General features: G+C 39.8%; 38 protein-coding genes and 1 pseudogene (2 of these 39 cut by a window edge). 11 read left to right on the top strand and 28 right to left on the bottom strand.

Features of this window, described 5'->3' with window-relative positions; translation table 11 throughout:
* The 3 genes from KMW37_RS07365 to KMW37_RS07355 all read left to right on the top strand — a co-directional run.
* Nucleotides 1-2,857, top strand: partial view of a GH92 family glycosyl hydrolase gene (locus KMW37_RS07365; protein WP_215223975.1) — the 3' portion only. 272 nt of this gene lie to the left of the window's left edge; the window shows 2,857 of its 3,129 coding nt (coding positions 273-3,129); its start codon lies beyond the left edge, outside the window; the stop codon is at nucleotides 2,855-2,857.
* Nucleotides 2,858-2,954: 97 nt separating this feature from the next.
* On the top strand, nucleotides 2,955-5,297 hold the full coding sequence (locus KMW37_RS07360) for a GH92 family glycosyl hydrolase (protein WP_215223974.1): 2,343 nt from the start codon (nucleotides 2,955-2,957) through the stop codon (nucleotides 5,295-5,297).
* A 39-nt stretch (nucleotides 5,298-5,336) separates the two neighbouring features.
* A complete protein-coding gene (locus KMW37_RS07355; RefSeq protein ID WP_215223973.1) occupies nucleotides 5,337-6,932 on the top strand; it encodes a sulfatase family protein in 1,596 nt (531 codons plus the stop codon).
* A gap of 578 nt (nucleotides 6,933-7,510) precedes the next feature.
* Here the strand turns inward: KMW37_RS07355 and KMW37_RS07350 are convergent.
* From KMW37_RS07350 to KMW37_RS07270, 17 genes are all read right to left on the bottom strand, one after another.
* Nucleotides 7,511-8,608 (bottom strand): ROK family protein, encoded by a 1,098-nt coding sequence (locus KMW37_RS07350; protein ID WP_246581385.1) that lies wholly within the window; start codon nucleotides 8,606-8,608, stop codon nucleotides 7,511-7,513.
* A 14-nt stretch (nucleotides 8,609-8,622) separates the two neighbouring features.
* Nucleotides 8,623-10,359, bottom strand: coding sequence for a class I mannose-6-phosphate isomerase (locus KMW37_RS07345; protein ID WP_215223972.1), 1,737 nt, complete (start codon nucleotides 10,357-10,359; stop codon nucleotides 8,623-8,625).
* Between the two features lie 225 nt (nucleotides 10,360-10,584).
* A complete protein-coding gene (locus tag KMW37_RS07340) occupies nucleotides 10,585-11,754 on the bottom strand; it encodes an MFS transporter (protein ID WP_215223971.1) in 1,170 nt (389 codons plus the stop codon).
* A gap of 775 nt (nucleotides 11,755-12,529) precedes the next feature.
* Nucleotides 12,530-13,807 carry an alpha/beta hydrolase gene (locus KMW37_RS07335; RefSeq protein ID WP_215223970.1) on the bottom strand — a complete coding sequence of 426 codons (1,278 nt, stop codon included), beginning with the start codon at nucleotides 13,805-13,807 and terminating at the stop codon, nucleotides 12,530-12,532.
* 207 nt (nucleotides 13,808-14,014) lie between these two features.
* The gene (locus tag KMW37_RS07330; protein ID WP_215223969.1) at nucleotides 14,015-17,542 is read right to left on the bottom strand and encodes a sulfatase-like hydrolase/transferase; all 3,528 of its coding nucleotides are present in this window, start codon (nucleotides 17,540-17,542) and stop codon (nucleotides 14,015-14,017) included.
* Between the two features lie 288 nt (nucleotides 17,543-17,830).
* Nucleotides 17,831-18,139: a hypothetical protein gene (locus tag KMW37_RS07325; RefSeq protein ID WP_215223968.1), complete on the bottom strand. Its 309-nt coding sequence runs from the start codon at nucleotides 18,137-18,139 to the stop codon at nucleotides 17,831-17,833.
* Between the two features lie 407 nt (nucleotides 18,140-18,546).
* Nucleotides 18,547-20,082, bottom strand: a complete 1,536-nt coding sequence (locus tag KMW37_RS07320) for a SusD/RagB family nutrient-binding outer membrane lipoprotein (RefSeq protein ID WP_246581384.1) — start codon at nucleotides 20,080-20,082, stop codon at nucleotides 18,547-18,549.
* A 19-nt stretch (nucleotides 20,083-20,101) separates the two neighbouring features.
* Nucleotides 20,102-23,389, bottom strand: a complete 3,288-nt coding sequence (locus KMW37_RS07315; RefSeq protein ID WP_215223967.1) for a SusC/RagA family TonB-linked outer membrane protein — start codon at nucleotides 23,387-23,389, stop codon at nucleotides 20,102-20,104.
* A gap of 110 nt (nucleotides 23,390-23,499) precedes the next feature.
* Nucleotides 23,500-24,519 carry a FecR family protein gene (locus tag KMW37_RS07310; protein ID WP_215223966.1) on the bottom strand — a complete coding sequence of 340 codons (1,020 nt, stop codon included), beginning with the start codon at nucleotides 24,517-24,519 and terminating at the stop codon, nucleotides 23,500-23,502.
* Nucleotides 24,520-24,600: 81 nt separating this feature from the next.
* Nucleotides 24,601-25,137, bottom strand: coding sequence for an RNA polymerase sigma-70 factor (locus tag KMW37_RS07305; RefSeq protein ID WP_215223965.1), 537 nt, complete (start codon nucleotides 25,135-25,137; stop codon nucleotides 24,601-24,603).
* 207 nt (nucleotides 25,138-25,344) lie between these two features.
* Nucleotides 25,345-26,856 carry an arylsulfatase gene (locus tag KMW37_RS07300; RefSeq protein ID WP_215223964.1) on the bottom strand — a complete coding sequence of 504 codons (1,512 nt, stop codon included), beginning with the start codon at nucleotides 26,854-26,856 and terminating at the stop codon, nucleotides 25,345-25,347.
* 361 nt (nucleotides 26,857-27,217) lie between these two features.
* Nucleotides 27,218-28,744 (bottom strand): RagB/SusD family nutrient uptake outer membrane protein, encoded by a 1,527-nt coding sequence (locus KMW37_RS07295; protein ID WP_215223963.1) that lies wholly within the window; start codon nucleotides 28,742-28,744, stop codon nucleotides 27,218-27,220.
* Between the two features lie 91 nt (nucleotides 28,745-28,835).
* Nucleotides 28,836-31,877: a SusC/RagA family TonB-linked outer membrane protein gene (locus KMW37_RS07290; RefSeq protein ID WP_215223962.1), complete on the bottom strand. Its 3,042-nt coding sequence runs from the start codon at nucleotides 31,875-31,877 to the stop codon at nucleotides 28,836-28,838.
* Between the two features lie 565 nt (nucleotides 31,878-32,442).
* The gene (locus KMW37_RS07285; RefSeq protein WP_215223961.1) at nucleotides 32,443-33,855 is read right to left on the bottom strand and encodes a sulfatase family protein; all 1,413 of its coding nucleotides are present in this window, start codon (nucleotides 33,853-33,855) and stop codon (nucleotides 32,443-32,445) included.
* A 7-nt stretch (nucleotides 33,856-33,862) separates the two neighbouring features.
* Nucleotides 33,863-34,912 (bottom strand): family 43 glycosylhydrolase, encoded by a 1,050-nt coding sequence (locus tag KMW37_RS07280; RefSeq protein WP_215223960.1) that lies wholly within the window; start codon nucleotides 34,910-34,912, stop codon nucleotides 33,863-33,865.
* 327 nt (nucleotides 34,913-35,239) lie between these two features.
* A complete protein-coding gene (locus KMW37_RS07275) occupies nucleotides 35,240-37,126 on the bottom strand; it encodes a glycoside hydrolase family 2 protein (protein ID WP_215223959.1) in 1,887 nt (628 codons plus the stop codon).
* A 167-nt stretch (nucleotides 37,127-37,293) separates the two neighbouring features.
* Nucleotides 37,294-38,949 (bottom strand): sulfatase family protein, encoded by a 1,656-nt coding sequence (locus KMW37_RS07270; RefSeq protein ID WP_215223958.1) that lies wholly within the window; start codon nucleotides 38,947-38,949, stop codon nucleotides 37,294-37,296.
* 367 nt (nucleotides 38,950-39,316) lie between these two features.
* Here KMW37_RS07270 and KMW37_RS07265 point away from each other — a divergent pair, with 367 nt between their 5' ends.
* The gene (locus tag KMW37_RS07265) at nucleotides 39,317-39,742 is read left to right on the top strand and encodes a hypothetical protein (RefSeq protein WP_215223957.1); all 426 of its coding nucleotides are present in this window, start codon (nucleotides 39,317-39,319) and stop codon (nucleotides 39,740-39,742) included.
* A 172-nt stretch (nucleotides 39,743-39,914) separates the two neighbouring features.
* On the opposite strand, the gene KMW37_RS07260 is transcribed toward KMW37_RS07265, so the two are convergent.
* The 5 genes from KMW37_RS07260 to KMW37_RS07240 form a co-directional block, all read right to left on the bottom strand.
* On the bottom strand, nucleotides 39,915-41,789 hold the full coding sequence (locus KMW37_RS07260) for a RagB/SusD family nutrient uptake outer membrane protein (protein ID WP_215223956.1): 1,875 nt from the start codon (nucleotides 41,787-41,789) through the stop codon (nucleotides 39,915-39,917).
* 21 nt (nucleotides 41,790-41,810) lie between these two features.
* Entirely contained in the window at nucleotides 41,811-45,170 is a 3,360-nt protein-coding gene (locus KMW37_RS07255; RefSeq protein WP_215223955.1) for a SusC/RagA family TonB-linked outer membrane protein, read from the bottom strand.
* Between the two features lie 141 nt (nucleotides 45,171-45,311).
* On the bottom strand, nucleotides 45,312-46,298 hold the full coding sequence (locus KMW37_RS07250; protein WP_215223954.1) for a FecR family protein: 987 nt from the start codon (nucleotides 46,296-46,298) through the stop codon (nucleotides 45,312-45,314).
* A 164-nt stretch (nucleotides 46,299-46,462) separates the two neighbouring features.
* Complete coding sequence (locus tag KMW37_RS07245) at nucleotides 46,463-47,056, bottom strand: RNA polymerase sigma factor (protein ID WP_215223953.1); 594 nt, start codon at nucleotides 47,054-47,056, stop codon at nucleotides 46,463-46,465.
* Nucleotides 47,057-47,294: 238 nt separating this feature from the next.
* Nucleotides 47,295-48,275, bottom strand: a complete 981-nt coding sequence (locus KMW37_RS07240) for a GlxA family transcriptional regulator (RefSeq protein ID WP_215223952.1) — start codon at nucleotides 48,273-48,275, stop codon at nucleotides 47,295-47,297.
* Nucleotides 48,276-48,585: 310 nt separating this feature from the next.
* Between KMW37_RS07240 and KMW37_RS07235 the strand changes: the two genes are divergently transcribed.
* The 3 genes from KMW37_RS07235 (at nucleotide 48,586) to KMW37_RS07225 (ending at nucleotide 49,899) form a co-directional block, all read left to right on the top strand.
* A complete protein-coding gene (locus tag KMW37_RS07235; RefSeq protein ID WP_215223951.1) occupies nucleotides 48,586-48,999 on the top strand; it encodes a VOC family protein in 414 nt (137 codons plus the stop codon).
* Nucleotides 49,000-49,206: 207 nt separating this feature from the next.
* The gene (locus tag KMW37_RS07230; protein ID WP_215223950.1) at nucleotides 49,207-49,632 is read left to right on the top strand and encodes a VOC family protein; all 426 of its coding nucleotides are present in this window, start codon (nucleotides 49,207-49,209) and stop codon (nucleotides 49,630-49,632) included.
* A gap of 39 nt (nucleotides 49,633-49,671) precedes the next feature.
* Entirely contained in the window at nucleotides 49,672-49,899 is a 228-nt protein-coding gene (locus KMW37_RS07225) for a hypothetical protein (RefSeq protein WP_215223949.1), read from the top strand.
* A 174-nt stretch (nucleotides 49,900-50,073) separates the two neighbouring features.
* Here KMW37_RS07225 and KMW37_RS07220 read toward each other — a convergent pair whose 3' ends face one another.
* A complete protein-coding gene (locus KMW37_RS07220; protein ID WP_215223948.1) occupies nucleotides 50,074-50,976 on the bottom strand; it encodes a LysR family transcriptional regulator in 903 nt (300 codons plus the stop codon).
* 102 nt (nucleotides 50,977-51,078) lie between these two features.
* On the opposite strand from KMW37_RS07220, the gene KMW37_RS07215 reads away from it, so the two are divergent.
* The 4 genes from KMW37_RS07215 to KMW37_RS07200 all read left to right on the top strand — a co-directional run bounded on the left by KMW37_RS07215 (nucleotide 51,079) and on the right by KMW37_RS07200 (nucleotide 53,736).
* The gene (locus KMW37_RS07215; protein WP_215223947.1) at nucleotides 51,079-51,705 is read left to right on the top strand and encodes a LysE family translocator; all 627 of its coding nucleotides are present in this window, start codon (nucleotides 51,079-51,081) and stop codon (nucleotides 51,703-51,705) included.
* Nucleotides 51,706-52,367: 662 nt separating this feature from the next.
* A complete protein-coding gene (locus KMW37_RS07210; RefSeq protein WP_215223946.1) occupies nucleotides 52,368-52,772 on the top strand; it encodes a DoxX family membrane protein in 405 nt (134 codons plus the stop codon).
* Nucleotides 52,772-53,188, top strand: coding sequence for a sulfur reduction protein DsrE (locus KMW37_RS07205; RefSeq protein ID WP_215223945.1), 417 nt, complete (start codon nucleotides 52,772-52,774; stop codon nucleotides 53,186-53,188). The genes KMW37_RS07210 and KMW37_RS07205 overlap by 1 nt, the downstream gene beginning before the upstream one ends.
* A 20-nt stretch (nucleotides 53,189-53,208) precedes the next feature.
* The gene (locus KMW37_RS07200) at nucleotides 53,209-53,736 is read left to right on the top strand and encodes a TlpA family protein disulfide reductase (protein WP_215223944.1); all 528 of its coding nucleotides are present in this window, start codon (nucleotides 53,209-53,211) and stop codon (nucleotides 53,734-53,736) included.
* A gap of 183 nt (nucleotides 53,737-53,919) precedes the next feature.
* Here KMW37_RS07200 and KMW37_RS07195 read toward each other — a convergent pair.
* The 5 genes and pseudogenes from KMW37_RS07195 to KMW37_RS07175 all read right to left on the bottom strand — a co-directional run.
* A pseudogene (locus KMW37_RS07195) lies at nucleotides 53,920-54,501 on the bottom strand (IS1595 family transposase); the annotation flags it as partial.
* A gap of 129 nt (nucleotides 54,502-54,630) precedes the next feature.
* Nucleotides 54,631-55,830 carry a purple acid phosphatase family protein gene (locus tag KMW37_RS07190; RefSeq protein ID WP_215223943.1) on the bottom strand — a complete coding sequence of 400 codons (1,200 nt, stop codon included), beginning with the start codon at nucleotides 55,828-55,830 and terminating at the stop codon, nucleotides 54,631-54,633.
* Complete coding sequence (locus KMW37_RS07185) at nucleotides 55,823-56,560, bottom strand: endonuclease/exonuclease/phosphatase family protein (protein WP_215223942.1); 738 nt, start codon at nucleotides 56,558-56,560, stop codon at nucleotides 55,823-55,825. The genes KMW37_RS07190 and KMW37_RS07185 overlap by 8 nt, the downstream gene beginning before the upstream one ends.
* Nucleotides 56,535-56,744, bottom strand: a complete 210-nt coding sequence (locus KMW37_RS07180) for a hypothetical protein (RefSeq protein ID WP_215223941.1) — start codon at nucleotides 56,742-56,744, stop codon at nucleotides 56,535-56,537. Before KMW37_RS07180 ends, KMW37_RS07185 begins: the two co-directional genes overlap by 26 nt.
* A gap of 18 nt (nucleotides 56,745-56,762) precedes the next feature.
* Nucleotides 56,763-57,671: the 3' portion of a BT_3987 domain-containing protein gene (locus KMW37_RS07175; RefSeq protein ID WP_215223940.1), read on the bottom strand. The gene runs 63 nt beyond the window's last position; 909 of the gene's 972 nt are visible here — the last part of the coding sequence; its start codon lies beyond the right edge, outside the window — the gene reads right to left on this strand; it ends in the stop codon at nucleotides 56,763-56,765.

Genomic DNA, 57,671 nt, shown 5'->3' with positions numbered 1-57,671 from the left:
AACCCATGAGATAAATATACTTTTTGGGATCAAAGAAATGAACAGTGACGAAGGTTTCAAACTGGTCATTGATCTGGCAGATTCTCAACCAACCAAATCATTGCTAAAAGTAAGTGTAAACAACCAGCATAGTAAATTCCTACTCAAAGGTGTAAGCGAAGGCACTCTAAGCGGAGATATGTCAGGTGCTGTAGAACGAATAATCGAAATTCCAATCGATAAAGATATTATCCAAAAAGGGGGCAACTCGATCACCATTACCATTCTGGAAGGTTCATGGGTGGTGTTTGATCAAGTGAGACTGGAAGGTCCAGACGGAACCGTTTTAACACAAAACGATCAGGTTTTTGTTCGTTCAGTAAAACCAGCAACCTATGAACTTGAAGCCGGAAAACAAAAAATCCAGCCCTTATTGGTCGATGTAGAACATTTAGCTGGTCAACCCAAATTAGAGGTAAAACTGGATAAAAAAGCCGTTTATAGTACTTTTTTGGATTCTGCCAGGTATCAGATAGAAGTACCTATGCCTTCGGTAAAAAGGAAAAAGCAGAGCCAATATGAAATCTACATAGATGGCAAGAAAATCGAAGAAGGCACCATTTTACGTTCACCACAGACTTTGCAAAGCTTGGCAGACTATGTGGATACCAGAATAGGCACTGCCCATTCCCGCTGGATGATTGCTCCAGGTCCTTGGATGCCCTTCAGCATGGTAAAAATGAGTCCTGATAACCAAAACAGGGGCTGGCAAGCGGGCTATCAACCCTCATTTGAAACCATAGGAACCTTCAGCCATATTCATGAGTGGACCATGGGCGGATTGGGGATGATGCCGACCAATGGAAAATTACAGACAAAAGTGGGAGATCAGTTTGATCCTGATGCTGGCTACCGTTCCAGAATAGATAAATCTACTGAAGAAGCACCTTTGGGTTTCTATAAGGTGTACATGTCAGATACTAAAATATGGGCAGAAGTGACAGCTACCACCAGAGGTGGATTCCAACGATATACTTTTCCCAAAGATCAAGATGGAAGGGTCATGATTGACATGCATGTAGAGGCCGAGTATGATTACTTGCTATCTGATGTGGAAATCAATAAAGTGAGTGATTACCGAATAGAAGGAAGGAGTCATCAGATTTCTCCTAGACCTACCGTATGGAGCAATGATGCCGATCAGGAATATGTGGTGAATTTCGTAATTGAGTTTGACCAACCTATCAAAAAAGTAGGCGGATGGATCAATGACCAAACCCTTGAAGGAGGAATCATTGAAGGAAAGGATTTAAAAGATGCTGGCATTTATGTGGAATTTGACACCAAGCAATCCAATGTGGTACAGGCGCGATCTGCGATATCCTTGGTCAGTATAGAAAATGCCGCTGAAAACCTCCAAACAGAAATATCCGATCCTTTTGGCTGGGATTTCGAAGCAGTGGTCCAACATCAAAAAGATGTGTGGAACAACTATTTGTCAAGGATTACCATTGCCAGTGACAACCGCCTGGAAAAAGTCCGTTTTTACAGCAACTTCTTCCGTTCCCTTTGCAGAAACACCTGGAGTGATGTCAATGGAGAATGGATTGCTCCTGATGAGACCAAGCAAAAATTTGAAGATCCTTCGGATTTGGCTTTGGGATGTGATGCTTTTTGGAATACCTTTTGGAACTTAAATCAGCTTTGGAATCTGGCCACGCCTGAATGGTCATCCAAATGGGTAAAATCCCAACTTGCCATGTACGATGCCAACGGTTGGCTAGGGAAAGGCCCCGCGGGAATGGAATACATTCCAGTGATGGTTGCCGAACACGAAATTCCACAAATGGTATCAGCTTATCAAATGGGCATCCGTGATTTTGATGTAGAAAAGACATTCGAGGCAGTAAAAAAGATGCAGACAACGCCTGCAACGGAAGTGGCAGGTGGTTTTGCAGGAAACAGAGACCTTATTACCTACCTCGATCATAAATATGTCCCTTCTGATAAAGGAAGGTTTTCCAATACATTGGAATATTCATATGACGACTGGACAGTGGGCCAGCTGGCCAAGTCCTTAGGTAAAAAAGAAGACTATAAAGTTTTTTCTGATAGAGGCAATTGGTGGAAAAATGCCTTTAATCCTAAAAATGGTTTCGCCCAATTGCGCAACAGCAAAGGGGAATTTGAAGAGCCTTTTGACCCTTTTCAGTCAGGCCGAAACCATCATTATGTCGAAGGCAATTCCTGGCAGCTGAGTTATTTCGTTCCTCAAGACGTACCAGCTTTGGTCGATGTGATGGGCAAAGAAGCTTTTGTGGAAAGATTGGATTGGGGCTTCAAAGCCAGTGAACCTTGGAGATACAACGCCCCAAATGACCAATACTGGGATTACCCTGTAGTACAAGGCAACCAACAATCCATGCACTTTGCCTTCCTATTCAATTGGGCAGACCATCCTTGGTTGACACAGAAATGGAGCCGTTCTATTCTTGAGAAATATTACGGCAGCGGTTTGGCCAATGCCTACTTGGGTGATGAAGACCAAGGTCAAATGAGTGCTTGGTTTGTAATGGCCTCCATAGGCCTGTTCCAAATGGATGGTGGAACCAGTGCCACGCCAATCTACGAGATAGCCAGCCCCTTATATTCAAAAATCACCATTGACCTGATGGAAATGTACGGCCGTGGAGAGCAATTTGTAATCGAAGCTAAAAACAGCTCCAGAAAGAACATTTATGTACAAAAAGCTTATCTCAATGGAAAAGAGCTGAAATCATTTTGGTTCCCTGCTTCCGAATTGCTCAAAGGAGGAAAATTGGTTTTGGAAATGGGTGACCAACCCAATAAAAACTGGGGAAGAACCTCCGATAAATAAAAAAATAAGAATAGAGAGGTCTCCTTGGCTTAGTTGATTATTGCCCTAAATACCAAAGAGACCTCCTTAAAAAAACCGAGTAAATTAATACAATTAAATGAGTGGTTTGAGGTCTTTTATTAATACTTGCTTATTATACGCACTGCTTCCCTTTGGAGCCCTTTTTGCCCAAAGCCCAGTAGATTATGTGGATCCCAATATCGGGACAGCACATTGCCGTTGGTTCTTCTATACACCCGCTGCAGTTCCTTTTGGCATGGCCAAATTAGCTCCTTCCACCGATGCTCATTTGGGTAATCCAGGAGGATGGCAAGCCGTGGGCTATGACTTTAGGCACAGCTCTATTGAGGGCTTTGCCAATTTTCACGAGTTTCAGGTGGGAGGCGTGGTCATTGCCCCTTCTGTGGGTGACTTACAGACTGTCCCTGGTGAATTGGACAACCCTGCTGGTGGTTACAGATCTAGCTTTGACAAAAAGGATGAGCTGGCCAAACCAGGTTATTATTCGGTCTTTCTAAAAGACCATGATGTCAAAGCAGAACTCACCGCTACCAAAAGAGTTGGTTTTCACCGCTATACCTTTCCCCAGACTTCACAAGCCAATATCCTTTTTGACATAGGTAATAAACAAGGCGAAAGTGGTGAAGTCAAAGACGCCTATGTGAATTTCACCGAAGACGGTCGCATAGAAGGCTATGTAATCACCTCCCCTGTATATGTCAATATCTACCAAAAAGGAGCTGATGTCAGGATGTACTTTTCGGCCAAAATGGATAAGGAGCCTAGTGCTTTTGGCTCTTTTGTGAAAGAACAAATATTTCCAGGCAGAAATGAGCAAGAGGGAGTTGGTGCGGGCATGTATTTCACCTTTGACACTGAGCAAGATGAAGCAGTAGAAATCAAAATAGGCCTTTCCTATACCTCTATTGAAAATGCCCGAATTAACTTGGACGATGAAGCTCCTAAAATGGATTTTGAAAAGGCCCAAAAACAAGCCAACAAAACATGGGAAGAGTATCTTGGTAGAATTCAGGTGGAGGGGCAAAATGAAGAGGACAAAGTTAAATTCTACACAGGTCTGTTCCATGCCTTACTGGGCAGGGGGCTTGCCAGTGATGTAAATGGAGCCTATCCAATGAATAGCGGGGCTGTGGGGCAGATCGAACTTGATGAAAAAGGACAGCCCATTCACCATCACTATAATACCGATGCCATTTGGGGTGCCTTCTGGAATTTGACCCAACTTTGGGCAGTAGCCTACCCGGAATATTACGCTGATTGGGTTCAAAGCCAGCTGCTGGTTTATAAGGACGCCGGCTGGCTAGGAGATGGCATTGCCAACAGTAAATATGTATCGGGAGTTGGAACCAATTTCACCAGTTTGGCCATCGCAGCGGCTTATAACTGCGGGATCAGGGATTATGATGTAGAACTGGCTTATGAAGCTTCACTAAAGAACGAAATAGGCTGGAAAGACCGAATAGAAGGCGCTGGAAAAATGGATGTCAAACAATTTGTGGAGCGTGGTTATAGCCCTTACGAAAAGCAATTTGATATGAAAACCGTAGAGGAAGGTTCAGGTTTTGCCGCATCGCATACACTTGAATACTCTTTCAGCAGCTTTGCTGTGGCCCAATTTGCAAAGCAACTGGGCAAGACTGCCGATTATGAGCAACTTACCCAACTATCAAATGGTTGGAAGCTATTATTTGATGAAAAAACCAAATTGATCCGTCCAAAAGATTCCAATGGTAAATTCATTGAAGACTTTGATCCACTGGCACCTTGGAAAGGCTTTCAAGAGGGCAATGCAGTTCAATACACCTTTTATGTGCCGCATCATGTAGAAGAGTTAGTGGCTACTTTGGGCAAGGAAACTTTCAACACCCGACTTGACAGTATTTTCATCATTTCCCAGAAAAACATCTTCGGAGGAGGGGCAGAAATCGATGCATTCTCCGGGTTGAAGACGCTTTATAATCATGGCAACCAACCTAATTTGCATGTTTCCTGGATGTTTAATTTCTCTGGAAAGCCCCATCTGTCCCAAAAATGGGTAAGGGCGATTTGTAACGAGTTTTATGGCACGGAAGGAATACATGGCTATGGTTACGGACAGGATGAAGATCAGGGCCAATTGGGAGCTTGGTATGTGATGTCATCGATTGGGCTATTTGATGTGAAAGGATTGACAGAAATAGATCCAAAGTTCCAAATTGGAAGCCCATTATTTGATAAAGTAACCATCAAGTTGAACCAAGATTACTTCAAGGGCAAACGTTTTGTCATCGAAACGAAGAACAATTCCAAGGATAATATTTATATACAAGGCGTGGAGCTAAATGGTAAAAAACTGGATACCTACTCCCTACCCTTCTCGGATGTAACCAAAGGTGGTAAACTAAAATTGGGACTAACTGATCATCCTGTGACAAACTAGTCCATTATCCATAGATGATGCTGACCCAAAATAAAAAAAATGAAAAATAGAAGAATACTGCTAAGCATAATGATGGCCTTGTTTTTTGGCCACATCCTGAATGCTCAGGAAAAAGTCAAAAAAAAGAGGCCCAATATCGTAGTCATTTTCACAGATGACCATGCATTTCAGGCCATTAGTGCTTATGGGCATCCCATTTCTAAAATTGCAAAAACACCCAATATCGACCGATTAGCAGAAGAGGGACTTTTGTTTAAGCGTGCTTACGTGGAAAACTCAATCTGTACGCCCAGCCGTGCTACCCTGTTTACAGGTTTGTATAGCCACCAACATGGCCAGCAACTTCTTGGCAGTAGGATGGATTATAGCCGTACTTGGTTTGTGGAATTATTACAGCAGGCAGGTTATCAAACTTCCGTCTTTGGGAAATGGCACTTAAGTGTAGAACCCAAAGGCTTTGATTATTATCATATTCTGGCTGATCAGGGAGAGTATTATAACCCGAGGTTCAGAAATCCCAGTACAAACGGAAAGTATGTTACCGAAAAGGGCTATGCCACAAAGCTCATCACAGATCATGCCTTAGAGTGGATTGGAGAGCATTCTACAGCTGATGAGCCATTTTGTATTTTGGTCAACCATAAAGCCCCACATCGGAACTGGATGCCCGATCTAAACCATATCGGTCTATTTACGAATGATACTTTTCCAGAGCCGGAAACGCTATTTGATGAATATGAAAGCCGTGGACCACAAATGCAAATGCAGGAGCTTACCGTGGCCAATCACCTAGGCTTTGCTTTTGATCTTAAAGTCGAGGAACTAAAAGATGAACCCACCCTTCAATACATCAAAGACAGCTGGCCAATGGCTATGGATCCGATGGACGAGGAACAGAGAAAAGCCTGGGATGAAGCCTACAAGGCCCAAAACAAAGAGTTTTTGGAAAATCGTCCCACAGGAAAGGAATTGACCAGTTGGAAGTATCAAAGGTATATCAAGGACTACTGCCGTACTGTACGCTCTGTAGATGAAGAAGTAGGGCGCTTAGTTGATTACCTGGAAGAGACAGGAGAGCTGGAAAATACAATCATTGTTTATACCTCCGACCAAGGCTTCTTTTTGGGTGAGCATGGCCTTTACGATAAAAGGTTTATGTATGAAGAGGCTTTCCGAACACCATTGATCATTTTCTATCCCGATAAAATCAAGAAAGGTATGGTAAGTAATGAATTGGTGCAGAATATAGACTACGCACCTACCTTCTTAGAAGTGGCAGGGATAAACATCCCTGAAGAGATGGCGGGAGAATCACTGGTCCCTCTCTTTAAAAATGGAAAATCCAAAAACTGGCGGGAACAACTTTACTATCATTTCTATGATTATCCAGCAGTAGGAAATGTCCGAAGGCATTACGGTATCAGGACTGACCGCTACAAATTGATCCATTGGTATGGCAAAGGATTTGGGGATGATCCGGACATAGATTCATGGGAACTATTTGACCTTAAAAAGGACCCGACAGAAGTTCAGAACGTATACAATGAGCCAAAATACGCCAATATACAGCAAGAGCTTAAGGAAAATTTGATCAAAATGAGAAAAGACATCGGAGCCACAGAAGGCAGCAATTAGACAATCCAGGCCCTCTGAAATCAATTAAGGACCAAAGCCAAGTGCTAAAGTGCCTAGTTTGAATTCAGAGGGCTTTTTTCTTTTGATTGACTAAAGAGGAACTTTCTAAAGTCAACATTGAGCTTAGCTAAAGGGCCAGCTTGACCACAAGAAAAGGCTGTTTTTATCTATGGATTGACTAAAAGTAGTCTAGACACAAAAAGAACATAATAATAAAAATATGCTTGCTTTCCTGTCATTACAAAAGACCCCGAAAAACACTTGATTGATCATTAGCAAAAAAGAAAAAGCTGTCTCATTTTTTTTTTCTCTACCTGCCTGCCTAAATGGAGCAGAATAACAGAGAATTTGGACTTTTGAGACAGCCTTATTTAATTTTTAAAACTTAATCCAATGTGCAAGAGCTACTTTAACCCGAATTATTCATTAATGACCGTAGTGAGGCCTAAAAGTACAAGAAAATCAGTTAGTTTGGAGACATAAGCGTAGCACTGCTACGGTGAAGTCGAAAACTAAGCAAAGCGACTGATTTTAAAGCACTTTAAGGCCGGAATAGATAGGCTAATGAATATTTCTGGTTAACTATCAATCTGATGTAAAGCAAAAGCATATGCCCCTAAGGAGATTGCTTTGCTAGCACCTAATTTTGAAACCATAATGCCGGTCAGTTTTTCAGCAGTGTAGGGGATGCTTTTACTGGTACCAGGAATAGGAATATCCTTGGCTTTGCTATTTAAGAATTGGGCCAATTGGTCCTTATTGCTCAGATCATAAGCTTTGGCCTGTGATCTAGGAAAATGCTCCCCCGTCAAGATCGACAAATTGCCGTTAAGTTCAGTGATGATTGCAGGAAGGATATATTTGGCTGCGCCTATCAAGCCTCCCCCTATCACTACTATTCCATCCAAAATGGTATTGGCCTGTGCGATAGTATCACCGGCCATTTCTCCCAATTCCTTGAAAGATGCAACAGCTGCTTCCTGATCCCCTTCTATTTTCCCCTCTGCAATATAAAAAATATCCTCAGGGCTTAATTTTCTTAAGTCACCAGAAAACTCCCCATATACTCTTTGGATAGCTCTGATGCTCACACTCTCTTCAATAATGCAGTCTGGGATTTTTTTATTTCTAAATACCCAAACGTCTCCTCCAGTTCCATTATCACCGATAAGCAATTCCTTGTTTACTACCGCTCCGCCTCCAAATCCTGTCCCTAAAGTTATTCCCAACAGATTCTTGAACCTCTTGGGGTTTCCTGCTGATTCCAGTTGCTTATTAATTTCCGGTAAACACCCCGCCAGAGCTTCTCCATACGCAAAGAGGCTTCCATCATTATTTATAAAAACAGGAATACCAAACTCCGCTTCCAACATTGGTCCAAGTGCTACGCCACCTCTGAAACAAGGAAAATTGGGAAGGTCTCCTATAATCCCATGCTCATAGTCTGCAGGTCCTGGAAAAGCAAAACTGATAGCTACAGGAACATCCTTCAGTTGAGCACTGATCTCATGAAATCCCTTCTTAATGGTCGTCAAACATTTTTCCAAATCATCTGGAGAGGCCTTTTTGGTTATGGGGGCCAGTATTTCTTTATTTCCTTGGATAGCAGAAAACACAAAATTAGTCCCTCCTGCATCCAAGGTCATTACAGTCCTTTTATCGTTACTATAGCTCATAGCTTATTCTCCTATCATGCTTTGGTCCTGACAAAAGCCTTAATAGTGGCTAGTTCTTTTCCTTCACTCTTGCCATAAGGCCTTATAGAATACTCCCCAACAGCCGCTGGCACAATAACGGTCTCAGCATAATGCACCACATAAGGTTCAAAGAGATTATTAGGACTTTCGATAATCGCTTCATCACCTTCTACCAGGTTCAAAACATTAACAGTTCCTTGTGTATCATGGATTACAGGCTTAGAAAACCAATGTCTTCTGGTTTCAATAAACTGGCGCTTATGCAGTCCAGTTCTTTCTTCAAACCATCCCTCTCCTTCTGCTATTTTCACTACATGATTGATCAGTTCATTCTCTGTATATTCAGTATCCCTACTCCAATCAATCACCTTACTTGCACGTTCAATGTTTATTGGACGTGGCTTGCCATCCAATCCAAGTCTGCCCCAATCCCACATTTTAAAGGTGAAGATATAAGGAGTCGCACTGATTTCGAGTACCATGGAATCCTTACCAGAACAATGAACTGTACCGGCTGGAATCAAGAAATGATCATGCTTCTTGGCAGGAAAGGTATTCACATATTTTTCTGCGTCAAATGCTGCATTTCCTTCTTGGGCTTTTCTTAAATCACCCATCATATTTTCCGGCTTGATCCCCTTCTTCATTCCTAAATAAACGCAAGCTCCTTCCTTCGCATCCAACATATAATAACTTTCATCCTGGGTGTAATTCATCCCAAAATTTTGCTGGATATAAGTAGTATCCGGATGTACCTGAAGGCTCAAGTTCCCTCCACCCATTGTATCCAGAAAATCAAATCGAATTGGAAATTCCTGTCCAAATCTCGCCTCTACTTCCTCTCCCAATAACTGATTACTTCTAAAAAATACCAGATCAATCGAAGGTATTTCGACTATCTCGCCCCCAATATTTAACAACAAACTGTTTTCTTCTGGCACACAGTCAAAGCACCAAGCATGGTTTGGCTTTCCTTCCGTATCCAAATCACAAACTTCTTCCATCCAATGACCACCCCAAGGTCCCGGATCAAAAAACGGCACTACTCTTATCGGCTGGCCAACTGCTTTCGTCAAGCCTTCTTGAACAGTCGCCATACTTACCAATTTAGGCGAATCTAATTTATTGGTATCCAACAAATAATCACATTTGTGGAACCATTCTTTTTTGAACTTATCACAAACACGCCAATCAACGAAAAACGCCCGCTTATACAGAAAGTTAACCGCTTCATGAGCATTATTCAGTCCCAAACCATTCACCTCATGTCTTCTCATTCTTTGCTGGATTTCCCATCTGGCCATATCTGCATAGATCTTTACATCTGCATTTGGCGCACATAGAAAAGCTCCCGGCCCACATACAATGGTTAATTCTTTGGGTTTATTTTCAAGCTCCTTTTGCTTATTTTGAAGTTTTTCATGATCAAAAAATGCCTCTAGATTTAACTTAGTGATAAAACCAAAAATGGCATCATCAGTTACATCTTCTTGGGTAAGCTTGATAATTTCGGACTCTTCCTTTAGTAGCAACTTTGTATCTATGAAACTGCCTAACCCCTGAAGGTTTGACTTGATTTCTTCCTCATTTACACCCTGGTAGCACTCTATAGCTATGACTTTATCATCAGCCTGGCTTTGTAACAAGCTAAAAATATTTTCCCAGCCAGTGACTACATTTCCCTCAACTTTGACTGCAGGAAATTTATCATAATTTGATTCCATACTCATTTTTATCCTATCTCTTTTATCAACTAATTATTTTTCCTATTCAACTTTTTTTAAGCATTGTGAGCTAAAGCAAATTCAGAAGAGCTTTGGTTTGCATTGCCTATTCCCAATTCATTGATTCTTTTGGCCTGTAAGAAAAAAAGGCTGTTATTGACCGCATTAAAGATTTCATATCACTATTCCTTATTTTTTTGAATTGGCCATCTGTTCATCTCAACAGCGAATTCACACGCGGTTATTTATATTTTTCTTTCCATTGATGAGGGATACGATCAAAATTCCTCCCACAGCCGCTATCAATACACCAATACTGGCGGTCACATTGATCATATCTGCTACCCAACCCATTATGGGTGGTATGGCAGCCCCTCCTACCACGGCCATGATCATCAAACCAGAAATTTCATTGGCACGATCAGGGTACTTTTCTACTGTCAGTGAAAACACCAATGGAAAAATATTGGCAATTCCCAAGCCTATAAGAAATATGGTGACCAAAGCCGCGAACTCACTAGGAGTAAGCATCAAGGCTACTATTCCCACTAAACCGGCCAAAGCACTATAAAGGAAAAATCTATTGGAAGAAAGCTTGGTCAATATCAATGCCCCTCCAAAAGTACCCAGCATTTTCCCAAAGAAATATAAACTTCTTGCGGATTCAGCCATGGTTTGTTCAGTATCAAATCTGCTTATCAGAAACTGCCCAGAAATAGCATTCAAGCCCACGTCAATGCCTACTATCAGGAAAATACAGGCTACCATAGCAGCCACATAACCATTAGCCAATAATTTGAATGATGATCGAAATGTCGCCCGCTTTTCAGTGTTGTGACTTTCTTCAATAGGCGTAAGCGATAACCAAACCACAGTGACAATCGATATGGCAGCAAACACAAGAAAGGCCAGTTTCCAATCACCATATTGGCTTGCAAACCATCCCGCTAAGGGTGCAGCCACCATGGAACCTATGGACTTGACAAATTGTGAAAAGCTCAAAAAACTGGATTGCCTATTTCGTGGAACAACATCCACCAATAGAGGGTTTGCTGAAACCTGGACTATGGTATTACCAATTCCTAAAAAAGCAAAACCCAAAAGCACCATTTCATAGGTATAAAACAAAAAAGGAAATAAAAGCCCCAATGCCGTAACCAACATCCCGATATTCAGCATTTTTCTTTTGCCTATCCTATCCTGCAAAATCCCCACTGGTACGGACAGCACAAAAAACCATAAAAAAACAGCAAAAGGAATCATCTGCGCCAGTGTATTGCTCAGGTCAAACTCCGACTTTACCCGGTCAACTCCTATACCCACCAGATCACTGAAACTCATGACATAAAATGAGAATAAAACCGGGGCAACTAATTTTAACGAAACATTACTTTTTGGCATAGATTAATGGGTTTACTTTTTATATCAACTGTCTGCTTTATAAGGTGCCTCCATTAATTTATAGATTTTATCCACGTCAAAAAATAGAGAAAAGCAGTTTAGAAGATTTCAATGTTTAAATGTATGAACAAAATAAATTGAATCAAAACAGATCATTAAGATTTCCATGATTTGTTCTAATACAACTTAAGAGGTATAATCAGAAATTAACTATTCATGGATTATTAATCTTCAAACTTTTCCTGAAAGAAAGCAAGCTTTATAGATTTGCTTCACTTGAAACAAACAGCTTATCCTTTTGACTTTCCACTAATACTTAGCCCTAATCGACAAACCAGTAACCTAAACCAGATATTTAGTACTAGCGTGGATTGGAAAAAGAGAAGAGATGACTTTAAATAAGCTCCTAAGGTAAATTCCTTTCAAAGGAATAGACAATTGAATAATATCTGCCATAAAGTTGCCCCGACAAACAATAAGTAACAGAATGGATAAGAAAAAAGAAAGTCCATGAGACTTGCTATTTATTATAACCCAATCAATTGGAATAGCCTACTTACACTATCTCAATTCTCATTTATGATTATACATTATCACACCAGTAAATTTGTTTCTCACGGATTCCTCAGATTTTCACGGAATAAAATCTCATTTCTCCGGACTTTCACGTACTTTTTGAAAGATTATCATACTATTCAAAAATTACTGGTGTCTTTGCGGATATACATATTCTCTTTTAAATACAGTAATAACTATTCGGAGTTCGCATTTCATTTTATTTCTGGACCAAAACCACTTTAGAAGCCCATTTAATGTACTGTTCCCAATCGTAATCTGTCACGTAGTGTACTCCTTCTCTGATATGGTACCCAATTACATGATGTACAGGTTGATGTATCTCTGGCAATTGTTTTGACTGTAAAACCGATTTGCCAAAAAGTCCATAAACCTGACCAGCATAATAAGCTGCCAAATACTCTCCTTTAGGATCCGCCCACTTATCATCAACTGCGCTTGCCACGTACACAGGTCGAGGCGCTATCAGCGATATCAATTCATGCTGGTCAATAGGAAGTTCGGGTTCACGGCCACTGTACTTTTTAAACTCCTCAGTAAACCAATGAGGAAAAGATTTGTTAATTACAGCAATTGTCTCACCATAGCACCTTTTAGATAGTGCAGCTCCCCCACAACCTGAATTATTCGAAATCACCGCTGCAAACCGCTTATCATTTGCTCCCGCCCATAAAGCCGTTTTTCCCAATCTAGAGTGACCGAAAGCAATCACATTCTCCGCATCCACCCGATCATTTTCCTCCAAATAGTCCAATGCCCTGCTCATTCCCCAAGCCCAAGCAGCAATACTTCCCCATTCTCCTGGTCCAGGGTGATCTTGTCCTTCTCCATAAAAGAAAGGGTGAATGCCATCAGAAAAATCATTTTTATCTGGGTCTATCTCTCCATAATAAAAAGTAGCTATACCAAAACCGCCATCAATGATTTTCTGGACAGCCCATCTGTCAGCTCTTACACCACGAGAAGCCTCTGTAAACCTATTACCGCTTATATAAAAGTCTTTATTATTCTTGGCCCAAGCTTGTGAAATGAACACCTTATCATCCAAGGTAACTGAATGGTTTCCATAAAAATTAGCTCCAAGAAAAACAGGTGCTTTTTTTACACCCTGAGGAAGATAGAGTAACAGAGTGAAATTTAATTGCTCGTCTTCTTTATGAATGCTTATCTGTACTTGCTGACGTATCGCGCCTTTATACATCGTCGATTGTCCTTCTTCCAACACCGTGTAGGAAGTAATTCCAAGTTCACTTGGCACTCTGTCAAACATTTCATCTGTGAAAAATGCCATTAGTTCAGGTCGACGTTTTAGCCACCAATCACTTGTATCAGACACCCTTTCGCCTCCAAAAGTCATAAGAGGGTCTGGTAATTCGAACTTTGGCACCTTAGCTTCATCATAATTAGGCCCGGATTGGGCATAGCCCCAACTTACAAAAAACAACAACAGAATACTGGGGATGCCTATTTTCTTCATAATTTATAAAACTAGATCTGCTTGAAAATTTTAATTTAGTTGTTTTTTAAACCACCTACTAACAATAAAAGATCGGTTATGTCTTTTAAAGATTCATTCCTATCCCACCAGTTCAAAAGTATGTCATATTACATTCTGTTTTCAATGTCAAACAATTATTCTTAACATACACACTTTGTATCAAACACTAATAATATTATCTCTCCATCAAAAAGAATTGATCCTTAATTCTATAGTGTGCTTTCCGGGAGTCAACCGGACTACCTCAAACGCTAATGGCACTTTTTTACCATTATGAATCAGCACTTTTCCTTTCTCAGCATTCAAAGAAAACTCAGCTACCATATTTGCGGGAATCTCAATTTCATAGGTTTGTAATCTAGGACCTTTATAGGAGTAATTGGCTTTTATGGCCCCCAGTACAGTTGGCACTTCAATGGAACTGGACTTCAAGCTCCCCATCTGTGGTTTAATAATAGCAATAGAAAACCCTGGTATTTTTGGCTTGATTCCCCATAAGCCCCTGGGAATTATATTTGCAGGAACTGCTCCCCAAGCATGGTTCCAGTCCAAATTGTTTTTATACCTATAATCCCATGCTTCCAAAGTAATGGTAGACCCTACTCGAATCATATTATACCAGCTCCTATCACTGGTATCCGTCAAAAGCTCCAAAGCATAATCCTCAGCACCAGCATTGTAGAGTCCATCCATTAAATATTGGGCCCCATAAACACTGCATGCCATGCCTCTTGATTGTATAAACTTCAATACCGATTCCCTATGTTCTTCAGGAACTAAGTCAAAGGCCAAAGGCAACATATTAGCGTGTAAAGAAGCATGATTTGTACCTATTCCATCGACATATACTCCCCTTTCCTTATCAAACATTTGTTTATTCAATGCACTCTTTACCTTGGCTGCTTTTAATGCAAAATCAAGCGATTCCTGAGGTTTACCCATGATTCTAGCAAACTCAGCCATGATCAGCATATTCTTATAATAAAAGGCATTGATTACCGTATTATAAGGCATAAATTCATATCCATCCCTTTCCCCTAAAGAAGTTTTTGAACCAGTAAAGGAGCCTGGAGGCCAATCAACGATATCTGTAAGCACCTGACTATAACCTTCCTTAAAACCTAGTTTCAGCATATAATCGTGATCTACCTTTGTGGAAGTAATTAGCCCATCCTCATTGGCAAGAGCAAAAAGTGTTTTGTACTTCAGAGGTTCATAGTAGCGCTCAATAAGTTCTGTATTGCCAGTATACATATAGTCTGCATAGAACATTAAAGCTACATGCTGCTGCCATTCTGTCGGCCAAGTGGGATGTTCCATAAAATACTCAATGGTTCTTCTGGCCATGGCATACTCCCGATCTGTCGTATAATGGCTTAACTGGTTAAGATAGGCATCCGCCTCATAGGGTATTCGCTCTCTATCTCCATCTACATAAAGTCCGTTAAAAGTGGTCGCTTTTATAGAATATTTGCACAGATCCCATACTTGGTTTAGGATGCTATCAGAACTTTGAAAATCACTGGCATGATCATCAAAGTAAGTATGGTAAGCCAATTGAACAAAATCAGCTTTGTTTAGATCTCCCTTAGCTCCCTCCAGCTCAGCATAGCGGTAGGGCACCAGAACAGGAGTTCCTTCCGGCAAAGTAAGCGCCTTTTCTGGCAAGGTATTTCTCCTGTCCTTTTTAACAGTAAGCTGATACCTTCTCTTCCCCGGCTTCACCACAAACGCTATTTCCTGATACCGGATCGTACTTTTCTTGGGTGGTGTACGGTTTATAGTTTGACCATCCAGCATTTCCCCCAACCTAAAGGTTAAAGTATCTGCCACAGCAGTTTCATAATCAAACTCCATGGTCGCAAAAGCTGCTTTTCCAAAATCCATAAAATAGGCATCCCCGCGCTTTTCAAATACCTCAGGGCTTATCCTACTTACCTCATTTGAGTTTTCCGTTGAAATCATATAATTGTTGCTCTGCCCTACCGTAAACTCCTGTGGCTTTGAATAATCTACCAAGCGGTTTTCCTCATCCCAAATTCTAACTTTCCAATAATAGGTCTTTCCTGTTTCCAATGACTCGCCTTGATACGCTACATTCGTGGAACTATTCGATCTAATCTGTCCACTATTCCAAACATCCCCTTTATTCAAATCAATGAATCCTTTCTCGGAAGCTACCAAAATCTGATAGGCTGACTGATACTTTGATAGCTCAGGCACTTTCCAACCAAACTCAGGTTTGGTATCCAATACCTTGACTCCCTTCTCAGGAGCCCTGATCAGCTCAACAGTTAATTCAGAAGGCGCTGCTCTATATTCATTGCCAAATTCCCCGATGAGCTCATCACATTTTAACCTCAATTTATCTGCGACTTCCTTATAATCTGGATCGTCGATTAGGTTATTGATTTCCTGAGGATCTTCTTTAAGATGATATAATTCTTCTAGGGACTTATCATTGATATACCTGAAATACTTCCACTCTTCTGTACGCACACCCTCACTTGGAGGAATATTATCAAATTCCCAGATATGCTCTATAAGTACCGTATCCCTTCCTAAATGTCTTTCATTCTTGTTCACCAAAGGCATTAAGCTTTTCCCTTGCCAACTTGAAGGGGCTTCTATATTTGCAAGATCAGCAATGGTCGGTGGCACATCAATATTAAGTACCAAGTCTTTGATATTGCGCTGCCACCAAACTCTTGGATCATAGATAATCAGTGGAACCCGTATGGAATTATCATACATCAGCCACTTACCAGCCAACTGTCGCTCTCCCAAAAAATAACCATTATCGCCCATGACAATAATTACCGTATTTTCATCCAGCCCTTTTTCCTTAAGCTTTTCCCGGATTTTACCAATCTCCTTATCAATACCTGAAATCATCCGGTAATACCCTTTCAGGCTATGTTGGTATTTATCTGGATCATCATATCTCCAGGTCCACCGAAGACGGTTGAATCCCTTTTTTACCATTTTTGGTTGATCTTCAAAGTACATGTCCTCAGCCAAAACAGGCCCAGGCAAAACAACCTCCTCCAATTGGTCTGCAGTGGAATTTTGCCAGAAATACTGCTCAGGAGCTCCATCATGAGCATGAGGTGCACTAAAACTTAAAGACAAACAAAAAGGCTTATCAGAAGGTGCTTCCTCTATAAAGTCCAATGCCTCTTGACCAGTATACCTGGTCAGGTGTACAGTATCTCCATCTATGGTTTTGTAAAAGTATCCTCTTCTGTCCTTGAAGTCATTATTCCGATCATAGGATTCGTACTTGTCAAACTGCTTTTCCAAACCATCATACTTAACGCCATATTTCCCAAAAAAGCCAGTAAAATATCCATTGTTTTTGAGAAGAACTGGGTAGGAATTTTCCATATATTCCTCTCTAATATTTCCAGTTTGAAAGTTATAATTATGGGATCTTTCATGGAGTCCTGTAAAAATACTGGCCCTACTTGCCGCACATATGGGAGTAGTTACGATGGCTGTTTCAAAAAACGAGCCTGACTTGGCCAGATCATCCATTTCTGGTGTTTCAATGTATTTGTTCCCTGCATAACCCAAGGCATCAAAGCGCTGGTCATCAGTCAAAATAAAGATAATATTGGGCTTTTCTTCCTCTTCTTTTTCCCCTTGAGAAAAGCCTTGTCTAAATCCCAAAACAGTTAATATCAGAATATACAAAACAGTATACTTATTCATTTATATCAGTTATTTCCTTGACCGCTAAAAACTTAAACTACCCTTAATTTAAAATAATCCAGAGAGTAATCATCAAACTACGCCAAACAAATAATATGACTATCCTGTACTAATTGGTTTTCTCCATTCTTTACAACAAAAAATTAAAGAGCGTATGCTTAGTCCGGTCTTTCATAACCAATGGCACTTATCTTTTTTACTTCTAAAAATTCATTTTACTGGCAATTTGAGACAGACATTGTGAATTTGAGTAAACCTTTCTCTTATATGAGATGCTATTTGGCTTTCCTAAAAAACAAAGAGCAGCCCAAAAATGGCTGCCAAAACAGATAAGATAAATGGCAGAATCACGAAACATCCTGTAAACGCCGAGATCACCAATCCTGCTATTGCGGTAACAGGCTTTGGCTTAAAAACTCCAATAAGTGACAATACAAAACCCGCACCCCAAACTATCCATCCAAAAATAGGGAACCATCCAAGAAAAATACCGAGTACAGAAATGACAAGTCCCGCAATTCCTACTCCATTGGAAGTAATAGGGTCTTGGAAAAGAATTACTTTTTGTCCGAATTGATTTTGTGAATTTGGGGTCATTGTATCTCTTAATTTAGTTTTCTGTTACAGCCTATGGTCAACCCTAAGCTATAGATGGCTAATAAACTATTTATAAAATAGGATACATTTCTTTGAATAATCACTATCTGAGTACTTTATCATAATAAATGTATCCCTAAACTTACAGAATCCTCACCCACCAAAAAATACCCCACTTACGGTATTTTTCACATATACTATCTGTTTTTATCTCTTATATCTGTGGATATTGATATTCTCAACAAAAAAAGCCAAACTGGAATCCAGCTTGGCTTTCTAAACTATCTTATTTCAACATTGAAAAATTTTAACCTTTTTGATGTTTCACTATTCTAGTTTGCTTGTTTGCAAAGACAGCATCAAAATGGATGTTCGGTTAAACTTCTCCAAGTTATTATTCATTGGATTTACTCCTTGATCAACCACATGACCGCATTGACATTATCATTTCCCCCAAACTGAGAATCGATAGCTGAACTTACGTTCTCCATATTATAATCCAACTCATCCTGAGGATACATCCATCTTTTAGGAAGTTGGGTTTTCACTTCATTAAGGTTGGTTTGAGGATTTACGGGCAACTCTGGATAACCTGTCCTACGATATTCAAAATAGGTTTCCCAAGGAGTTTGCAGGTAATTGGCTATATACTTCTGTGTCATGATCTGCTTAAGCTGCTCCTCAAAGGTGCTTTTTAACTGCACTGGGGCTGAGGCCAGATACTGATCCACATAGGCAGGTGTGATCTGCATTCCATGGTGGAACTGCTCATCATCTGGTGTATGGTTCGCTACAAAATTCATGGCAGATCGAATACCCTTTTCATAATATTCAACAGGGTCTTCGCTTACCCAAGACCGGGCTGCTGCTTCAGCTATGATAAAGTTCATCTGGCTATAGCTCATCAGAAAAGTCGGCTCTCCTTCAGGTATTTCAGTGTATCGATCATTCATTGGTGAATAATCCTTGGAAGAGGCTACCTCACTCAATACCGTAAACTCCACAGATGGATCAATTCCCTTATAGGCATCCCATTCATTGGCTTGGGCTCCACCTGTCAAGGCTACAGGAGAAGGTTTAGCATAGTAAAACAAACGGTAGTCCTGAAGCGACTTCAAACTATCAATAATCGGTGATCCCACCATATTATAGATAATGAAGTTGTTGCCCAGTTTATGGAAAGGATATCGCTGGTTTTCCTTATCCGAATAGACGATTTGGAAGTTATCAAAATTGGATTCAAAAATTGGCTTGCTGTTCAGAATTTCCTGAAAACGTCCTTTTACGTTCAAATCAGCATCATCGGCTTGATTACTAAGATTGATCAACACCTTAAGCACAAATGTATTGGCCAATTTCCTCCAGTGAGCTGTGCTGCCTCCATAAATTGGATCACCATCAAAATCAGCTCCTATGGCAAACAAACGATCGGCTTCAGCCAGTTCATCCAGAATCCCTAGAAACACTTCTTTTTGACTATTGTAAGCTGGGTAATAAATGGTCTCAGACTCACCCTTTAATGCATCCTTGAATGGAACATCTCCTACACGCATGGTTAGCTCAAAATATTTGTAGGCTTTCACAAAATGACCAAGCGCTGTATAGCTGTTTTTAAGTGCCTCACTTGGGGCGAACTCTACCATTTTATCGATATTGTTCAACACAATCAACTCGTCAAAATCAGCTCTTTCGATTCTGTTATACTGCTCTCCCTGAACAAATTCTGACCAAGCGATATATTTCCCCATCATATCATCAACCAAGAATGATTTCTGACTTGGCTGTCTGGCGATATCCAAAATCAAGGTAGTGGCCAACATTTGAGAGCTGACACTACTTGGTGTATTGGGGTTGGTATTGATTTCATCAAAATTTGAACAACCCGTATGAATGACCATTGCCAAAAGCAAGAGTATGGCAATGAAATGCTTGCTACTTTTCATATTAGAGTGTTTTGGCATGTTAGAAAGTTAACTTGAGATTTAGGCCCGTATATCGGATGGATGGCGAGTTCAGGTCATCTGAAGCTTTGTCAGGATCAGAGAAACGGTACTCTTTTGTCCAGATGAACAAGTTCTGTCCGGTCAAGGCCACAGAAGCTGATCTAGCCTTGATCTTGGATGCCAAGAAAGTAGGCAGCTGATAAGCTATAGACACTTCTCTTAGCTTCAGGAAGGTTTCATCAAAGATGTTTTGGCTTCCTGTACCATAACCTTTGTAGTATGATTCAAAGGACACAATCTGATCATTGACCTCGAATACCCTGGAGTCCTCTACAATATTTCCGTAATTATCATAAGTCACATCTCCTGACACTACTTTCACGCCGGGTCCCATAAAAGTCAGGTTATCATTCACAACCTCCTCATATCTGTATTGATTATCTAAATCAGGATGGGCTCCAGTCTGGAACAATCTCGCATTGGTAGAGGAGTAAGAAAGTCCTCCAACACGACCATCAAAGCTTAAGCTAAAGGTGAACTGACCAAGGTTTAGCACATTAGTCAAGCCCCAAATCCAATTAGGGTCGAATGTCCCCATAAGTGAGTTGTATCGGCTTCTTTGAGGGAATCCATTATAATTGATCAGATTACCTGAAGGATCTCTTTCCCAGTCCCTATATAAGTAAAGGTCTGTTCTTCCTCCTTCTTTCACCCAAGGATTATCCGGAGAATAAACTGGATCCAGTTGCTTATAGTAACGATGGCTTTTAGACCAGTTAGCAATCACATTCCACTGTAGCTTCTCATTCTTAATTGGAGTTACCTCTGCTGTCACTTCCAAGCCTTTCCATTCGAAAGTCTCCTCGGTGTTGATCAGTCTACTGCTAAAACCAGAAGAAGCAGATATAGTAGCATTGGCCTGGATGTTATAGATATACTTATTAAAATAAGCCACATCCAGTTTCAACTTATTGTTCAAAACATGGGTAGCCAAACCAAACTCATAAGTCCTTTCGGTCTGTGGTGCTACTTCTGCTCCCCTGATATTTTCAGGATACCTTCCCGTATTCATTCCGTCCCAAACATTATTGCTTACAGAGAACACGCTGTTGGTGGCATACACTCCCAAATCCCGCTTGGACAATGCCCAAGAACCTCTAAGCTTTAAGAAATCAACCCATTTAGGAAGACTGGAAATCATTTCTGAAAGCACCACACTTGAACCTACTGAAGGATAGAAATAAGATCTAGTGCTTTGTGGTAAGGTTGAAGACCAGTCATTTCTTCCAGTCAAGTCCAAGAACACACTGGTTTTATAAGATAGTCCCGCTTTAGCAAACATACTGTTCACTTGTTTTCTGCTGATCCAGTTCGAAACATTTGGTGTTTCCACACTGGAATTAAGGGAATAGAAACCTGGAATGGACAAACCACTTCTAGTGCTACTGCTCAAGCCTTCATCTTCATAGTAATAGATGGTTCCACCCAAAATACCTTCAAACCCAAAGTCTCCAATTTTCTTCTCACCCATCAACATCAGATCAGAATTGATACTGAAACCTTTTCTTTGATCCACTGAATACATGCCTTTGGCATCCCAACCTCTGGTACTGAAAATACCTGGAGGATTTCTTCTGATATCTTGATTGATATAATAATCCAAACCACTTCGGAATAAGACCTTTACTCCTTCAGCCAGTTTATAATTGGCCGTCATGGCAGTATTGAAGGTGTTTTGATCTATGCTGTGCAGTTTTTCATAAGCCATCATATAGGGGTTATCATACCAAGCTGTATAGTGCCAGTTTTGCACCTCATCCTTCTTGATCCAATAATCCTTGAATTGGGTCACATCATACTCAGGGCCTGTCCAAACCAAAAGGTTGTAGATATAGCCCTGTGCCCCATAGCCTGTGCCAGCTATCTGGGGAGCTTTTCTTTTATTATAGCCCATGGTTCCATCCAAATGAAATTTTTCGCCCAATTTCATCTCTCCACCAATGGAATAGTTGATCATATTCAGTTTGGTATTAGGATACTGTCCCTTGTTAAGCACATGGGTTAAAGATGCCCTGACACTTCCGAATTCGCCTTGCTGGGTAATGTTGATATTATTATTGGTAATAAAGCTAGGCTGAAGGAAGTTTCTGAAATTGTTTTTCCCTTTTGAAGTAAGTTCCGTTTCCCTCATTTCTTTGGCAATTGGATCCCACTGCATGGCTGTTCTTCCTATGTCGAGCTTATCTCCCCATACATAGTCATCGGTATTGTATTGTCCATTATAACCGGCACTGTAAGAAGACTGTACTTCAGGCAGCATTAGGAAACCAGAAAACACCATATTGTTACTGTTGACAGAAACAGTAACACCCTTTTTATCAGCTCCTCTTTTTGTGGTGATGATAATGGCGCCGTTTCCTCCTCGGGCTCCATATAGTGCTGAAGCAGTTGGTCCCTTCAAGATATCCATGCTCTCTACATCATCCATACTGATGTCTCTAAGGGTCATGTTGCCATAAGGCACACCATCGATCACCAAGAGTGGAGATGCACCACGAAGTGTAATCGTTGGCTTCTCAAAAAACTCTGTGGAGTTCTTTACAGTAAGCCCTGCAACTTTACCTGTCAAGGTGGTACCGATATCCACCCCTTTCACTTTTTGCAAGGTTTCTCCAGAGATCTTTTGGACAGCATAGCCCAAAGCCTTTTCTTCACGCTTTACGCCTAGTGCTGTTACAACCACCTGCTCCAATTCGTTGACATCCTCGCTCAGGCTAATATTCACCAAAGTCTGACCAGAAGACACTGCCACCTCAGTGGACTGGTAACCGATGAAACTGAAGATAAGTGTAACACTTTCTTGCTTGGCTACAATGGAAAAGTTCCCATCCATATCAGTAACCGTTCCTTCAGTTCCTCCTTTGATGGTTACCAAAGCACCGGGAATCGGCATACTGGTATTGGCATCAGTCACTTTTCCCTTAATGGTTTTTTCCATCATTTTCTTAGGACTAATGATAATCAAGCCATCTTCCATCAGTTTGTAGGTAAGTGAAGTTCCCTGCAGCAGCTGGTTCATAAAAGCATCTATATCCGAAACATCCGTTGATAAGTTTACCCTTTTGTCGAGTCCGTTGGCATCCTCGTGGAAAAAGAAGGTATATTCCGTCTTTTGCTCCACTTCTCTTATTATTTGTTTGATCGACCTGCCATTATTGGAGGCGATAAGATTAAGTTCCTGTGCAAATCCAAATTCCGATTGCAGTAAAAACAAAACCCCCATAATTCTCAGTAAAGTCTTGCTCATATTAAAACATCATGGTTGGTGTGGATGAAGATTTCATTGGGCATAGCTTGCCCCTTTGATTGAATAATCTAATCATGTTACTTGGGTTTAATTAATTGTAATCTACTGATCTATCGATAGATGAATAACTCATCGTCCTTAAGGCTGTACTGAACATTTGTCGAAAGCTTGATAGCTCTCATCAAGTATTCCAATGATTCATTGGATATTTTCCCTGTAAACCTGAGTTCTTTTAACTCCTCAGACTGGAAACTTACTTGCACATCAAAATGACGCTCTAATTGCTTGGCTATATCACCAAGTTGGGCTGCATCAAATATAAACTGGTCATCTTTCCAGGATGCTTCTCCGAGCATATTATCACTGCTAAGCCGCTTTATGGTGATTTTCGGTCTGCCATTACCTGATGAAGGATCTGCTTTTTGATAAACCACTTTATCAGCCGGGTCCAACAATACTGGCTTAATATCCTCATATGCATTACTGCTGAGCATCAGTTTTCCAGTCAACAGGGTGGTTTCTATTTCCTCCTCATCTTCATATGATCTCACATTAAATGATGTCCCCAATACTTTAAGGTCCACTTCATTGGCAGTCACCACAAAAGGAACCTTCGATTTGGTCACTTCAAAGAAGCCTTCCCCGGAAAGGAATACGTGTCTGATATCTTCATTAAAATGATTGCCATACTTAAGGCTACTTCCTGCATTGAGCCAAACTTCTGTTCCATCTTCCAAAACAATATGACTTCTACTACCTTCTGGGCTGGTCACCGTGATAAAATGCTGTCCTCCATTTTCATCAGTCCCAAAAGGCAATTGGTAAAAGACTGTCGCCAAGGCCAGTATCAACACCAAAGATGCTGCTACAGCTAGTTGCCATTTTCCAGAAAGCAAACGTGTTTTTCCTGAACCTTGAATACGGTTTTGGATTTTCTCCCAGTCATCTTCTAGGAACAACATTTCCTCATCCAATTGACCTGTCCATTTCCAAGCCCGCTCAGCATGGCGGTACTTTTCCTTAGCCTCAGGATTTTGGGAAACATATTCCTCTAATCTTGCAACTTCACTTTCAGATGCTTCTCCACTCAATACCTGAGCTAATAAATGGTCAAATTCAACTGTACTCAAGAGATATATTTTTTGTTACTTATGCCTAAGACAAAAAATGATGGTGCAACCCCTAAAGGGAATTGAAAAAAAATTGAAATTTTATGTAATTCTTTCTGACAAGTCCCTGAGCCGCCTTAGGGCAATACTCATTTGGGCCTCTACTGTTTTGACGCTAACACCTAGATTTTCAGCTATTTCCTGATTGGTCTTATGCTGAAATCGCTTTAAGCGAAACACTTCCTGACACCTAGGTGGAAGTTTTTTAATTTCTTGTAAAAATGCATTTTCATACTCACTATAGACCATATTTTCAAAAAATTGATTGTCGTCCCCTGGATCATGGTCTATGTTTTCCAAGCTTACAGACTTTCTTTTTAGCTTTAAAAAATTAAAGCATCGGTTTTTCACCGAAGTGTACATATATGATTTGATTGAAACCCTGATCACAAGTTTCTCTTTAAACTCCCAGAGATAGACAAAGAAGTCTTGAACCAACTCCCTTGCAGTATCTAAGTCTGTAACAAACTTATGTGCGAAAAGCACCAGCAAGGTGTAATAGTGATCAAATAGGCGCTTAAAAACAGACCTATCACCCCGCCTTAATCCTTCAACTATATGTTCCGATTCGCCTACCATGAATTACGCTCTATTTGTCAAAATGGAACGAAATAAAATAAAAAGAAAATGAAATTACAACTATTAAGAAAAATTGAATATTACTCATATCTGATAGTACTATTAATCCGGGTAAATACTACAAAAAAGCCAAACTGGAATTCCAGTTTGGCTTTTTGCATTTTAATTTCTTAAATCAATCAATTTAATTCTGGCAATCTTCAATGTTTAATCTACTATAAATAGGTTTTGGTCCTCATTTCCTTCAGATGCGAACAATGGAAAAGTAGGATTGGTAACATGGGAAGTTTCCATCAGAACTTTCATCACTTTTACTACCTCTGGATGATCTGCAGCTATATCATCCTCTTCCCCAGGATCATTCTTTAAATTATATAACTCAATGGGGGCATCTTTATTTTTCTTCACATTAAGCTTAACGGCTTTCCAATCCCCTTTACGCACGGCTTGTTTGCCTCCTTGCTCAACAAATTCCCAATACAAATGATCATGTTCCTTTTGCGCTTCATCTCCAAGTAGGGAAGGCAAAAAGGATATCCCATCAAGCTCAGGTAATTGATCGTAACCAATGATATCTGCTAAAGTGGGCAATAAATCCCAAAAGGCCGACACATGATCTGTTTGACTACCTGCTTCGATTTTTCCAGGCCATTTCACCACAAAAGCGGTTCTTATACCTCCTTCATAAAGGTCCCTTTTATAACCTCTATAACCATTATTGGAATCAAAGAAATCAGGGTCATTTCCCCCCTCCTGATGCGGGCCATTATCACTGGCAAACATGACGATGGTATTTTCCGTCAAACCATTTTCTTCCAGTTTTTCAATGATTTCTCCAACATATTGATCGATTCTTTCCACCATAGCGGCATAGGTTGCCCTAGGGTATTTCTGGGACTGGTACATCCCAATCACCAAGTCCTCACCATAGTCAGCCCCCTTTTTGCCAACATATTCTTTTTCTTCCCCAAACCTTTTTCTGTATTTATTAATTGTAGCGGTATCGGGCGAGGCCAATTCAGCATGGGGAGCAACGAGAGGTACGTACATAAAAAACGGCTCATCCTTATGTTGATCTATAAAGGACAACGTCTTTTCATGGATCACATCTTGGGCGTATGTCTCCTTGTTTATCCATCCATTACCCTCCAAAGTGACTTTTTGATCATTCTCCCATAGATAATCAGGATAATATCTATGGGCCTGACGCTGACAATTATAGCCAAAGAAATAATCCATTCCCTGATTATTAGGATCTCCTGTGGTTCCAACAAATCCCAATCCCCACTTTCCAAAAGTTCCGGTCACATAACCTGCTTTTTTCATCATGTTCCCAATCGTAAATACGGAATCCGGCATGGCTTCCTGACCCTCTGGTTGGTATTCCTTATTTCCACGTATTGGGGTGTGTCCGGTATGTAGACCTGTGAGCAGTGCAGACCTAGAAGGTGCACAAACTGTACTTCCTGTATAATGGTTCATGAATTTTATTCCTGAGGCAGCCAATTTATCCAGATTGGGAGTTTCAATTTTCTCTTGTCCGTAGGCTCCCATGTCAGCATAGCCCATATCATCTGCAAGAATGTAAATAATATTAGGTTTGCCGGGTGGTTCGCTAGCTTGCTCTGATTGCTGCTTTCCTGAACAGCTGGCCAAAATGAAACTTCCAAGTGCAGCCAGCACTAAAGATTTGGAGGCATTTATTAAAGTATATTTCATGGTATATTGAATTGTAAATGTTAACCAATCAAATTTAATCTTGATTGGTTTTTTTTATTTTTAATATCTATTCGAAAATTATGAATTATCCCACTCATAAAAATAACCAAAGCCATTTTTTACAAAATTTATTCATTCTGCTAATGATGGAGACTCGAATCTATGATATCCATCTATCCAATAGATTTTTGACACTCTCATTTGCTCTTTAAATACTCCGGTAATTCAATTATTATAAATAACCTTATTCTCTTATTAATTAATAGAAATTACCCATTTCCTAAAACAAAACATTAAAAACAGTAGGCTGATCCTAAAAGAATCAGCCTACTGCACTTAACTATTATCTTTCTTTTTAAAATCACCTATATCCATTATTGCTAGGGTCAGATTCCAACAAAGCGGGATTCAATACAAATTCTTCCGTAGGAATAGGAAGGAGTACATGGTAGGGTTTAATATTAACTGCAGGATTCCAAACCCTATACTCAGTATTTTTAACCACTTCCTCCAATATCCCCCAACGAATCAGATCCAGCCTACGATGCCCTTCGCCACCAAGTTCCCATCTTCTTTCATCATAAATGGCTTGGCGGAAAGTTTCTTGGGTCAAGCCAGACAAAGGCATATCTGGCTCGTAAGCCCGCTCTCTCACCCTGTTGATATATTGGTAAGCAAGTGCTGTTGGTCCATTTAATTCATTTTCAGCCTCTGCTGCCATCAGATAAACATCTGCTAATCTGAAAATAATCTTATTATCCCCATGGTTACCCCTAGGTGAATTGATCTGATCCAAATTCCACATTTTCGGCATGTAGGGAAAATTCAATTCAAAGCCCAGATAATTGGTAATAATATTGGAAGCCCTCCTCAAGTCATTTTGAGGAAAATCATTGACATATCCAGGCAATGGTATGGCCAGACCATATCCTGTGAACCCTTCGTTTCTACTGCCTAGTGCGGCACTCAAAGCACTTTGCTGTGTAGGATCTTTAGGTTCATCCCTTATCCTTGGTGTAAAGTGATCCACCCAATCTGTGGAACGTACATCCTTCACAAAATCTATCTCCCAGATATTTTCAATATTATATTCATTAAACTGGTCAAACACCGCTGCATAATCATCTAATAATTGGTGCGGTGAGTTATTGATGATTTCCTCTGCTTTGTTTTTAGCTGCCTGCCAATTCTTTTGGATTAGATAGAGTTTTACCATTACTGTGGCTGCTGTCCATTTGCTGGCTTTTCCCAAATCATTCCCCGTATAACTATCAGGCAATAAATCTTGTGCCATCTGAAGATCATTAAGTATATCATTCCTGATCTGGTTGACATCTGCTCTTGGCAGTACCTGAATCTCAGAAATGGGCAGGTTGTCACGGTAATAAGGCACATTTCCCCAAAGATTGGTCAAGTGATAATAAGCATATGACCTCAGGAACAAAGTTTGTCCTCTAAAATAATCCTGTTCATCAGCACTTAGGCTCTCATTGATGTCCAGTTGTTCCAAAATGGTATTGGAATTAAGAATAATGGCATAAAGGTTCTGCCAAGTCAATGGTGCTCCTCCTCCTTGTGATATGGCACTGATATTACTTTCACTTAATGTATAATTCTGTGTAGGTTCTACCTGATCAAATACCCTATTGGGACCGATTACATCAGCACCGTTCTCGTAATACCTGTCTAGGCCTACTTTTCCATGCAGTGAATTTTCCTTATAAATATTATATAGTCCCACTACTGCCAATTCAAATTCAGCCGGGGTATTGAAGAAATTCGTAGGAGATACAATATCCTTTGGCTTTTCCTCCAAAAAGCTGTCGCAACCAATTAGCATTATCAAGGCTATTATGGCTGTTATTCCGTTTCTTATTATATATTTCATTTTTTAGATCTTTTTTGGTCCATCGTCCCTTTAATCGGGGACTTCAATTGATTAAAACAATCCGGAATGGTCATTTTAGCTAAGTCCATAATTAAAAATCAATTTTAGCTCCAATAGCCACTGTTCTCGAAGTAGGGTATTGTCCTTGCGAGAATCCCATGGAAAGGTTGTCACTATTCCTACCATATTGACTCGTTTCAGGATCTTTCAGTCTAAAATCCGATATCACAAACAGGTTATTACCTGTCAGATATACTGTGAGTCCTCCAAGCTTACTGGCCTCCATTGGGAAATTGTAGGCCACACGCAAACTTTTTAATCTGATATGTGAGCCGTCCTCAATCATGGCTGAGTTATTGTAAACCTCCGACAAGGCAGCCACTGAACCTGCCCTAGGGATATCAGAAGTTGGGTTGTCAGGAGTCCAACGATCTAAAGTTTCTGCATATTTGGTCGTTTCAGGTCGGCCAAAAAGGGCTGTTTGGGTCAAACTATTGAACACCTCATTGCCATAGGTTCCTTGAAAAAAGAAGTCCAAATCAAAATTTCCGATTTTGAAGGTATTGCCAATACCAAAGTAAAAATCAGGCTGAGGGCTACCCAAAACGATAAAATCATCTTCGGTAATTTGCTTATCACCATTGGTATCTTCGAACCTTGGGCCTCCCACATCATGGTCTCCGCCAATTCCTGCCTCATCAATCTCCTCCTGTGATTTCCAGGTCCCCAAATAGCGAACGCCAGTAAAAACAGGAGTGGTCTCACCCACTATCAACCTCGCCCCTGTACCGCCTTGCTGGGCTGGTGTGGCAAGGTTAATAAAATCTACCCCTCCAAGATCTACCACTTTATTGTTATTATGTGAAATGGTCAAATTAGTAGACCATTTAAAATTTTGCTTACTGATATTGACACTATTGACCAAAAATTCAACACCTCGGTTCTGCACCTTGCCTATATTCTGCAATTTGCTTACAAAGCCTGTCTGTCTAGGCAGCTGGGCATTTAACAACAAGTCTTTGGTATTTTTCTGATAAAAATCCACCTCAAAGTTCAATCGTCCATCCAAGAATCCCATTTCTAAACCAATGTCCAACTGTCTGGTAGTCTCCCATTTTAATTCAGGATTTTCAGGTCTACCGAGTACTACCCCTGGCTTTTCTATTCCATTGAAAGTCGTATTGGCGGCATTTAATATCGCTAGTGTTCTGTAAGATGGAATGGCCTGGCTACCTGACAGACCGTAACTGGTCCTGAATTTCAGGTCGCTAAAAATCCCCAGGTTTTTGATAAATTCCTCATCTCCTATTCTCCATGCAAATGCTCCTGAAGGGAAAAAGGCATATTTATTTTCCGGAGCAAATCTGGAAGAACCATCCACCCTTCCCACTACAGTAAACAGGTATTTGTCCTTTATGGAATAATTCACCCTTGCTAACCAGGAAACCAATTGGAAAGCATCATAATCAGAACCTACTTCATTTCTGGTAGGGTCTGATCCAAAACCCAAGTTATTAAATCCTGTAACATCATTGGACAACCTGAAGGCTCTGGCTACACTGGATTCAAATTCCGTTTTCTGGAGAGTAAAACCCACCAGAGCTGTAAGCCTATTTCCATTGGAATAATCCTTGATATAATTTAGGGTGTTCTCATTGATATAGCCCATCCTCAAGGAGGTACTCACAGCAGCATCCCCACCATTTTGTAGAATTAGGTTATTAGGCAATGCCCCAGGATTAAAAATATTCTGTTTGAAATTATTGATTTCAGGACTGAAAGTTGTCTTGAATGTGAGGTTTTTTATGGGCTCCAATTCAACATAAATATTTCCCAGAATATTGGTGACTAAATCATGATTTTGGCGCATCTGCAGATCCGCTTCAAAGTTTCGGGTCACTCCGTCAGTAATAGGATCCAGTGCAGTAAAATTACCATCTTCATCATAAATTGCCCGAGTAGGCGTAGTAGATAGATAAAGATTGGAGAAACTGATCTTACTGTTTTCATTTCTTAACCTGGACACATTCACCCTAAAACCAACTTTCACCAGATCTGACAATTGATTGTCCATATTGGCCCTGAAAATGTATTTTTTGATTCCTGTTTCCCTTATCAAGCCTTCTTGATCAAAATAATTGGCAGAAACGTAATAATTAACTTTTCTGTTTTCGGACATTCCTGAAAGGGAAACATCTACATTTTGAACAGCCCCATTTTGGCTCACCTGGTCCACCCAATCCACATTGGGCACATCGTTTAGGTCCAAAAAAGGTAATGCAGATTGACGGAACTCAGCATCTTCATTGGCATAGGCAGCGTGCTGCGGCCCGTCCAAAAAGTCCACTTTGGTCACCATGGATTGCACCCCATAATAAGCATTTATGGATACCTTCGTCCCCGCGCCTACTCCTGTCCCACTTTTGGTAGTCACCAAGATCACTCCATTAGCTCCCCTGGTACCATAAATAGACACGGCAACAGCATCTTTTAGAATATCGATGGACTGAATGTCATTGGTATTGATATTGCTCAAATTAAAATCTGTCCCTACAATAATCCCATCAATGACCCAGAGCGGTTCATTATTTCCTTGAATGGAATTACCTCCACGAATCCGTATTGTTGGAGCAGCACCGGGCTCTCCACTGATCTGTGAAACTTGAACACCTGCAGCCCTTCCTTGTAGGGTTTGATCAACCCTTGCAGCAGGTAAATTTTCCAGTTGGGCTCCCTCCACCTGGCTTACCGATCCAGTCAAATCCTTTTTGTTGACTTGACCATATCCTATGACCACTACCTCTTGAAGATTAGAAAGGTCAGGACTCAAGGCCAGATCGATGCTTGTCCTTCCATTGACGGGAATATTCTGAGAGGCATATCCGAGATAGGTAAAGCTTAAAGTGGCATTAGAAGGGACAGATATTTCAAACCGCCCATCAATATCGGTGGCGGTTCCATTAACATTATCTGTGTCTTTAGTAGATAAATCAATTACATTGACTCCAGGAATCGTCTGCCCTGTTTCTGAATCTGTTACCGTTCCTGAAACGATAATGTTTTGTGCGTATGCTGTTGCTGCATAAAATAACAACACCGCAGCCAGCAAATACTTTAGAGTAAAGTTGCTCATAATGGTTATTATTTGGTTAAGGTTAACTGATCAATTTCATCCCTATGAAATAAGGGGTACTGAAAATCACATTCTTTAGGCGCTAATTCTAAACCTGAAAAATGTTTATAAAAGACCCAGGTCCTATAGGAACTAAAATACGCTTGGCTCCCAACCATAAAACAAAATCCAAAAAGTAAAGAAGTCTATAGGTGAAAAAACTATATGCGGAATTAGAAAATAACTAATTCTGCTTAACCATAATATAATCATTTCTTTTCAGCAGTACATTATTCGACAATGGTTATTCCAAAAAGGGTACTGCAAACGAAGAAAACAACAATACATATTGGCATTCAACCACTTGAATAAACATACAAAAACAATATAACAACTAAAAAAACCGCTCAATTTACCTCTTCCCTTTATCAATAAAAGTATGTCCCATATCCTAGGAAAGGCAAATAATCACATATGGTAGCTCTTACTGAAGAACCATCAGCATAGGCATCTTCAGCAAGAGACTAACCATCACCAAACATCCAATTGATCTTATTATCAGTTGATTGCGGGCTTATATCTTTTATTATTTTTTTATTGGAACCTCGTACCCTCTTCGCCATTTCAATACTGAATGGGCCAGCTTTTGGGCCTTCTCTACTTCTCTTTCCACCTGATTATTAGACTCAAAGGGATCTTTTTCCAAATGATACAATTCTGCCATTGTTGAGTCTGCATTAATCAGCAGTTTCCAGCCATTGTCCAATATGGCTAGATTAGGAGAAACATTTTTAATATGCCCGGGCTGTATACTTCCTCCTACAGAGCTGGCGTATTCCCACATAATTGCCTTGTGCTGGTCCATTGGATTGCCTAACATGGCATCACTCCTATCCTCGCCATCACCACTTTGATAATCACCAAGATTGGTTAACTTCAATAGGGTTGGTTTTAAGTCCACGGCAGTCATCACAGTCTTATTATCTTCTGCTCCCATCGGTACTTTTCCTGGCCAACTAATAATGAATGGCATCCTGATACCACCCTCATAAAGACTCCACTTTCTTCCATGCAGGCCTGCCGTAAATCCTGGAGGATATTCCCCGTTATTATAATAGCTTGCCCAATCCGTAGGGCCATTGTCACTGGTGAACACAATGATGGTATTATCCAATTTGCCCAGCTTTTCCAATCCAACCATAAAACGGCCAATTTGCTCATCCAAATTTTCCAGAACAGCAAAGAACCTGGCTTCAGATTTTGAACGCGCTATTTGCTCATATTTCTTTACGCGCCCATTCATAGGCAAATGAGGATCATGGACGTCGTTGGGAAAAAGGTGGACATAAAAAGGATCTTTTTTATTAGCCCCAATAAAGCTTAGTGCACTGTCTACATATATCCCCGTTGACTGGTATTTTTCCACCCAATTGATCTGGCCTTTTCCTAGCTTGCTGCTCGCGTTTGAGAGTCCATCTCGTTTGAACAACAAACGATCCCCTAGTCCTTCAAAACTTACTAAGGATTGATCAAAACCATAGGCCTGAGGCAATGGCGCATCTCCCACGTCACGGCCACCACCTAAGTGCCATTTACCAAAATGTCCTGTACGATAACCATTTTTCTTAAATACTTTTGCCAAGGTTTCTGCATCTGCATCCAACCAATTGTTCATTCCTCTTTGTGCATTTCTTGTACTATTGTCCAAATAAGAATGGATTTTGTATTTCAAGGGGTAATAACCAGTATTCAAGGCAGTTCTACTTGGCGAGCAAATAGGTGAGTTAACATAAAAATTGGTCAATTTCAATCCTCTTTCCGCCAAAGCATCCATATTGGGCGTAGACACTACTTGATTACCAAAAGAAGATAAATCCCCAAAGCCCATATCATCTATAAAGATGATGACCACATTGGGTTTTTCCTGTGCCCATATGGCTTCAATGTTTCCAAAAAGGCCAATTAAGCATAGACTTAAAATTTTCAATAATTTCTTCATTCTCTATTTACTTTGTTAACATTTGCAATTTTATTTGAATATCCCTATCACAAACTAAACTTCCATTCTCAATTTTCAACTCTGCCATCTGCAAGGCAGACCTTCGATTTGGTAGAGGCTGTTTAGTAGCTGGCTGTCCTTTGTATTCCCGCCATGGTTCTACATGGTAAAAAATAAAAGCCCTGTCCCCAATTACGGCAACACTTGGGTGCCTTGCCCTGGTATTATCCCATTTTCTCTTTCCATCCTCCAACAAAATAGTCCCTTGAAATTTCCAGTTTTCAGCGTCTGTACTTTTATAAACAAAAAGTCCTTTATGTGGATCGGTAATCAACCAGTAGTTTCCTCGCCAATTAAAAACATAAGGCGCCTCTTCAAATCCAGAACCTGTCACACTGGCATTGAACACATCACTTTTAGAAAAACCTTCATCTACCCAATTCTCCATATCCTTAGATGAGAGATGATAAAGCTTATTTTTTTCTTTGGGCTTTTTGGCCTTATACCATAAATGATAAACCCCATCTTTCTTGTAAACCGTGGCATCGATAGAATTCAAGGAAGGATCATGAACCTCCCCAATTCTTTCCCAGCCATTAACAGGGTCTTTTTGGCTGGTCCTATAATGGATAATTTTTCCTGGGCCTCCATAGTAAGAATTGTTCACCAATTCGTAATCAGGTTTCCAGGTTACAAACATGTGCAGTTCATCGTCATGGGCCACTATGGCCGGGGCCCAAAAGGTAGCATCTGAATTTTTTGTCCCTCCAATTCCATCAAACTTGCAATAGCCTAAAAACTCCCAATTGGCCAAGTCCTTGGAGCGGATTACTCCCAGCGGGGTTCCCAAATAAGTATTCTCCTGAAGTGGTCTTCTAGAAGTATAATAAATATAATAGAATTCATCTGCTGGATTATATATAATCTCAGGATCACAGGAGCCATGCCAGTTGGAATCTACAAATATAGGGGCGGGCACGTTGGATTGAGCAAAGACGTTTTCATGAATAAGCAATAGACCTAAAAGGCCCAATATCATCAAAGCTGTTCTTTTCATTTTTAAGCTAATATTTTAATACTGTGATATTCCCTATCCAATTGTTTTCCAGTTCTACTAACAATGAACGTCTTCGAAAACTGTTTTCTCAGGAAAGATCATTCAATTTTGTAGAGCAACTTCCATTGTTTTATTTTCCATAGCCAAAAGTCCCTCTCTTTTATCCTGTCCAGAAGTGGCTGCTAATTCCTATAAATTACCAAAAGTTGATAAACTATGGCAGGCAAAACATTCACCCACCATAGCTGAATTTCAAGCAATTACAATGAATACTTTCGACAGTTTACTGCAGAATGGAACCGTCCAATTACATTAATTAATTGGGTATTAATCCACAAGTCCGGCGGCTTTGTGAATCTTATATAATTCCTCTGGTGTGATTTTCATGACTTTGCGGTCATAAGTAATCAAGCCGTTTATCTCACCTTCCACATCGGTAGTTTGGGTATAAACACCTGCACTGATTCCTTTTTTCTTTAAGTCTCCCAGGATATTACTGCTTTTCACATAGCGCTGAATATATTCCCCTTTGGTCTTTGGAAGTCCACCATAACCCCAATTGTCCTTTGAGGTATCCCAAATATGTCCCTTTACTGGCCAACCATGTCCCCCATATTCACCAACTACTTTGATATAATCATCATATAAAGGTACTTCCAGTGGAAATAAAGGATGAGGATAATTATGTTCATCGGCAATATCACCTACTTCGAAAAAGTTACCACCACTGGCTATATTTAGCAACCTCGAAGGATCATATTTTTTGGTCCAAGTCCCTACTTCCATACTGCGGTGCTGTCCCCAACGCTCATTAAAAGTCGTCCAAACCACCACTGAAGGGTGATTATAAAGCACATCAATCATCGTTTTGAGCTCACTCATATATTGTTCATGCGCCCAATCTGGCCAATCGGCATTTAATACATCATCATTACCATCCCACCATTTATTATTTCTCGGTGTATACCCTTTTGCAAGAGCTTGAAGTTTTTTCCATTTCGGCCATTCACTACCTCCACTGCCTCCGGAAGTCTGATCTTGCCAAATTAAAAATCCCAAACGGTCAGCATGATAATAATAGCGACGGGGCTCGACCTTTTTGTGCTTTCTGATCATATTGAAACCGGCCTTTTTCAGGTATTCCATCTCCCAAACAATGGCCTCATCAGAAGGTGGAAGCAGAAAACCTCCCGGCCACCATCCTTGATCCAATGGCCCCAAGTGGAAGATCTTCTCTCCATTGAGTGTAAACTGCCAGTTTCCATTTTCATCACATTCCTTACCCACACTTCGGAACCCTGCATAGGAAGTTACGCTATCTAAGACCTCTCCATTTTCACCAATGAGTTCTACCAAAATATCATATAAATGCGGAGAAGAAGGCGACCATAACTTCACATTTTTCACACTTAATATTACCTCATGGCTGGAACTGTTACTCTTCATGACTTCCTTTCCATCCTCCAAAACAGAAACCCGAAGACCTGATGGCTGTTTTAGCCCGCCTACGATTGCTTCCGCTTTCAGCTCTCCATGCATATCCGCCAGGATTTTTACTGATTGCACATAGGTTTTCGGAACACTTTCCATCCACACAGTGGACCAAATTCCCGATGATGGAGAATACCAAATTCCTCTACCATCCCGCTTCTGTTTTCCTCTGAGCTGATAAAGATCGGGATCATCTGTTCCATCAATTACCCTTAGCTTCACTTCATTTTCACCTTCTTTCATCAGCTTGGTCACGTCAAAAGAAAAGGGAAGATTACCTCCGATATGAGAACCTGCCAACTGTCCATTTACCCAAACCATACACTTATAATCCACACCTTCAAAATTAAGCAAATGGGTTTCGTCTTTTTGGGGATCAAATTCAAATGTCCTTCTGTACCAAATTACTTCATCAGGATTAATTCGCAGGCCTACACCGGAAAGAGGGGTTTCTAAAGCAAAGGGAACTAAAATACTCTCCTTCCACTCTTCTGGTTCCTCTGCCCTATTTGAAGTAATGGCATATTCCCAAAGTCCATTTAAATTTTGCCACTCATCTCTTTCCATTTGAGGACGTGGATATTCTTGCCAAACATTGGAGGGGGTAACTTCTTCAGCCCACTTGGTGATAATTTTGTCACCAACTGGTTGCCAATTTTGAGCCTTTAATGCAACACTGCTAAAAGCAAAAAGGACAACTGAAACAAAGATTCGTATCATCATAATTTTAGGTTAATTATTAATTTCTATTTTTTTCATACCAAAAGCTTCCAATACAGATCAGGTAAATTATGCCATTCCATAGCCCTAATAAGGTCTTTTGGACTGGCAGTCTTTTTCGATCCACTATCCAAATATTGGTTTTAAGAGATTTATCTGACCTTTCAGCATTACAGTTTGAGTGCGGTTCTATCAAAATCAGGCCCTGACCAAAACAATTTAAAATTGCCACTTTGCTCCTTCAAATCCACTTGGTGTCTCCCTGGATTCAGCCCGATTACGCCATACCTGCCAAACTGGAGCTTTTTTTCTTCACCTTTGGTAATCAAAACACCATCTACATACAGATTGGCCTCACCTTCTACATAAAAAGTATAGTACCCTTTTTTGGAAATAGTTATGTTTCCCTTTTCCTGAGATGCATAATGTTCCATCTCAACGATCATATTCGTGTCATCAATATTGAATCGCATGTGCTTAAGCGAGCGTAGTTCTGTTTCTAAGCCCTTGTCGCCACAATAAGCCATCCATTCGAACAATTTCCCCTTAAGCTCTTCTATTTTTCGTTTATAAACAGGATCCTTTGCCAAGTCATGGAGATTGTAAGGATCAGAAATATCATTATATAGCTCTATTTTTGGGCGATGTTGGTATCGGAATGCCAAGTCCTGATAATGGATATTCTCACTTTTGACCCATTCTGAAAAATAATTGTCCCTTTCGGTAACGGTATTTTTAAAAGGGATTTCCGGTGAAAGATTATAAATCAAACGATAGGTCCCATCAGAAACACTCCTGATCCCATAATATTCTGGACCACTGAATATTCCACGGCTAGTTTGAATACCATAATTGTAATTTCTGAAATCTGGATCGGGATTCCCCATCAGTAAAGAAACCATTGATTTCCCATCCATATAATCAGGCCGTTCTCCTCCTGCTAGCTCAATAAACGTTGGAAGCAAGTCGATATATTCCACTTGAGCATCAGACTGCAATCCTTTCTCTATTTTTCCAGGCCAATAAGCGATCATTCCCGTGGTCAATCCTGCATTATAACAAGTCCATTTTGCAAAAGGGAAACTATTTCCCTGCTCACTGGAAAATACAAAAAGTGTATTCTCATCCAAGTTGTTTTCCTTAAGCAGTTCCAACATTCTTTTTACCTGGCCATCCATATAATTGATTTCAGCCAGGTAATTTCTGAAACTCTTTCGAGTAGATTTAGTATCTGCGATATGGGGCGGAAGAGTGATTTTTTCTTGGTCAAACAAAGTGGTATCCCCACGGTTCCAGGGGCTGTGAGGCTCAGTAGAACACACATAAAGACAGAAATTATCCTTATTTGACTTAGCATCTTTTAAAAACGCATCTATCTTATCAAAATCAGGATTTAACTCCCTTTTCTCACTGCCGTCCAGGTACTCATAATCAAAAACCTCCTTTGGCATAATATGCCTTTTGCCGGACAGGGCCACCCGATAGCCCAATGGTTTTAAATAATCTACTGTTGATTTTACATCCTTCCTCACGTAGGTATGGTTCGGATAAGCACCTGTCCTTACTGGATACATTCCTGTCATAATAGTGTGCCTGGTAGGCGAACACATAGGAGCACTCTGATAGGCTTTATTGAATTTCATCCCATTATTGGCCAGCCAATCAATGGTCGGCGTAATTGCATCCTTACTTCCATATGCACCTAAATCATATTTGGTACAGTCATCTGCCAAAAAGAAAACAATATTGGGTTTTTCACTTTTGCTTTGTCCAAAAACTGACGAGTGCCATAAAACAATTGTTAGTAGTAATATAAATCTGGTCATTTTAATAGGTTTATTTTTAATATCATCATGGGCTATTTCTTGTCCCCCAATACTAGTACAAAACTACTTGAGAGAGGAACATTCACTACTTGCTTTATTTGGTCAGGGTCAACTTATGAGTCACCTGCCCAACAACTAAAAACCATACTTAATTGGTCAATAGCAACTACATATTTAGGACAATGCCCAAACATTGCAATATCACAATTGCTATTTTAGGGATATATTCCCATATCGAATACTCAAAATCCTTCAAAAAATCTTAAAAATCGTTCAAACGTTTGTTTTACAAGGCCGTTCAGTACTAAAATTGGTAGTCCCCAACCAAAAATCTCCTCATTCGTACTATTAGTTTATCCTAACAAATATGAGTCATATAAAAGAAATCTTACAGTATAAAAATGATCTGGTCAAACAATTAATGGACCAAGTTGTCAGGGCAAAAGATGCCGCCAACAAGAAAATTTTAATCACCACATTGGTAAACAATTTTAAAGACGAGCGAATATTCCCGTGGTTACAAATTCAATTAAAAGATCCGACCTTGGAATATATGCACTCCTTTCTTGTGCAAGCTTGTTCCAAATATTCTCTTTCCCAGTGCAAAACAGCCCTGCCATTTTTTGGAGATCTTCTAATCGATGGCACTTATGATGCTTCTATTGCTACAGCCCAACTCTTACTTACGATCATGGATACTTATAAGCTAGATCAGTCTACAATAAAAAAATCTAGAGCAGAAATTAGGCTATCACCTGCATCCGGTGGAGCAAGGGAAGGCTTTAAAAAATGAGCTCAAAAACATTTGAATCCGAACATAATGTAGTTTAGTTATGCAAAATTAGATGGAGTCTGACCAGACGCTTTTCTCCATACTATTGGGAGAGCACTCAAGACGCAAAAAATCCGGCCACCCTGTAATAATAGGACCGACCGGATTTCAATCAGAAGTTTAGACAAGTGGTTTATTCAGACCAAAATGGATTTTGTACCAGATTTGGATTCTTATCGATTTCTCCCTGAGGAACTGGAAACCAATAGTTCTTTTTGGAAAAACGTCTTCTTTGGTAAGCCGTTCTTTTATAGAAAGCATTGGGATTATTGACATCATCACTGAGTTCATTGCCCAGGTAATTCATACCATAAAAATCCCTATTGAGCGTTTCCTCTCCAATTTTCCATCTCCTGATATCATTCCACCTCGTCCCCTCATTGTTCAGTTCCACTCTTCTTTCCCTGCGGATAGCTTCTCTAACTTTATCCTGGCCAGAAAGGGGAATCTGCCCAGCTCCTGCGCCATACCCGGGAACTCCAGCCCTTTCACGGATCAAATTTAGATAATAAAGAATATCCGGATTTCCAGGATCTACCTCATTAAGTGCCTCGCAGTAATTCAGGTATGCCTCACCAAGCCTGTATAAAATTCCCGGTCTATAAGGATTGGTACCGTTCCTGGGGTCATGATCTGGGTGGGTTTTCTTCCTCAACAAATAGCCATTTTGGGGAGCATCATGTGTAGGGCCTCCATCGGCTTCACCGCTAAGGAAAAGTGTCCTTCTCCCTTCTCTTCTGTACCAGGCTCTATTATAGAGCACACTGATATAAAATCTCGGTTCTCTGTTGCAGTACATATTATAAGTACCTTCTAGGGTCACTTGGCCTTCCTTGCCTTCCTGATTCCCTTGAGATTCAATCCAGTTCGTATTCCTAAATTCAGGTTCCTCAGAAAAACCTTTTTCTACATATCCCGAATTAGGATCATCGATAGGCAGGCCATTTTCCATAAAAAAAGCATCCACTAAAGACTGGGTAATGCCCAAACCGCCATTACCCCCTGTGCCTCTTGGCTGCGAATGCCTGTCATATTCCCAAGTATTAGACCCTGGCCTGGCAAACAATATTTCCTTATTCACATCACCCTTTTCCAAAATCATATTTTGATAAGATAAAAAAGGATCTATGCTACCGTCTTGATTATATTCATAGTAGAGCTCGTGCCCAGCATCATGTGCCGCCTCAATAAGTTCTTGGCAAGCATCCTTCGCCTTCACCCATTTTTGGGGATCATAGGTCTTATTGAAAAGCTCTTCACCATTATTATTGACAAATCCAGCATAATCTTGATTGCCATTGACCAAAGGACTTGCTGCAAAGAGCAGCATTCTGGCACGGACTGCCAAACACATGATAGAGGTAGCACGCCCATATTTGGTCGCCTCAGAATATTTTGGAGGCAAAATTTCTGCAACCTCTTTGAGTTCCTGATCAATCCACCTGACTATTTCATCAAAAGGGGTTTGCCCCTTCATCAATTCCTCTTGGGTAGCATCAGAAGGCACTACTCCTAAATTAAAGGGAACGACCCCATAAGCTTCTATCATTAACCAGTAATAATAAGCTATTAGAAACCTGGCTTCCCCCCTCATATATTCTACCTCTTGCTCAGTTACCTTTTGTGCAGCATTGGGCTTTACATTATCAATAAAAATATAGGCAGACCTTATCCTTTGTGGCAAAGAAGACCAGTAGTTTGGCTCCCATGAACTGGTTGGATTCCAGTTGCCTGTCTGTTTGGCAATTACCGTCCAACCAAACTGCTCCCAGCCTGTGGAAGGGGCCATATCATCTGACAAAGGATCATAACCAATGTCTCTGGTAAATCCCCAATAGGGATCCGGAATTCCATTATAAACGCCTGCCAACCAATCCTCTGTCCTGGTTTTATCATTAAATACCATTTCCAAGGTCAATAGATCCTCTGGCGCCTTGTCTAGGTAATTTTCACAGGCAACAAGTGAAAACATGGAAATGACAGCTAGTATATATTTTAATATTCTCATTATCTCAGGTTTAATAGGTAATTAGAAATTGATATTAGCGCCGATGGAATAAGATTTCATGATAGGGTACCGAAATCCATTATTGGAACCCAATTCTGGATCCCACAAGTCAAATTTCGAAAAAGTAGCTAGATTATTCCCCCGAATGAATATCCTTGCATGTCCCAGCTTGGCCTTACTTAACATTTGCTTGGAGAAGTTATAACCCAATTCTACATTTCTTAATCTGACCATGCTCATATCCCTCAGCCACCATGTGGAAGCCTGGTTGTTATTGGTATGGACATAATCGGCTAGCCTCGGCCAAAAAACATCCTGTCGGGGATTTTCCACTGTCCATCGGTCATCCACATTGGAAAATATATTCCCCAAAGCGCCAGCACCCGATCCTGGAATGAAATAGGTCGTTCCGTCTCCTATGACCCGCCATGTTCTGGAATTTGCCTGAAAAAACAGCCCAAAATCAAAGTTCTTATATCGCACATTCGAACCAAAACCATACACCATCTGCGGATCTACTGTCCCTCCAATTGCGGTTTTGTCCAAATCATTGATCACTCCATCATCATTCAAATCTTTGTAGCGGATATCTCCTGGTCGCACCAAACCATAAGTTTGACTGGGGATATTTTCCATTAGGATTCCTTCTTCCACATCCAAGAAATCCTCTTCTTTGAAAAGCCCCTCTGCTATCAGTCCAAACAATTGCCCTACAGGTTGTCCAGTTGAAGACCTAGGTGTTCCTACCACTGAGCTAGGCTCATCCTGTTCGATGATTTTGTTCTTGGCATAAGTAAACGTTCCCCTCACCGACACATACACATTTGGTGAAACTTGTTTGCTATAATCCAAGGACATATCAATTCCCTTATTATTGACTTTCCCAAAATTAGCCCACGGTGTATTGATATAACCTGCTGAACCCGGAATAGTCCTTCGCTGCATAAAAATATCACGTCGTTCTTCCTTAAAAAGGTCTACCCTTAGGTCCAAACTGTTCCAAAGGCCCAGTTCAATACCTATATTGGATTTCATCACAGTTTCCCATGTGAGGTTTTCGACTCCATAATCACCTTCCCTTCGGCCTGATCTGCTATAATTGTTTTCTATACCCCAAGAATATCCACCTGTATCACCTATCGTGGTGATGTAGGCAAATCGTCTACCGTCAATCTGGTCATTTCCTACCAAGCCCAGTGACGCCCTTAATTTTAACTTGGATAAGGTCTCTCTATATGGAGTCAGGAAACTTTCTTCACTGACCAACCAACCTACGGCTACAGAGGGAAAAAAGCCGAAACGTTGACCTCTGGCAAAGTTCTCCGAACCATTGTACCCAAAATTCACCTCAGCTATATAGCGGCGATCATAGGAATAAGAAAACCTGCCTGCTATCCCCTGGGTCCTAAAGGGCAAACGATCACCGCTATCATAATGCCGCTGATTATACATAAACATGGCATCCACATAGTGCTTTTCAAAGTTCCTCCTATAATTGAGGTTTCCTTCCAAATACACACTTTTGTTGCCCCAATCAGAACCTGTACTATAGCCCAAAAAATCTTGACCGTATTGATAGATAACCAAATCAAGCGAACCATCTTCATTTCTTCCAGTAGCTGGATTATAATAATCAGGAGACTTACTTCTGGAAACACTATTTCCCGAATAGCGGTCGAATGAAAAACTCAATTTCATCTCCAAGCCTTCTGTAATATCACTTAAGTCCTGCTCCAAAGAAAACAAAGACTCCAATTTACTGGAACTGTGCCTTTCATACCCCCTTTGGGTAGCCAATGCCCAGGGGTTGCTCCTTTGAGGGGTAACGGGAATTTCCCCAGAGGAATACTGAGTAGGGTGAACATAAGGAGGAATCTCAAAAGCTTTATTAAAAAGATCGTCTATGGACTGTGGCGGTGTATTTCTGTCCTGAAGATACCCACCAATATTTACGCGCATCAGTGTGGTAGGCGTAATATTAAGATCAATATTTGAGCGAACATTATACCTTCTCAATTTAATGGAGGAATCCCAACTCTGGCTTTCATCACGACTAAGGATACCATCTTCACCATAGTAAGAACCTACAAAAGCATATTTTAAGACATCACTGCCTCCAGAAACGGTCAAATTCACCCTATTATTGGAGGCATAATCCCTGGTTATTTCATCCAACCAATTTACATCAGGACTCAAATCGGGATCTGCTCCACTTCTGATCTCCTCAATTTTCTCCTCCGAAAAAAGTTTGGGGTTACCTGACTCTTCTGATATGCTGTTCAAAACACCCAAATAATCCGCCGCGCCTACAAAATCAGGTAACTTTACCGGTTGGGTAATTCCCCTTTCATAACGAATATCAACGGTCGGCTTCCCTACATGTCCTCGCTTGGTATTGATAATGATCACGCCGTTGGCACCACGTACCCCGTAAACCGCACTTGCCGCTGCATCTTTTAGGATAGAAAAGGACTCTATTTCGGCAGGGTCAATATTGTCCAAGGAACGCTGTACACCGTCCACTAGAATCAATGGGCTACGATTCCCAGCAAAAGTAGAAATCCCTCTAATCCAAAATTGGGAATTGTCATATCCTGGTTCTCCAGAACGCTGGGCAGCAATCACTCCTGATAGCTGACCTGCAAGATTATTACTTAAAGACCTGGATGTTCCTAACTGAAGCTTATCGGGTTTGATAGTGGTCACAGAACCCACCACTGAATATTCTTTTTGGGTTCCAAAGCCCACCACCACCACTTCATCCAAGGATTCCGCATTGATCTCAAGTACCACATTAATATGGTTTTGTGCACCTACCACCACCTTTTTGGTTTCAAAACCAATATAGCTGAAGATAAGGGTCTTGCCTTGGTCAACATCAATGGAATAACTACCATCGATATCTGTAACTGTTCCTTTGTTTGCCTCACCCTCTATCAAAACAGAAGCCCCTGGTAATGGCTCTCCATTGGTATCTGAAACGATTCCTGATATTGCTGATTTTTCTGCAGCAGTGATTTCTGCTGACTTTTTATGGATGATCACATGATTTCCTTTCTTCTCCCCTTTTAGTTGAAGATCATCCAATATATTTTTTAATGAAGAATTAGTGAAGTTTTTAGTGATCTCCACCTTATGCTTACCGATTTCTTCTGGATCATAAACAAATGTCAAATCGGTATTTTTCTCTATTAAGTCCAGCACTTCCACTGGCGACTTACCGGATGCATTGATACTTATAAGAACATTCTTAAGCTGCTGGGCCTTGACTTCATTCAGCAAACAGCCCATAAATACCAAAAAGGCTAAGGTTATTAAAATTGATATTGGTTTTCCACCTATCTTCCCTTGGAAGATATCAACCTGTCGAATTTTTTCCATAAATTTGGTAGGGTTTAAATTGTTAATATTTAGACTGGCTCTTTGGGATAATAATTGGCGTTATGGCCCCAAAGACATAAAGCTGGGCTTCTTATGGAGCTCGGCTTTGCTTTTTAAAATCACACATGTTTTACATTTTGGTCAATCTATTTTTTTATTCTTAATGATGATTTGATCCTCCTTATTTTCATATTCTAGCCCATGGAGGACACAAAGGATGTCCACTATCCCTTCAATGCCTTGGTCTTTATCAAAATTTCCCTTTATCAGTAAACCTTGGTCAACATCATTTTCAACGATAAGCTGCTTTGCAAAAATTCTGTTCAGTATATTGGTGACATCTCCCAAAGAATTTTGGCTGAACATGATCTTTCCATCAATCCATGAATCCACATTTTCAACTGTTGACTGCAAAAATTCATGTGTAACCTTATCGTAGGTGATCTGTTGGCCCTTGGTTATTTTTCCAAATAATTGATCCTCTTTTCCTACTGCCACTTTTCCAGATGCAACAGCTACCTCCACTTCCCTTCCGTCACTGTAATCGTTTATATTAAATGATGTACCCAAAACGGTGATCTTAACCCCATTTCCTGTCATTACACTAAAAGGCTTTGTTTCATCTCTTTCCACGTCAAAAAAAGCCTCTCCTTCTAGGCTTACCTCTCTAGCATCTGCAGAGAATTCTTCTGGCACCCTAAGAACACTTACTGAATTAAGTACAACTGTTGATTGGTCAGGCAAAACAATTTCCCTGATCTCCCCAACATTAGTCCTGTATTCAAGAATTTTACTATCGTTGCTCCGAATATATTGGAATACAAAAAATGAAGAAACCAAGAAGATTATCAATGTAGCAGCAACTTTTACCAATCGCATAATCTTGGCTTTTCCTGTATTGGATTTAACCGATGTGTTTCTTGCTTCCAAAGGTGACAATTGCTCTTCCAAGCTAATAAGCTCACTATTATCCATATTGTCAATCAAGTCACCAAGATGTTCCAAAAATTCGTCGGCCTCATTATCATTGGCATTTTTATACCAATGAATCAACCTCTCCCTCTCTGCTTCCGACACCTTCCCTTTGGAATATTGTGATAAAAGTTTCTTTAATTCTGATTTATCCATTTTCATATTGTTATGACTAATACGGTTCAGACAATATGATCCCCCCACGAAAAATATATTTTTCTCTTTTATTTTTTGAATTGCTAAAAAAGGAAGGAGGTATCCTATCAAATAATGCCTTAACCTTACTGGATAGCAGGGTTCAGCTTATAAAAATATGGAATCTAAAAATAAAGAAAACACCAAGCTATAAAATAAGGTACTGTGTAGCCGGCATGTTCTTCCAGATATTCTTTGATCAATTGGGTGGACTTGGCCATATGTCTTTCTATGGCTTTGGGAGTAGTTCCTAACTTTTCTGCAATTTCAGAATATGTAAAATTTTCATATCTACTTAGTTGAAAAATCAATCGCTTCTTTTCGGGGAGCTGATCCAAAGCTTTATCCATCACTAATTTCAACTCATTAAAATATACTGTCTCCATGGTAACAGAGCCGGAAGGGCTTTTTCCCATTGCCCCACTCGTTTGATAAGCTTTTCTTATAGAAACTTTTCTAAAATGATCATTTACTAAATTCTTCGCTATTTGCCTTACAAAGCCCTTCAATGAATGTGTCTCGTTAAGCAGCTCTCTTTTCTCCCACAATCTGGCAAAAGTCTCTTGAGCAATATCCTCAGAAAGATCCCTGTCCTTTGAAATGAAAAGGACAAAGACAAAAACCTTTTTATAATATCTTTCATAAAAAGAGGTAAATGCTTCTCTATCTCCATTTTTTATGGATTTTATTAAGAAACTTTCCAGGCTACGAACACCCATTCAATGAGATTTTAAAACAAATTTAATCCTGCATTAATCAACAATTACAATCTATTTTCACCTTGTAATTAATTAAAAACAAAACTTAGAATTGAAGAACTAACAATTTTGGGCATAAGTTTACCTATATTTCTATTATAAATCAAAATTGTCACTTATCGATTTAAGAATACCCTAATTCAAAAAGCCTTGTATTCATCCATCATTCGAAAAAATAGCATAACTCTTAAAAATGACATCACACCAAAGTAATTCTACAATACCTACTTAAATATTCTGTAGGCGTCATATCGGTAAATTTCTTGAACACGTCTCTAAAAGCTTTAGGGTCAGTATAACCCACCTGATACATCACTTCGTTGATGGTCATTCGTCCCTGTTCAAGTTCTTTTTTTGCCGCTTCCACTTTTACACGTTGCAGGTATTCAATAACTGTGTTTGATGTAGCTTTCTTGAATCTTCTCTCAAATGTCCGTCTACTTACAGCCACCCTATCGGACAGCTGATCTACCGTTATCTTTTTGTTGTAATTTTCTTCAATAAACTCTTGGGAGTCCAATATTTCACTGTCCTGATGGGATTTTTGCCCCTTAAAAATGATAAAAGGAGACTGGCTATTCCTACTTATGTCTATTTCGAAAATTTTGGAAGACAAAACTGCCATTTTCCTGCCTGCAAACTTCTCAATAAGATAAAGGTTGAGATTTAAAGAAGAGTATGCTCCTCCACTAGTGTACAGTCTATTTTCATCAGTGATAATTTTATCATCAGTCAAATTAACATCAGGGAACATTTCCCTAAACTCACTAGCAGCCAACCAATGGGTAGCACAGTCCCGGCCTTTCAACAGCCCAGTACTGGCTAATAAGAATGCTCCAATACAAAGACTAGCTATTTCAGCGCCCTTATCATATTGATCCTGTAACCAAGGTATAAACACGCTGTTCTTTTCAATGACTTTTTTATAATCCCCATGAATAGCTGGAATAATAATTAAATCTGTCTTTTCGATTTCCTCAATGGTTGCATTGGGCTGAATACTGAAGACTCCATTACTCAAGCTGGCCTCTTTGTGCGCTCCCACAAGGTTTGTCTTAAACATTGCCGACCTTCCAGACTTTAGCAGTGCATCATTGGCCATATTGAACATCTTATAGGTGGCTTCCAAGTTGCTAAGGCTTGAATCTCCATCCGGTACAAGTATTGAAATATGCTTCATAATATTCAAAATTTAATCCAAACAAAGGATTGCCAGCTTTACTACAATATTAATGGAAATGGGTGTCGCAATCAACCCTCTAGAATGACGTAAACGCACCTTTGAATTCTCCAACATCACCTATACCTTTATTAATCAAATAATTACTAGTAACTCCATAAAAACGAAACAATAAAAACCGTGCTTCTTAAGACTAGAGAAAACAAGCCATTTATAGGCTTAATCGAAAGGTTTGTTGACTGATTGTAAATTATCCAAAAACCCAAAGAGAAGCTAAAAGTTTAAACAAAATTATTAAATCCACAATAAAATGAAAGCAAAACAAATCTGGGCAAACTTGGCTGTTGAAAACATTGAAAGAACTAAGGACTTCTATTTAGGTTTAGGATTTAAATTAAATGGAACCCCAAGCAAAAATTTGGTTAGTTTCTTATTCGGAGACGAAGAATTTATTATTCACTTTTTTGAAAAAGAAACATTGAAAGACAGCCTTGAAGGGGAAACAGCAAACCTTAAACTAGGAAATGAGATCATGTTTACCTTATTAGCTGTTAGCCGGGAAGAAATCGACCTATTTGCTGAAAAAGTCAAAAAGGCAGGGGGGAAAATTCGCTACGATCCTAGAAAAGACCGGAAGAAGTTTTATGATGAAAATGGCTATTACGTATGTGTTTTTGAAGACCCTGATGGTCATATTTTTAACTTGTTCCATAACATGAATTAAAAACAAACACAAAAAAACATATTCTGATTATCCACTATGATGCCAGTAACCATAAATCCTTTGCTCAAGTGCCCGGAAGACTGAAGTAATTGATACTTTCATCAAAAGGATCGTTTCGATTCCCTTTTAACATTTACTGGTGCAATTGCGGATATACATAAAAAATAATTCTTTAATCAATACAACAAAACCTAAAACACTAAAACGATGCAAGTCAATCCCTATTTAAATTTCGATGGCACAGCTGAAGAAGCTTTTAAATTCTACAAGTCCGTTTTCGGAGGAGAGTTTATCACCCATATCAGAATGAATGAAGCTCCAGATAGCGAAAAGCTTTCGAAAGATGAGCAGTCTCGCACCATGCATATTTCATTGCCCATTGGCCCTGACACCATTCTGATGGCTTCTGACATCCTTCCCTCCATGGGACATTCCCTAAAACAAGGTAATAATTCATACATTTCACTTCACCCCAAAAGCAAGGAAGAAGCAGACCGTTTATTTAATGGTCTTTCTAAAGATGGTACAATAGAGATGCCCATGGAAGATCAATTTTGGGGCGATTATTTTGGAAGCTTCGTTGACAAATTTGGCATCCACTGGATGATCAATTACAATAAGGAAAATAGTTAATTCCTCATCTTTCAAACTGTAAAATCAGTAATCAATTAAATGGTAGAGGTATTTAAAACAAGTGTAGAAGCAGTTGAGGACAAACAATTCCTTTTGGACAAACTCCAAAAGGAATTTCCTCATTATAAAATCAATTTTGATATGGAAGACTGTGATAAAATTCTCCGTATTGAAACTATTGAACCAGACATCAATTCCCTGTCCATCATTGAATTTATGAATAGATATGGATTCAAAATAGAAATATTACAAGATGAGCTACCTTGAAAATCATTTCTACTGAGGGTTTTATTGCGCTCTTTATCCAAACCTAAGAGCGAACCGAACGACAAAGTTCGGAATAAGCCTTCCTATTCCTTCCACTATCGGCATTGCTGCTGGCTCCTTAAATCTAAAAAGCAATTACATAATGCCTCTGTAAACAATTAAGATCCCAGCAGATTAGGGCAAATTGTTTTCATTAATATCCCAATCAGCGGCTACTTTCTTCGAGAGTTCTATTACATTCTTCAAGATAGCCCTATTGTCATTCTTTCTCCAATTGACAAATAAGCGTACCTCTTCAGGTAAACTGATAAACCTCACATTAGCTCTTGCGGCAAATTTAAAAGAATAAGGAAGAATCGAAATGCCCAAGCCCTTGGCCACCAAATTCAGTATCATTCCTCCAAAATCTGACTCGATATGGATATCGGGCTCAAAATTATATTTATGGAACATGCCTCTTAGCAAGGAGGCAAAATAGGTGCTATGGTGAAGGCCCGATAGGATAAACTTTTCGTCTTTCAATTCCTCCAAACTTGTGAAATTTTCCTCTTTCATCCAATGTCCTTCAGGAACTACCAAACAGATACTTTCAGAAAACAATGGCAGTGTTATGATGCCCATATTTTGAATTTTGTCCCTACTCAGGGCCAGGTCAATATGGTAATCAAGCAATAATTTCTCCTGACTGATATCCACCGGTTCCATCAGTTCCACTTTCAATTTTGGCAAACTATTGGCCAGTTTATCCAATAATGAGGGTAAAAACACATATGCTATTGAACCGGGATAACTTATGCTGATTCTCCCTGATTTCCCCTCACCAATGTTCTTTGTATGTTGGTGGGTTCTGTCGATCTCATCAAGGAGCTGTTCCCATCTTTCTTTAAAAAAAACTCCTGCATCGGTAAGTTTCACATTTCTTTTGTTCCGCTCAAAAAGCTTCGTTCCTACTTCTTCTTCCAGTGCTTGAATTTTACGACTGAGAGATGATTGCGTGATATAAACCTGCTCTGCAGTCTTCCAAAAATGCAATTCCTTGGCAAGTACTAGAAAATAGCGAATCTGTTGAAGGTCCATTAATTCATTTTTAGCATTAATACATTCAAATTTAACATTTTATAGCACTAAAATCTGTTATTTATTTGCAACAAATACAAAATACGGATTAAACATATATTTATGGGCATCATCAATTACAGTACATTTATCGCTACAGCCACTTTCTTTATCATGACACCGGGCATAGACACCATGTTTGTATTAAAAAAATCCATTGGAGAAGGTAAGCGGTCCGGAATGTACTCAACACTGGGAATTAATTCCGGAATCATCCTGCACACCATCTTGGCAGCTATTGGGCTGAGCAGTATGCTCATCAAATACCCCATGGCATTTGAAGTTATCAAATACCTGGGAGCTATATATATTATCTTCATGGGATTCTCAAGTATTATCAGCAAAGAGCCAATGATAAGTCTTGAAAGTAACTCCTCTAAGAGTTCAAGCAAAAACAATAGTTTTATAAATGGATTGATCACCAACATACTTAATCCCAAGAATGCCATGTTCTTTTTGGCCCTGTTTCCCCAGTTTATAAACCAAGAAAATTTAAAGGATCCTTTTCCCTTCTTTCAGCTTGGATTAACCTATGCCCTGATCGGCTGCATTTGGTATAGCCTCTTGACCCTTTTTGCTGGGACATTTTCCACAAAGATCAAAGAAAGTCCAAATGCCGATCGCTGGCTTAAAAAATTATCAGGAATAGTATTTATTGTTTTGGGCTTACAACTAGCCACCGGCTATTAAATAAAGACAGGAAGCTAAATACCGAATTAATTTTATCCAACCAAGAAACTGTCTATATAGCAGCCCTGACTTGGGGGAGTTCAATTAACATAAATAGGATCATTAAAACATCTACCTTAAAAAATAATGATCTATTGCCCAGTTTTTATGTGACTTTTATTACAGAGATTTACTTTATGGCTAAATACCTTTGAGGGATGGTGTTGCTACAAAAGCATATATCTTGGTTAATGTTAAGCCTTTTTCTCCTGGTATCAGGAGGACCGGGTCAAAATCCCCATATGATTGCCAGTTTGTTTTTTGGAAATCAATTTAAGTTGGAGAGAAACTGCTCAAACCAAAAGCAACGCCTCACTTCATCAAATAAAGACGAAAACCAATCCCCACAACAAAAGCATTCTCAAACTGAATCAAATTCAGGCTACTGCACAAATGTCCCAGTTTATATCCTCACAGGATATTCCTTCTGTCTGACGGGAGATGTTACTCCTGTTTTTCACCAAACAGCCTATCAAGAGCGTAGCTTAGAGCTTTTTCTGAACCCTAGCGCTCCACCTCCAAAAGTTTGATCTAATCATAATATCCAGAAGTCTCTATTTTGAGCCCTTGCGCTTAGATAGACTGCTCCTGTGTCTTCCATAATTTGATCAAACTTACTATTTATGAACCAAACCATTCCGGTAAGGGTATCTTCAGTTCAAGTACTGCGGATACTCCTGAGCGGCATCTTTCTGGTAGCTTCTATAAACCATTTAATGGAGGTCGAGGCTATCAAAAAAAGAATAGGTGCTGCTGCATTTAAAGATTTGGCCTATTTCTTTGGTGAACCAGAGACCTTGATCATCCTTTCGGGAGTAATAATGCTCCTGGCAGGTATTTTACTCCTTTTGGGAATCAATACCCGATGGTCAAGCCTTGTCTTATTATTGGTTTTGCTACCGATCACCATCACGATACAAATAGGACAAATCTCCACACTTGGCCCCTTATTCAAAAACATTGCCATCATGGGGGGACTGCTATTCTTTATCATCAACCCAAGTTTCAAAAAAGAAAAATTTCAATAATGAACAATCCATTGAAAAGTCTATTACTGTTTTTGATACTGACAGTATGGGGCATCAGCAGTTTACATGCCCAAGACACACATTCCGATGCTAAATTTGATTATGTAGTGCTTACAAAAAAAATAGCACAGCTTCAGCCCATCCTTATGGCTGCGGAGAGTTTATCAAAAGAACCATCCTTCGGGAGTTTTGAAGTCATCATCTGCGGCAAAGAAGTAGTGGAACTAAAGGACCACCATAAAATGAAAGTGTATATCGATAAGGCCAACGAATTAGGCGTCACACTAAATGCCTGTGGCTTCTCCTTAAAAAAATTCGGAGTGGCTCCCGAAGAGGTATCGTTAAAAATCGTGGAAAATGGGATTCTTTATAATCTCCAGCTTCAGCAAAAAGGCTTCATTAGCCTTGAACTTTAATTATTAAAAAAAATTCAACTATGAAAAAGAATATAAATTATCTGCTAGCAGCTTTTATCATTGCTGTCGCAATATCTGCCTTTGTTTTACCTAAGTCAAAAAGCTCATCAAAAAATATAGAAGAAGACAACAAACCAAGTCCAGCCATGAGCATGACGGACAAAAATGGTGACACGGTCCAATTAAAAGATTTCAAAGGGAAAGTGGTTGTATTAAACCTTTGGGCCAGCTGGTGCCCTCCCTGTATTGCAGAGATGCCTAGTCTCGAAAAGTTTTATAAGCAAATGGATACCGAGGAAGTAGCACTTATAATGCTTTCTTTGGACAGAGACTTTGATAAATCTACCGCATTTATGGATAGTAAGGCCTACGAAATGCCTTACTATAAACCGGCTTCCCCACTCCCTGCCCCATTTGCTGTCGATGCTATCCCAGCCACTTTCATTATCAATAAAAAAGGTGAGGTTGTGGGCTTACACTCAGGCATGACCGACTTTATGTCTGAAACCTTTTTGAACAAGATTCAGTCAGCGTCTTCCCAAGAATAGTTTCAAAAAAGACAAAATAATTAACCAAAAAGAGGAATGTTTTCCTCTATTTGGTTTTTATAGCACAAAACAGGCTATTTCCTTCATTGGCAATTTGTTTAAATGCCCTTGAAATAAAGAAGACTCCCTATCCCAAAAACCAACTGTTTTGAACCTTCCTATTTAGTTAATATGATTATCCACAACCAAATCCTGGGCTGTTTTCGCCTCCAGGTTCTTTATCTTCTTCATCTTAAAATACCTACAGCTCTTATCGGATTTAGCTGTTTCAAGGTCTTCCAAAACCGTTGATTCGGCCATTACTACCACTATTGACCGCTTTTAGCTACCTCTTCCTCGTTTAAGTCTATTGGAGGTTTTCGTAGCTTTTCCCACAAAGGCCTCGTCATACTCAACCATATCCTCAAGAATGTAGAGATCATCGTGTTTTTCCCATGACCTTGCGGAGTTTATGGTACATCCTGAAGGCGGGTTTGTACCGCTTCATCCCCAGCTGTCTTTGGAGTTCAGAAACGCTGAACCATTCTTGGTGGCTGTGATGAAGGTCATGGCCAACAACCAGGTCCGGATCGGAAGGTTACCGTTTTCCATTACCGTTCCGCTTCTGATACTTGTCCTGAAGTTACAGGAAGAGCATTGAAAGGCCTTTTTGTTTGCCAACCAATATTGTTTGGTACACTTACCTGCTTGGCTCCTTTTCTGCCTGATAAACTCGATACAGGAAGATTCGTCTGGAAACCGATTGATGAAGTTGATAATATTCATGGTCAAAACCGTTTGTTCTGACCCGATTTATTGAGAGTAATAACTCAAATAAAGAAATTAACACCAATTGGCAATAGTAATTTATTTGGCTGCTGGTGCAATGGCGGATATACTTGTATATCTAAATCCCTAAGAATAATACTCTCCAACGACTTCCCCTTTGTCACTTATCATTTTTATATTTAATCTTTTATTGTCGGCATGAAGCTGAATCAAAGTCCTACTTCCAGTCTTAGGGCCTCCACCAATTATAATGGGATAACTATGTTCATCATTGGCTTTATGAATTCCATATCTATGCGTATGACCTGAGATGACCATATCTATATTATGTTTTTCAAATATTGGGGAGAAAACTTCCCTACAATGTGTAGTTCCATGCCAATCACCAGAATGATAAGGAGGAATGTGCATGAGTACCACTTTATATTTGCAAGAGTTATAGGTATTATTTTCCAATTCATTTTGTAACCAAGCTGCCTGCTCCTTCCTAAAATCGTCAAAATCAACCATTCCATTATAAGCCTCATGATCATCTTCCTTATCCTCCCCAGAATCCAGCACTATAAAATGTACAGGCCCCTGCCTAAAAGAAAAATAGAACTCATTTCCTTCATAGTCAAAATAATCTTTAAACTGCCTGGCATATTTCCCTCGTGTTTCATGGTTTCCTCTAATCATTAAAAATGGTTTTTCACTAGCAAATAGATCGGTGCATGGAGCAATAAGATGATCTATGAGTTGTTTTTCGTCTGTTTGATAATCAAACATATCCCCATTAAGAGCTACAAAATCATAGGTGAAATCATTATTCAATGCCATTAATTCCCTGAATGAATAGGGACGATCATGAATATCATTTAAGATGATGCAGGAGACCTCATTACTATCTTTGGAAGGAGTAGTAAAATAATAAATCTCTCCTTTGATCACTTTACCAAACTGTTGTTCATAAGGCTCAAACTTGATTAATGGTTTGGACACCACCTGATATTGATAAGTTGTATTTGGTTTCAAGCCTTTTAGTTTGATTTTATTTAAACGGTTGTTGGCTTCGATAAATCCATCAACTTTTTTAAAGGCTTTTTGATCACATTTCTCTTCCCCGTATTCCACCCAGCTCAAAGAATTCTCTTTAGTAATGAACATTATACTCACCCTGTCTTCCTTCAAATTTTGCAGATAGGGTTTTGAAAAATTTTCAGACCCCATGATCTCATTCTCAGGAATTGCAAAGGTCCTTACTGTTGGAACGGTCACGCCTAATAATGTAGCCTTTCCGACACCGTTCATAAATTTTCTCCGACTTTTATCTTTAATTTTACTCATTATTTATACCCAATTTCAAGTTAAAAACAGCTACCACAGGAAAGTGATCCGACTCTCTATCTGCCCAATCAAACACACTGTAATTAACTACAGTAAGTTTATCTATTCCTTTATAAAATATATAATCTATCGTCCGATTGGGATTTGCTGTTGAAAATGTTTTTTGGCTACAATTGTTATTTCTACAAGCCACGACAAGCTTTTCTTTTACTATGCCTATCGTTTCTGAATCAGGAAGGGCATTTAAATCTCCTCCTATAATCAAAGGCCCATCATATTTCTCCAAAATACCCTGGAGATCTTTTGCCTGCTTTAATCTGTTTGCTTCATTGCTTAAATGGTCAAAATGGGTACTGGCAAAATAGAGGTTCTCCCCCTCGATATCCACGCTTATTAAAGCTACAGATCTTTGTTCGCCACCTAGGGAAGGCTCTACCCCCATATTAAAAGCGTATTTAGATTGAATAGGATATTTAGACAAAATAGCATCACCATACTCTCCACTCCCTAAATCAATCGCTTTGGCAAAAAAATAGTCCATACCACACATTCTTCCCAATTCTTTTGCTATGTCCAACTCCTTGCCGTTTCTTTCGGTAAACCTATCTACTTCCTGTAGTGCCACCAAATCAGGGTCTGCCTTGGTAATTACAGAAGCTATTTCTTGCAAATCTGGAATTCCCCCAGGTCTTGCTCCAAAAATATTATAGGTCATTGTCCTGATTGGCATATATTTTACCTCTTCCAATTCTTTTCGGGGTTCCTCTTCGGAGGAGCAGGATATAATCCATATCACCATAATCAATATGGTCCAAAATAAGACCCGGGAATAAAGAAGATAGGGTAACTTTTTTGTATTTAACATCATTGCAAATTCCAGATAAATTAGTAACCGCATGAAACCATGGCTTCATGCGGTTTTAGTATTACTATTAGAAAGCCTCTATCTCAGCTATATGCGTTCTATAAACATCCTGATGACTGGCCTTGACGGTAATTTTGAAGTACCTAGCCTCCAAAACTTCTGGAAAATAAATGGTATTAGAGGCAGTATTTTCCAAAACATAATCCAAAGTTCCTACCCAATTTTCCCCATCTTCACTCACTTCCACAAATATATCTCTTGGGTTACCATTTCCACCTACCTGATTGGTACGACCAAATATCTCTAAGCCGTGCATTGCTTTAGTTTCATTCATATCGATAACGATATAGTGGGGATGTCCAGGTCTATTGCCATTCTCATCCCTCCTCCACTGGCTATGCCAAAATGTGTCCAAACTTCCATCAATGCTGTGATAGGCACGACCTCCAGTGGTTGGACCATCATTTTCATCGGACGAAACTTCCTTGATATGCCAATTTTCTTGAGGAAATTTAGAGAAAGGATTTTCATCATACCTACCTGTCACCAGGAGGTAAACCGTTTTCAGTTCTTGATTAATTTGCACTTGGTCTCCAACATCAGCAATTGAAACAGGAAGTATATGAGGCCTCAATCCGGTAAACCTTAAAGGGTTAAATTGAATAATCGCATTAGTACTGCTATTTTTTCCCTTGGGTATAATCAATACATCGTTTTTCAATTGATAACTATCCTCTGGCATCAAAGGATAATTTGTCCCATTACTCTCATTATATTCAGCAGCAAGATGTGGCTCTATTGCCAATTTTACCTCTAAGTCGCTTTGGGGAAAATTCACACCTCCATACCCTACACCCAAAGGGATGGGAAACCATTCATCTTTTACCGAAACGGTATAGCCGACAGGGTTTTCTACTGCTGCACTGATATAAACCTTTGAATATTCATTGACATTGGGCACTTCTAAATCCTGCAT

The organism is Echinicola shivajiensis, assembly GCF_018642165.1.
In the GTDB taxonomy this organism is placed as follows: Bacteria; Bacteroidota; Bacteroidia; order Cytophagales; family Cyclobacteriaceae; genus Echinicola; species Echinicola shivajiensis.
Note: the sequence above shows the minus strand (reverse complement) of the source record. Positions and strands in the feature narration are given on the sequence as shown.

What these genes read in the sequence shown, in the direction of transcription:
- KMW37_RS07210 (WP_215223946.1), top strand. Translation starts at nt 52,368, where the DNA reads ATGAACCAAACCATTCCGGTAAGGGTATCTTCAGTTCAAGTACTGCGG.
- KMW37_RS07360 (WP_215223974.1), top strand. Translation starts at nt 2,955, where the DNA reads ATGAGTGGTTTGAGGTCTTTTATTAATACTTGCTTATTATACGCACTG.
- KMW37_RS07285 (WP_215223961.1), bottom strand. Translation starts at nt 33,855, where the DNA reads ATGAAGAAATTATTGAAAATTTTAAGTCTATGCTTAATTGGCCTTTTT.
- KMW37_RS07190 (WP_215223943.1), bottom strand. Translation starts at nt 55,830, where the DNA reads ATGAGTAAAATTAAAGATAAAAGTCGGAGAAAATTTATGAACGGTGTC.
- KMW37_RS07325 (WP_215223968.1), bottom strand. Translation starts at nt 18,139, where the DNA reads ATGACCCCAAATTCACAAAATCAATTCGGACAAAAAGTAATTCTTTTC.
- KMW37_RS07260 (WP_215223956.1), bottom strand. Translation starts at nt 41,789, where the DNA reads ATGAGAATATTAAAATATATACTAGCTGTCATTTCCATGTTTTCACTT.
- KMW37_RS07355 (WP_215223973.1), top strand. Translation starts at nt 5,337, where the DNA reads ATGAAAAATAGAAGAATACTGCTAAGCATAATGATGGCCTTGTTTTTT.
- KMW37_RS07250 (WP_215223954.1), bottom strand. Translation starts at nt 46,298, where the DNA reads ATGGATAAATCAGAATTAAAGAAACTTTTATCACAATATTCCAAAGGG.
- KMW37_RS07185 (WP_215223942.1), bottom strand. Translation starts at nt 56,560, where the DNA reads ATGCCAATCAGGACAATGACCTATAATATTTTTGGAGCAAGACCTGGG.
- KMW37_RS07180 (WP_215223941.1), bottom strand. Translation starts at nt 56,744, where the DNA reads ATGAAGCCATGGTTTCATGCGGTTACTAATTTATCTGGAATTTGCAAT.
- KMW37_RS07235 (WP_215223951.1), top strand. Translation starts at nt 48,586, where the DNA reads ATGAAAGCAAAACAAATCTGGGCAAACTTGGCTGTTGAAAACATTGAA.
- KMW37_RS07335 (WP_215223970.1), bottom strand. Translation starts at nt 13,807, where the DNA reads ATGAAGAAAATAGGCATCCCCAGTATTCTGTTGTTGTTTTTTGTAAGT.
- KMW37_RS07270 (WP_215223958.1), bottom strand. Translation starts at nt 38,949, where the DNA reads ATGACCAGATTTATATTACTACTAACAATTGTTTTATGGCACTCGTCA.
- KMW37_RS07205 (WP_215223945.1), top strand. Translation starts at nt 52,772, where the DNA reads ATGAACAATCCATTGAAAAGTCTATTACTGTTTTTGATACTGACAGTA.
- KMW37_RS07340 (WP_215223971.1), bottom strand. Translation starts at nt 11,754, where the DNA reads ATGCCAAAAAGTAATGTTTCGTTAAAATTAGTTGCCCCGGTTTTATTC.
- KMW37_RS07230 (WP_215223950.1), top strand. Translation starts at nt 49,207, where the DNA reads ATGCAAGTCAATCCCTATTTAAATTTCGATGGCACAGCTGAAGAAGCT.
- KMW37_RS07245 (WP_215223953.1), bottom strand. Translation starts at nt 47,056, where the DNA reads ATGGGTGTTCGTAGCCTGGAAAGTTTCTTAATAAAATCCATAAAAAAT.
- KMW37_RS07305 (WP_215223965.1), bottom strand. Translation starts at nt 25,137, where the DNA reads ATGGTAGGCGAATCGGAACATATAGTTGAAGGATTAAGGCGGGGTGAT.
- KMW37_RS07215 (WP_215223947.1), top strand. Translation starts at nt 51,079, where the DNA reads ATGGGCATCATCAATTACAGTACATTTATCGCTACAGCCACTTTCTTT.
- KMW37_RS07350 (WP_246581385.1), bottom strand. Translation starts at nt 8,608, where the DNA reads ATGAGCTATAGTAACGATAAAAGGACTGTAATGACCTTGGATGCAGGA.
- KMW37_RS07320 (WP_246581384.1), bottom strand. Translation starts at nt 20,082, where the DNA reads ATGAAAAGTAGCAAGCATTTCATTGCCATACTCTTGCTTTTGGCAATG.
- KMW37_RS07200 (WP_215223944.1), top strand. Translation starts at nt 53,209, where the DNA reads ATGAAAAAGAATATAAATTATCTGCTAGCAGCTTTTATCATTGCTGTC.
- KMW37_RS07290 (WP_215223962.1), bottom strand. Translation starts at nt 31,877, where the DNA reads ATGAGCAACTTTACTCTAAAGTATTTGCTGGCTGCGGTGTTGTTATTT.
- KMW37_RS07220 (WP_215223948.1), bottom strand. Translation starts at nt 50,976, where the DNA reads ATGGACCTTCAACAGATTCGCTATTTTCTAGTACTTGCCAAGGAATTG.
- KMW37_RS07275 (WP_215223959.1), bottom strand. Translation starts at nt 37,126, where the DNA reads ATGATGATACGAATCTTTGTTTCAGTTGTCCTTTTTGCTTTTAGCAGT.
- KMW37_RS07255 (WP_215223955.1), bottom strand. Translation starts at nt 45,170, where the DNA reads ATGGAAAAAATTCGACAGGTTGATATCTTCCAAGGGAAGATAGGTGGA.
- KMW37_RS07225 (WP_215223949.1), top strand. Translation starts at nt 49,672, where the DNA reads ATGGTAGAGGTATTTAAAACAAGTGTAGAAGCAGTTGAGGACAAACAA.
- KMW37_RS07295 (WP_215223963.1), bottom strand. Translation starts at nt 28,744, where the DNA reads ATGAAATATATAATAAGAAACGGAATAACAGCCATAATAGCCTTGATA.
- KMW37_RS07265 (WP_215223957.1), top strand. Translation starts at nt 39,317, where the DNA reads ATGAGTCATATAAAAGAAATCTTACAGTATAAAAATGATCTGGTCAAA.
- KMW37_RS07240 (WP_215223952.1), bottom strand. Translation starts at nt 48,275, where the DNA reads ATGAAGCATATTTCAATACTTGTACCGGATGGAGATTCAAGCCTTAGC.
- KMW37_RS07315 (WP_215223967.1), bottom strand. Translation starts at nt 23,389, where the DNA reads ATGAGCAAGACTTTACTGAGAATTATGGGGGTTTTGTTTTTACTGCAA.
- KMW37_RS07300 (WP_215223964.1), bottom strand. Translation starts at nt 26,856, where the DNA reads ATGAAATATACTTTAATAAATGCCTCCAAATCTTTAGTGCTGGCTGCA.
- KMW37_RS07330 (WP_215223969.1), bottom strand. Translation starts at nt 17,542, where the DNA reads ATGAATAAGTATACTGTTTTGTATATTCTGATATTAACTGTTTTGGGA.
- KMW37_RS07280 (WP_215223960.1), bottom strand. Translation starts at nt 34,912, where the DNA reads ATGAAAAGAACAGCTTTGATGATATTGGGCCTTTTAGGTCTATTGCTT.
- KMW37_RS07345 (WP_215223972.1), bottom strand. Translation starts at nt 10,359, where the DNA reads ATGAGTATGGAATCAAATTATGATAAATTTCCTGCAGTCAAAGTTGAG.